General features: G+C 60.0%; 47 protein-coding genes and 3 pseudogenes (2 of these 50 only partly in view). 27 read left to right on the top strand and 23 right to left on the bottom strand.

Going from position 1 to position 57,671, the window contains the following annotated elements; translation table 11 throughout:
- The 3 genes from J2J99_RS25835 to J2J99_RS25825 form a co-directional block, all read right to left on the bottom strand.
- Positions 1-2,741: the 5' portion of a 4Fe-4S dicluster domain-containing protein gene (locus J2J99_RS25835; protein WP_168302138.1), read on the bottom strand. The gene continues 85 nt to the left of window position 1, outside the view; the window shows 2,741 of its 2,826 coding nt (coding positions 1-2,741); it begins with the start codon at positions 2,739-2,741; its stop codon lies off the left edge, out of view.
- Positions 2,742-2,744: 3 nt separating this feature from the next.
- Positions 2,745-3,407 carry a cytochrome c3 family protein gene (locus J2J99_RS25830; protein WP_168302139.1) on the bottom strand — a complete coding sequence of 221 codons (663 nt, stop codon included), beginning with the start codon at positions 3,405-3,407 and terminating at the stop codon, positions 2,745-2,747.
- Positions 3,408-4,569: 1,162 nt separating this feature from the next.
- Positions 4,570-5,625: an SDR family oxidoreductase gene (locus J2J99_RS25825; RefSeq protein ID WP_168302140.1), complete on the bottom strand. Its 1,056-nt coding sequence runs from the start codon at positions 5,623-5,625 to the stop codon at positions 4,570-4,572.
- A 162-nt stretch (positions 5,626-5,787) separates the two neighbouring features.
- Between J2J99_RS25825 and J2J99_RS25820 the strand changes: the two genes are divergently transcribed.
- The 6 genes from J2J99_RS25820 (at position 5,788) to J2J99_RS25795 (ending at position 13,810) form a co-directional block, all read left to right on the top strand.
- Complete coding sequence (locus tag J2J99_RS25820) at positions 5,788-7,578, top strand: glycoside hydrolase family 15 protein (protein ID WP_168302141.1); 1,791 nt, start codon at positions 5,788-5,790, stop codon at positions 7,576-7,578.
- A gap of 119 nt (positions 7,579-7,697) precedes the next feature.
- The gene (locus J2J99_RS25815) at positions 7,698-9,488 is read left to right on the top strand and encodes a thiamine pyrophosphate-requiring protein (RefSeq protein ID WP_168302142.1); all 1,791 of its coding nucleotides are present in this window, start codon (positions 7,698-7,700) and stop codon (positions 9,486-9,488) included.
- A 56-nt stretch (positions 9,489-9,544) separates the two neighbouring features.
- On the top strand, positions 9,545-10,579 hold the full coding sequence (locus J2J99_RS25810; protein WP_168302147.1) for an enolase C-terminal domain-like protein: 1,035 nt from the start codon (positions 9,545-9,547) through the stop codon (positions 10,577-10,579).
- Positions 10,580-10,589: 10 nt separating this feature from the next.
- A complete protein-coding gene (locus J2J99_RS25805; RefSeq protein WP_168302143.1) occupies positions 10,590-11,525 on the top strand; it encodes a hypothetical protein in 936 nt (311 codons plus the stop codon).
- A 4-nt stretch (positions 11,526-11,529) separates the two neighbouring features.
- Positions 11,530-12,177, top strand: coding sequence for a gluconate 2-dehydrogenase subunit 3 family protein (locus J2J99_RS25800; RefSeq protein WP_168302144.1), 648 nt, complete (start codon positions 11,530-11,532; stop codon positions 12,175-12,177).
- On the top strand, positions 12,161-13,810 hold the full coding sequence (locus tag J2J99_RS25795) for a GMC family oxidoreductase (protein WP_168302145.1): 1,650 nt from the start codon (positions 12,161-12,163) through the stop codon (positions 13,808-13,810). The genes J2J99_RS25800 and J2J99_RS25795 overlap by 17 nt, the downstream gene beginning before the upstream one ends.
- Positions 13,811-13,918: 108 nt before the next feature.
- Here the strand turns inward: J2J99_RS25795 and J2J99_RS25790 are convergent, their stop codons facing one another.
- Positions 13,919-15,286 carry an aspartate aminotransferase family protein gene (locus J2J99_RS25790; protein ID WP_168302471.1) on the bottom strand — a complete coding sequence of 456 codons (1,368 nt, stop codon included), beginning with the start codon at positions 15,284-15,286 and terminating at the stop codon, positions 13,919-13,921.
- A 595-nt stretch (positions 15,287-15,881) separates the two neighbouring features.
- On the opposite strand from J2J99_RS25790, the pseudogene J2J99_RS25785 reads away from it, so the two are divergent.
- Positions 15,882-16,630, top strand: a pseudogene (locus tag J2J99_RS25785) (Crp/Fnr family transcriptional regulator); the annotation flags it as partial.
- A 1,117-nt stretch (positions 16,631-17,747) separates the two neighbouring features.
- Here the strand turns inward: J2J99_RS25785 and J2J99_RS25780 are convergent.
- Entirely contained in the window at positions 17,748-18,008 is a 261-nt protein-coding gene (locus J2J99_RS25780) for a hypothetical protein (RefSeq protein ID WP_168301347.1), read from the bottom strand.
- Positions 18,009-18,123: 115 nt separating this feature from the next.
- Between J2J99_RS25780 and J2J99_RS25775 the strand changes: the two genes are divergently transcribed.
- The 5 genes from J2J99_RS25775 to J2J99_RS25755 all read left to right on the top strand — a co-directional run bounded on the left by J2J99_RS25775 (position 18,124) and on the right by J2J99_RS25755 (position 21,747).
- Positions 18,124-18,609: a hypothetical protein gene (locus tag J2J99_RS25775; protein WP_168301348.1), complete on the top strand. Its 486-nt coding sequence runs from the start codon at positions 18,124-18,126 to the stop codon at positions 18,607-18,609.
- A 22-nt stretch (positions 18,610-18,631) separates the two neighbouring features.
- Entirely contained in the window at positions 18,632-19,099 is a 468-nt protein-coding gene (locus tag J2J99_RS25770) for a MarR family winged helix-turn-helix transcriptional regulator (RefSeq protein ID WP_168301349.1), read from the top strand.
- 401 nt (positions 19,100-19,500) lie between these two features.
- Positions 19,501-19,863, top strand: a complete 363-nt coding sequence (locus tag J2J99_RS25765; RefSeq protein WP_246735437.1) for an invasion associated locus B family protein — start codon at positions 19,501-19,503, stop codon at positions 19,861-19,863.
- 139 nt (positions 19,864-20,002) lie between these two features.
- The gene (locus J2J99_RS25760; protein ID WP_168301350.1) at positions 20,003-20,437 is read left to right on the top strand and encodes a hypothetical protein; all 435 of its coding nucleotides are present in this window, start codon (positions 20,003-20,005) and stop codon (positions 20,435-20,437) included.
- 80 nt (positions 20,438-20,517) lie between these two features.
- On the top strand, positions 20,518-21,747 hold the full coding sequence (locus J2J99_RS25755; RefSeq protein WP_168301351.1) for an FAD-binding domain: 1,230 nt from the start codon (positions 20,518-20,520) through the stop codon (positions 21,745-21,747).
- A gap of 67 nt (positions 21,748-21,814) precedes the next feature.
- Here J2J99_RS25755 and J2J99_RS25750 read toward each other — a convergent pair whose 3' ends face one another.
- Positions 21,815-22,075 (bottom strand): hypothetical protein, encoded by a 261-nt coding sequence (locus J2J99_RS25750; RefSeq protein ID WP_168301352.1) that lies wholly within the window; start codon positions 22,073-22,075, stop codon positions 21,815-21,817.
- 12 nt (positions 22,076-22,087) lie between these two features.
- On the opposite strand from J2J99_RS25750, the gene J2J99_RS25745 reads away from it, so the two are divergent.
- The 7 genes and pseudogenes from J2J99_RS25745 (at position 22,088) to J2J99_RS25710 (ending at position 30,887) form a co-directional block, all read left to right on the top strand.
- The gene (locus J2J99_RS25745; protein WP_168301353.1) at positions 22,088-22,642 is read left to right on the top strand and encodes an SH3 domain-containing protein; all 555 of its coding nucleotides are present in this window, start codon (positions 22,088-22,090) and stop codon (positions 22,640-22,642) included.
- A 374-nt stretch (positions 22,643-23,016) separates the two neighbouring features.
- Complete coding sequence (locus J2J99_RS25740; protein ID WP_425526066.1) at positions 23,017-24,927, top strand: potassium transporter Kup; 1,911 nt, start codon at positions 23,017-23,019, stop codon at positions 24,925-24,927.
- A 162-nt stretch (positions 24,928-25,089) separates the two neighbouring features.
- A pseudogene (locus J2J99_RS34755) lies at positions 25,090-26,234 on the top strand (3-hydroxyacyl-CoA dehydrogenase family protein).
- 436 nt (positions 26,235-26,670) lie between these two features.
- Complete coding sequence (locus J2J99_RS25725; RefSeq protein WP_168301356.1) at positions 26,671-27,891, top strand: extracellular solute-binding protein; 1,221 nt, start codon at positions 26,671-26,673, stop codon at positions 27,889-27,891.
- 93 nt (positions 27,892-27,984) lie between these two features.
- Positions 27,985-28,902 (top strand): carbohydrate ABC transporter permease, encoded by a 918-nt coding sequence (locus tag J2J99_RS25720; RefSeq protein ID WP_168301357.1) that lies wholly within the window; start codon positions 27,985-27,987, stop codon positions 28,900-28,902.
- Complete coding sequence (locus tag J2J99_RS25715; protein ID WP_168301358.1) at positions 28,902-29,732, top strand: carbohydrate ABC transporter permease; 831 nt, start codon at positions 28,902-28,904, stop codon at positions 29,730-29,732. Before J2J99_RS25720 ends, J2J99_RS25715 begins: the two co-directional genes overlap by 1 nt.
- Positions 29,733-29,744: 12 nt before the next feature.
- A complete protein-coding gene (locus tag J2J99_RS25710) occupies positions 29,745-30,887 on the top strand; it encodes an ABC transporter ATP-binding protein (protein WP_168301359.1) in 1,143 nt (380 codons plus the stop codon).
- Positions 30,888-30,910: 23 nt separating this feature from the next.
- Here the strand turns inward: J2J99_RS25710 and J2J99_RS25705 are convergent, their stop codons facing one another.
- Positions 30,911-31,588: a GntR family transcriptional regulator gene (locus tag J2J99_RS25705; protein WP_246735438.1), complete on the bottom strand. Its 678-nt coding sequence runs from the start codon at positions 31,586-31,588 to the stop codon at positions 30,911-30,913.
- 196 nt (positions 31,589-31,784) lie between these two features.
- On the opposite strand from J2J99_RS25705, the gene J2J99_RS25700 reads away from it, so the two are divergent.
- From J2J99_RS25700 to J2J99_RS25690, 3 genes are read left to right on the top strand one after another with little or no spacing between them, the layout of a single operon-like run.
- A complete protein-coding gene (locus J2J99_RS25700) occupies positions 31,785-32,984 on the top strand; it encodes a mandelate racemase/muconate lactonizing enzyme family protein (RefSeq protein WP_168301361.1) in 1,200 nt (399 codons plus the stop codon).
- 1 nt (position 32,985) lies between these two features.
- Positions 32,986-33,753 carry an SDR family oxidoreductase gene (locus tag J2J99_RS25695; RefSeq protein ID WP_168301362.1) on the top strand — a complete coding sequence of 256 codons (768 nt, stop codon included), beginning with the start codon at positions 32,986-32,988 and terminating at the stop codon, positions 33,751-33,753.
- Between the two features lie 25 nt (positions 33,754-33,778).
- Complete coding sequence (locus J2J99_RS25690) at positions 33,779-34,810, top strand: L-idonate 5-dehydrogenase (protein ID WP_168301363.1); 1,032 nt, start codon at positions 33,779-33,781, stop codon at positions 34,808-34,810.
- Positions 34,811-34,875: 65 nt separating this feature from the next.
- Here J2J99_RS25690 and J2J99_RS25685 read toward each other — a convergent pair.
- From J2J99_RS25685 to J2J99_RS25645, 9 genes and pseudogenes are all read right to left on the bottom strand, one after another.
- A pseudogene (locus tag J2J99_RS25685) lies at positions 34,876-35,063 on the bottom strand (IS3 family transposase); the annotation flags it as partial.
- Positions 35,064-35,216: 153 nt separating this feature from the next.
- On the bottom strand, positions 35,217-36,665 hold the full coding sequence (locus J2J99_RS25680; RefSeq protein ID WP_168301364.1) for a M20 family metallopeptidase: 1,449 nt from the start codon (positions 36,663-36,665) through the stop codon (positions 35,217-35,219).
- Between the two features lie 134 nt (positions 36,666-36,799).
- The gene (locus tag J2J99_RS25675) at positions 36,800-38,344 is read right to left on the bottom strand and encodes an ABC transporter substrate-binding protein (protein ID WP_168301365.1); all 1,545 of its coding nucleotides are present in this window, start codon (positions 38,342-38,344) and stop codon (positions 36,800-36,802) included.
- A 23-nt stretch (positions 38,345-38,367) separates the two neighbouring features.
- A complete protein-coding gene (locus tag J2J99_RS25670; protein WP_168301366.1) occupies positions 38,368-39,231 on the bottom strand; it encodes a serine hydrolase in 864 nt (287 codons plus the stop codon).
- Between the two features lies 1 nt (position 39,232).
- Positions 39,233-40,861, bottom strand: a complete 1,629-nt coding sequence (locus tag J2J99_RS25665) for an ABC transporter ATP-binding protein (protein WP_168301367.1) — start codon at positions 40,859-40,861, stop codon at positions 39,233-39,235.
- On the bottom strand, positions 40,858-41,676 hold the full coding sequence (locus tag J2J99_RS25660) for an ABC transporter permease (RefSeq protein WP_168301368.1): 819 nt from the start codon (positions 41,674-41,676) through the stop codon (positions 40,858-40,860). Before J2J99_RS25660 ends, J2J99_RS25665 begins: the two co-directional genes overlap by 4 nt.
- Positions 41,673-42,617 (bottom strand): ABC transporter permease, encoded by a 945-nt coding sequence (locus J2J99_RS25655; RefSeq protein ID WP_168301369.1) that lies wholly within the window; start codon positions 42,615-42,617, stop codon positions 41,673-41,675. The genes J2J99_RS25660 and J2J99_RS25655 overlap by 4 nt, the downstream gene beginning before the upstream one ends.
- A gap of 178 nt (positions 42,618-42,795) precedes the next feature.
- Positions 42,796-43,701 (bottom strand): LysR family transcriptional regulator, encoded by a 906-nt coding sequence (locus J2J99_RS25650; protein WP_168301370.1) that lies wholly within the window; start codon positions 43,699-43,701, stop codon positions 42,796-42,798.
- Between the two features lie 37 nt (positions 43,702-43,738).
- On the bottom strand, positions 43,739-44,713 hold the full coding sequence (locus J2J99_RS25645) for a LysR family transcriptional regulator (RefSeq protein ID WP_205919176.1): 975 nt from the start codon (positions 44,711-44,713) through the stop codon (positions 43,739-43,741).
- A 39-nt stretch (positions 44,714-44,752) separates the two neighbouring features.
- Here J2J99_RS25645 and J2J99_RS25640 point away from each other — a divergent pair, with 39 nt between their 5' ends.
- The gene (locus tag J2J99_RS25640; RefSeq protein WP_168301372.1) at positions 44,753-46,120 is read left to right on the top strand and encodes an MmgE/PrpD family protein; all 1,368 of its coding nucleotides are present in this window, start codon (positions 44,753-44,755) and stop codon (positions 46,118-46,120) included.
- Positions 46,121-46,294: 174 nt separating this feature from the next.
- On the opposite strand, the gene J2J99_RS25635 is transcribed toward J2J99_RS25640, so the two are convergent.
- Genes J2J99_RS25635 through J2J99_RS25610 form a run of 6 tightly spaced genes read right to left on the bottom strand, consistent with a single transcriptional unit; the run spans position 46,295 to position 52,278 of the window.
- A complete protein-coding gene (locus J2J99_RS25635; RefSeq protein WP_168301373.1) occupies positions 46,295-46,957 on the bottom strand; it encodes a flavin reductase family protein in 663 nt (220 codons plus the stop codon).
- Position 46,958: 1 nt separating this feature from the next.
- A complete protein-coding gene (locus J2J99_RS25630) occupies positions 46,959-48,383 on the bottom strand; it encodes a Xaa-Pro peptidase family protein (RefSeq protein ID WP_168301394.1) in 1,425 nt (474 codons plus the stop codon).
- 34 nt (positions 48,384-48,417) lie between these two features.
- On the bottom strand, positions 48,418-49,236 hold the full coding sequence (locus J2J99_RS25625) for an ABC transporter permease (RefSeq protein WP_168301374.1): 819 nt from the start codon (positions 49,234-49,236) through the stop codon (positions 48,418-48,420).
- Positions 49,229-50,056, bottom strand: a complete 828-nt coding sequence (locus J2J99_RS25620; protein ID WP_168301375.1) for an ABC transporter permease — start codon at positions 50,054-50,056, stop codon at positions 49,229-49,231. The genes J2J99_RS25625 and J2J99_RS25620 overlap by 8 nt, the downstream gene beginning before the upstream one ends.
- Positions 50,057-50,066: 10 nt before the next feature.
- Complete coding sequence (locus J2J99_RS25615; RefSeq protein ID WP_168301376.1) at positions 50,067-51,110, bottom strand: ABC transporter substrate-binding protein; 1,044 nt, start codon at positions 51,108-51,110, stop codon at positions 50,067-50,069.
- Between the two features lie 55 nt (positions 51,111-51,165).
- Complete coding sequence (locus tag J2J99_RS25610; protein WP_168301377.1) at positions 51,166-52,278, bottom strand: ABC transporter ATP-binding protein; 1,113 nt, start codon at positions 52,276-52,278, stop codon at positions 51,166-51,168.
- A gap of 574 nt (positions 52,279-52,852) precedes the next feature.
- Between J2J99_RS25610 and J2J99_RS25605 the strand changes: the two genes are divergently transcribed.
- The 4 genes from J2J99_RS25605 (at position 52,853) to J2J99_RS25590 (ending at position 56,778) form a co-directional block, all read left to right on the top strand.
- Entirely contained in the window at positions 52,853-53,782 is a 930-nt protein-coding gene (locus tag J2J99_RS25605; RefSeq protein WP_168301378.1) for an ABC transporter substrate-binding protein, read from the top strand.
- Positions 53,783-53,787: 5 nt separating this feature from the next.
- Positions 53,788-54,663 carry an amino acid ABC transporter permease gene (locus tag J2J99_RS25600; protein WP_168301379.1) on the top strand — a complete coding sequence of 292 codons (876 nt, stop codon included), beginning with the start codon at positions 53,788-53,790 and terminating at the stop codon, positions 54,661-54,663.
- A gap of 68 nt (positions 54,664-54,731) precedes the next feature.
- Entirely contained in the window at positions 54,732-55,862 is a 1,131-nt protein-coding gene (locus J2J99_RS25595; protein WP_168301380.1) for a sugar phosphate isomerase/epimerase family protein, read from the top strand.
- Between the two features lie 169 nt (positions 55,863-56,031).
- The gene (locus J2J99_RS25590; RefSeq protein WP_168301381.1) at positions 56,032-56,778 is read left to right on the top strand and encodes a GntR family transcriptional regulator; all 747 of its coding nucleotides are present in this window, start codon (positions 56,032-56,034) and stop codon (positions 56,776-56,778) included.
- An 84-nt stretch (positions 56,779-56,862) separates the two neighbouring features.
- Here the strand turns inward: J2J99_RS25590 and J2J99_RS25585 are convergent, their stop codons facing one another.
- Positions 56,863-57,671, bottom strand: partial view of a Fic family protein gene (locus J2J99_RS25585; protein ID WP_168301382.1) — the 3' portion only. The gene runs 373 nt beyond the window's last position; the window shows 809 of its 1,182 coding nt (coding positions 374-1,182); its start codon lies off the right edge, out of view; it ends in the stop codon at positions 56,863-56,865.

The raw sequence follows: 57,671 nt of genomic DNA, 5'->3' as shown, positions 1-57,671 counted from the left end.
ATGTAATGTCGCGTCTGCGCCTTTTTGCGACTGACGGCGGAATTGGGGTCGGCTACGTTACCGAAGACGATAGCCTCGGTCGGGCAGGCCTGCTGACAGGCGGTTATCACCTCGCCTTCCCGGATCGGACGTCCCTCCTTGTCTGCGGCAATGCGGGCCGCTTCGATCCGCTGCACACAATAGGTGCATTTTTCCATGACGCCGCGGCTTCGCACCGTGACATCTGGATTACGCATTGCCCGTACGCTTTCGGCATCCTCTGCGGTGTAGTCGAACCAATTGAAGCGTCTGACCTTGTAGGGGCAGAAGGAGGAGCAGGTTCGTGTGCCGATGCAGCGGTTATAGACCTGCAGGTTGAGCCCGTCCTTGCTATGAACCGCTGCATTGACGGGACAACCCATCTCACAAGGCGCCTGCTCGCAATGCATACAAGGTACCGGCTGGAAACGGGAAGATGGCTCTTCCGGACGGTCCGACAGATAGTGATCCACCCGCATCCAGTGCATTTCGCGCCCTTCGGCCACAAGGTCGCGGCCAACGACTGGTATGTTGTTCTCGGCCTGACAGGCGGTGATGCAGGCATTGCATCCAATACAGAGGTCGAGGTCGATTGCCATTGCCCAGGCCGGATCAGAAATGGGCCTGTCTGGATAAAAAGAGGGCGGGTGCGAAACGTTCTGCCTCGGCTGCTTTGCCGTGACAACGCGTGAGAAGTCATGGGGGTCCATGTCTTGATCGGGCTGCGTGGTCGCAATTTTTCGCTGCGCCCCAGTCTTAGAAATCGTGGCGCCCTGTAGCTCCCACGCAGCCTCGACACTGCGCAGGGGCGCGACGTCGAAGCCGGCGTCCGCCGAAACTCCGCCGCTTACCTTTCTCCCATAGCCGAGCGTCACGCTGATCGTATTAGCAGCCTGGCCGCTCGCAACCCAGGCCGCACCTGTCAGCGAGCCGCCACCAATCGATAGACCGACCTCATCTCCAGCCTGGATTTCCTTGCTGCGCGCGAGATCTGGCGAGATCTGGATAACGTTATCCCAGACGATCTTGCTCAGCGGTCTTGGCGTCTCCTGCATCCAGGCGTTTTCGGAAAATGTCCCATCCCAAACGCCCGGATCCGGTCGAACGAGGACGGTCAAGCCTTGCCCTCGCGATCCCGCGGCTGGCAGACTGCGATCAAGGATCGCAGGCAGACCAGGCCGTGGCCTAGTATCTTCAACAAAGCCCTTCACAAGCGCATGGCGCCACCGAGCGTCGAAGTCGTTCCCCCAGCGCGTGCGCCACGTCTCTTCGACGAGCGCGCGCTCCCCGCTTCGCCCCCCGTTTAGCAGATCGACAATCACATGGCGCGAGCGAACGTCGAAAAACGGCCGTACTAGCGGCTGCAGGATCGATGCTGAACCATCCACAGCGACTGCGTCGCTCCATGTTTCAAGGTCGTGCTGGAGCGGCACGTGCCAGTGCGCCCGTTGCGCCGTCTCGTCCAAATGAAGTCCGGCGTGGACCACAAGCGGAACCTTTTGGACAAGGTCGGCAAGCTCCAGTTGCCCCGGCGCAGTGTAGACAGGGTTCGAGCCAAGGCAGACGAGCGTGTCGATCTTGCCACGCCGTAGGCGATCGCCAAGTGTCCTCCATGTTTGCTGCGGATTGCCGGATAGCGACGCAGGGTCCTCGATGTAGGCGACCGTAGCACCAAGATTGCCAAGACGCTCATTGATCAGGACCGCCAGGCGATGCTGGCGTTCCGACTGGTACTCCCCGACCGTTACGACCGAAAGCCCTTTAGATGACAGCAACGCCTGAACGACCAGTTCCACCCAGTTGCGCGCGGCTTCGTTCAGGTGATTTTCAATGTCCGCTTCCAAACCGAGCGCACTGGCAAGAGCGTTCAGCAGCGCCTCAATATTGTGCGGCTCAGCGCTCAGACAGCGGTCGGCGATGGCGCCGGTTGCGGTGGGTACCGGTTCGGCAACGAAGAGCAGCGAGCGACCGCCACCCGTTTGCCGGGTCTGGCGACGCCTGCCGAACAGGACGCTGTTGCGGGTCTGATATGGCCCCGGCCCCAGAAAATCATCGTCGAGACAGACGACGACCTCCGCCCGATCGAAGCGTGGCTGACAGAGCATCTGGCGACCGAAGAGCCCTCGAAGTGCCATTGACCGGCCTTCCGACCGTGACGGGTCGATGGAAAGCAGGAGGGACTTGGGCCACCGCTGCGCGAGCGCATCAAGTTGGCGACTCATCGTGAGCGACGTAGTCGGACCGAGTAGCAGGCACAGCCCCTCGCCTTTTTGCGCGTCGAGCCGTAGCGCATTTTCAGCCATCGCGCCCTCGAATGCCGACCATGTGCTCAATGTCCCGTTGCGGCGAGGCGAACGCGACCGGTTTGGATCGTACAGCGACAAGAGCGCTGCCTGGGTGAAGGCGTCCGACTTGCCGCCTGATGCCGGATGATCGGGATTTCCCTCCAGCTTGACAGGGCGACCGGTGAAGGTCTTGCCGACAATGGGTTGGGCGTAACCGGACATTGTCACGGCAGTCGCATACCATTTGGCGATGCCCGGCATAACGTCTTCGGGTTGGACGACGTAAGGAAGTGCCGCCTCGTCTTCTTGTCCCTTGCAGCCCACCATACCGGCCAACGCAAGTGAAGCGCCCATAATCTTGAGAAGCGTCCTGCGATCGATTGCCGATCCCTGCGGCGGCTTGCGAGCGTCTGGCTGTTTGTGATCGGAGATGTCCATGCTCTACCTATGGCAAGTGTTGCAGTCAGTGAGCGTATCGGGATGAAGCGACTTCACAGCCGTGGCGACCCTTGCAATCTCTTCTTTGGATGAGGCGTCGGGGTTCCAATCGGTCCAGTCCATCCTCGTCACGTCTGCCGGAGGGCGAAGCTGCGGTAGCGGATTTCGATGGCAGTCGAGACACCAGCCCATCTGAAAAGAATGCGCAGGCGCCATCAGCGGCATCTGGTCGACACGGCCGTGGCAGGTGACGCAGGGAACGCCTTTGGTGATGTGGGCCGCGTGATTGAAATAGACGTAGTCCGGCAGACGGGAGACGCGTCGCCAAGGTATCGGCTTACCGGAAGCAAGGCTCTGGCGGACCGGCGCCAGGATCTCGGCGTTGGTCCAGATCTGGGAGTGACAGGTCATGCAGATATGCGTAGCTGGCAGGCCGGCGCGGCTGCTTGTCTCGACGGAAGTGTGGCAATAGCGACAATCAAGCCCTAGCCCCCCGACATGATGTTGATGACTAAACGGGACCGGCTGGTCGCGCACCCATCCGACGGAATGGCCGGCACCGACAAATGTGTAAGCGCCGGTGATCGTGAAAACAAAAACCCCCAGTGCGGCCATGATCAACGCGCGCAGCCGGGTGTCTGCCGAGGCGGTGAAGATCTGGGCCATTCCGCACCTCCCGACTGGTCAGCGTCGCTGATTCCGATCGTCGACGACAAGCCGACCGGCCGCCCGAACCAATAACGGCCAGTTTTGTTCCGGATCGGTAACAGCCATTCGAGAAAAATGTCCTTTGAAGGCTGCCAAACAAGGTTCGGCGCTCAACATGCACCGGCGGACAGAAGTCGTCGGGAAGGGTGCCGCATCAGCAGGCCTTTCGATCAAAACCTCCGGCGCCGGAGGTGATCGGCAAACGGAGAGCCTCTCTGTTGACTGGCGAAGTTGCGACATGTCCTTCTCCGCAGCTGTCCGATAGACAAGTAGCCCAACGCGGATTTATATCACGCGATGACATAGAGCGATGAACGTCTCTAGCAAGAGGCGAACGCATTCCCGCAGTGCTCGCTGGGAGGAATGCCGTCTTCATTGCCGCAGGAGCGCTGAAAGCCTGGCGGGCCTGCGCACGAGGTTCGGCGAAAACACAATTTGCGAGGATGGCGGTGACTAGGCCCGACTTGTGAACAACAACAATTGATCACGCTTGATCTTGGCGCCGCGCGGCCCACCTCTTCTTGATATGGAAACAGGTAATAACGCACGCCGAGGAATGATTACCTACGTCCTCGCGCTTCTCGCAATCGTCGTTGTCGTCGCGGTCGGATACGGCCTTATTTTCCACCCCGGTAACCCTCGGCCGATCAGTAGATCCATTGACGGCAGTATCGTGAAGTGAAATCGGATCAGACCTGATCATCGTTCGACTGGACGCGTCGCAAAGCGCGATCGGTCGGGTGAATTTCGCGCGTCTTGGCGCAGATCGGGTGGGCGATACTGTCAAAGTTTCGAGCTCGAGACTCAGCCGGGCTTCTGCGGCAGGTGGGTCCTATTAAAGCATTTGCGCGACTCTTCGAAGGGGATGAAGATTAGGAAGCGCGCATGCCACGAGCTCGTCGCTGACAGGCGTCTCCATAAGTGATGGCCGTGATGATCACCAGGAACAACTTGCTGTTTAATACATATGTCATCGGCGTGGCTTGACCGCCGCCTAGCAAAACAACGCTCCAGACCACTTTGCCGGTCGAGGTCGGGTTTTATCACCGGCCCTTAGAAGCCAATTATCTGCGATGTGTGCGGTTCAAATCCTTTGCCCGCAACTGAGCATCTGGCAACACTAGCGCAACCATCTCTCAAAAAGTCCGGATGAGCGTCGCATCGGCAGGCGACCGCGCGACGGTTGCCGGCCGACATAACCGAGCGCGATGGCGGCCATCAGAGCCAGACCGGCGCCCAGCACCATGCGGTTCTTGTTAAAGAAAAGCTGCCAAGAATGGTTGCGAGCGATGTCGTCGAAGCGGCCGTGTGCGCCGTGATCGCCCGACACCGGGCGGTAGAGATTGTTCTGCCTTCCCGGTTCGATCATCTCGCGGTCCTGCTGCCCCTTGAAGCCGGTCCAGGCCAGATAATGGTCGAGGAAAGAAGAGAATAGACGATCGCCCCAGATCGCCTGGACGGTCGGAAAGCCCACCATGACCGACTTGCGCCGCGCATGGGCGGCATAATAGATGGCGTCGGCCGCCACTTCAGGCTGGTAGGGCGCGCTGGCGGGCTTGGGTTTTCGCGGCAGCGTGGTTTTGATCCAGTCGAATTGCGGCGTGTTCGCTCCCGGCAATTGAACCATCGAGACATGCACTTTGCTCCCGGCATGAATCAACTCGGCGCGCAGCGAATCCTGAAATCCCTGGATCGCGTGTTTAGCGCCGCAATAGGCCGACTGCAGCGGAATGCCGCGATAGGCAAGTGCCGATCCGACAAGCACGATCGTGCCGCGATTGCGCGGCAGCATGCGCTTCAGCGCCGCCATCGTGCCATGTACTTGGCCAAGATACGTGACCTCAGTCACACGCTTGTAGTCCTGGAGCGACATTTCGAGGAACGGCGCCATGACACCTGCGAACGCCATATTGATCCAGATATCGATCGGTCCGAACGCGGCTTCCACTTCGCGAGCCGCGTCCTCGATAGCTGCCGCGTCGGCGACGTCGCAAGATAGGGCGATGGCCTCACCGCCGAGCTCCTCCACCTCGCGCTTCGTCGCCTTCAGGCCATCCATACCCCTGGCGATCAAACCGATCCTTGCACCGCGACGGGCAAAAGCGCGCGCCGTGGCGCGGCCCACGCCCGCGGTCGCTCCGGTGATCATGACGACTTCTGATCCAACGTTCCCCATAGCGCTCTCCAGTACTATTTTTCTCGTGATTGCTCGAGCAATTAACCGGCTTCGGCGGGATAAGTTCGCGCGTCGGGATCAGATGCAGGTTTTACAGCGTTACATCGGAGCCTGGCTCGAGCCGACGGGGCTCGACTGGCGTCAGTGGATTGGAGAACCGGAATGGCGTCACGCATCGAGGACTTTGCCGTCATCGGAAACTGTGAAACCATGGCGCTCGTTGGTCGGAATGGCTCGATCGACTGGCTTTGCCTGCCACGTTTCGACAGTGCGGCCTGCTTTACCGCCCTCCTCGGCAGCAGGGACAATGGGCGCTGGCTAATCGCGCCCACCGCGACGGAGGCAACTTCCACACGCCGCTACCGCGGTAACAGCCTCGTTCTCGAGACGACCTTCGAAACGAAAACCGGAAGCGTTCAAATCGTTGATGCCCTATCGCGCCGCGACGGCGTTACCGATCTGGTGCGTGTCGTCAAAGGCCTGAGCGGCTCGGTCGAGATGCAAACGGAGATCGTGCTGCGCTTTGACTATGGCCGGACCATCCCCTGGGCTTCCAGAAATGAAGACGGAAGGCTCGAATTTGTCTCCGGACCCGACAGGATCATCCTCGATTCTTCCGTGCCCCTGCGCGGTCAGGATATGCGGACGATCGGCAGGTTCGATATACGCGCCGGCGAAGAACATTGTTTTGCGATGAGTTGGACTCTGTCCTTCCGTCCGTTGCCGGACGCTCTTGACCCGAAGCGGGTGCCGCAGCTGGAACAGAATGCATGGGAGGAATGGGCATCGCGGTTCAAGCCGGTGGCAACCTGGTCCGGACCCGTCATTCGATCCCTTCTAACCTTGAAAGCACTGACGCATCGAGAAACCGGTGGCATTGTCGCTGCCGCGACCACATCGCTACCCGAACTGATCGGCGGCCCGAGAAACTGGGATTACCGCTTCTGCTGGCTTCGGGACGCGACGTTCACCATCTACGCCTTGATCAATGGCGGCTTTCTGGAGGAGGCACGCCAGTGGCGCGATTGGCTGCTGCGGGCCGTCGCTGGGGATCCCGATAATTTGCAGATCATGTACGGTGTCGGCGGCGAGCGGCGGCTGACAGAATATGAAATTCCATGGCTTGCAGGTTATGAAGGCTCGACACCAGTGCGCATCGGCAATCATGCCTCGACGCAATTGCAGCTCGACGTCTTCGGCGAGTTGTTGGATACGCTTTATGTGGCGCGCAAGGCCGGATTATCACCGGATGAAGCCACTTGGCCAGTCGAGCGGGCTCTCGTAAACCATCTCGCCAAAGTCCGGAACCAGCCCGACAGCGGTATTTGGGAAGTCCGGGGCGCAAAACGCCATTTCACCCATTCCAAGGTCATGACTTGGGTCGCCTTCGACCGGGCAATCCGCATGATCGAGGAGTTTGGGGTTGAGGGGCCCGCGGATGAATGGCGGCATGTCCGCGATGACATCCATCGGCAGGTTTGCGAACACGGTTACAACCGGGACCTTGGCTCTTTCGTCCAATCCTATGGCTCATCCGTGTTGGATGCGAGCCTGCTGCTGCTTCCGCTCGTTGGCTTCCTTCCGCCTGACGATCCCCGCGTGATCGGCACCGTCCGAATGGTCGAGCAGCGGCTGATGCGTCACGGCCTTCTGCTGCGCTATGAAGACGGTCGAGGTTCTGATGATCTTCCCGCCGGCCAGGGCGTCTTCCTAGCATGCAGTTTCTGGCTGGTGGATAGCTATGTCCTGCTCGGACGGCAGGATGATGCGCGCGATCTCTTCGAACGGCTGCTCACGCTCTGTAACGATGTGGGGCTGCTTGCCGAGGAATATGACGTCGGATCCGCACGTCAGGTCGGCAATTTCCCGCAGGCTTTTTCGCATCTCGCCCTGATCAATAGCGCCTACAACCTTGTCAAGCACCGCGGGCCCGCCAAAGACCGCTCGAAGTAGTGACAGTACGCACTTGAAACATGCGCTGCGGCGTTTTGCACAGCCGCCGCCGGGAACCATGCGGTGGCCCGTTAGTTTCAACCTGAATAGCCATCGACCAGAATCCGTGGAGAACCGTCATGTCCATGACTGTGGGTGATTTCATCGTTAAGCGTCTGCACGACTGGGGTGTGCGCAGGATTTTCGGTTACCCCGGCGATGGCATCAACGGTATCTTCGGGGCGCTCAATCGGGCGAACGGCAGTTTGGAATTCATTCAGGCGCGTCATGAAGAAATGGCCGCCTTCATGGCATCCGCGCATGCGAAATTCACCGGAGAACTCGGGGTCTGCATTGCAACTTCCGGCCCCGGCGCCTCGCATCTGGTCACCGGCCTTTACGATGCCAGGCTGGATCACCAACCTGTGCTTGCCATCACCGGCCAGCAGGCGCGGACGGCCATCGGCGGCCACTATCAGCAGGAAGTGGATCTCGTCTCCCTTTTCAAGGATGTAGCCGGCGATTTCGTCCATCAGGCGAGCGCTCCGGCACAGGTCAGGCATCTGGTCGACCGCGCCGTCAGGATTGCGCTAGCCAACAAGACCGTCACTGCTCTCGTCCTACCCAACGACTTACAGGAAATGCCCTATGAAGAGCCACCGCGTCTGCACGGCACGATTCATTCCGGGATCGGATTCAAGCCGCCGAAAACCATTCCCCATGCAGACGACCTGCAACAGGCGGCAGATATTCTCAATGCCGGCAAGAAGATCGCGATCCTGGTCGGCGCCGGTGCGCTGGGCGCGACGGACGAGGTGATTGCGGTTGCCGATCGCCTCGGAGCAGGTGCAGCCAAGGCGCTGCTTGGTAAGGCAGTCCTGCCGGACGATCTGCCGTGGGTCACCGGATCGATCGGCATGCTGGGCACCAATCCCTCATGGAAGCTGATGACCGGCTGCGACACGCTGCTGATGATCGGTTCGGGTTTCCCCTATTCCGAATTCCTGCCCGAGGAAGGTCAGGCGAAAGCGGTGCAGATCGACATCAATCCCAACATGCTTTCGCTGCGCTATCCGATGGACGTCAACCTCGTCGGCGACGCCACCGAGACGCTGAAGGCGCTTCTACCGCTGCTCGAACAGAAGAAGGATCATTGGCGCAAGGAAATCGCCGCAGAGATCAAGGAATGGTGGAAGACGCTCGACGACCGGGCGCAGGCGGAGGCCAATCCGATCAATCCGCAACGGGTCACCTGGGAATTGTCGCCGCGTCTTCCAGAGGGCTGCATCCTCACCAGCGATTCCGGTTCCTGCGCCAATTGGTATGCCCGGGACATCAAGATTAGACGCGGCATGAGCGCCTCGCTGTCAGGCGGCCTCGCCTCCATGGGCGCCTGCGTGCCCTATGCGATCGCGGCCAAATTCGCCTATCCCGACCGTCCGGTCATCGGTCTCGTGGGCGACGGCGCTATGCAGATGAACAACATGGCGGAACTGATCACCGTCGCCAAATATTGGAAGACATGGTCCACGCCGCATTTCGTCATTGGAGTCTTCAACAATGAAGATCTGAACCAAGTGACGTGGGAGCAGCGGGTGATGGAAGGCGATCCGAAATTCGACGCCTCGCAGCGCATCCCGAACGTGCCGTATCATCGCTTTGCCGAACTGATCGGGCTGAAGGGCATCTATGTCGACCATCCCGACGGTGTCGGCGCGGCATGGGACAAGGCTCTCGCTGCCGATCGGCCTGTCGTAATCGAATTCAAGACCGATCCAGAAGTGCCTCCCCTGCCGCCGCACATCACCTTCGCCCAGATGCAACACCTCACGGAAGCGCTGGTGAAGGGCGACTCGCATGAGGGCGGAATTGTCACCGGAACCGCCAGGCAATTGTTGGGCGCGCTGCTGCCCGGCGGAGGCGACAAGTGATCGCCGAGGCGCTGATCGACAACCTCGAATGTGCTGTCTATCGCATTCCAACGGACATGCCGGAAGGCGACGGCACATTCGAATGGAACGCCACGACGATGATCGTCGTCAACCTGCATGCCGGCAAGACCGTGGGAACCGGCTACAGCTACGTGGACGCATCCGCCGCACACCTGATCAACGACACCCTGAAGGCCACTGTCGTCGGCAGCAACGCCCTCGATATAGACCATATCGGACAGCGCCTGTTGCGGCAGGTCCGAAATTCCGGCCGCTCGGGGATTGCCGCCTGCGCGATCTCCGCCATCGATCTCGCTTTGTGGGACCTGAAGGCGAGGCTGCTGAATACATCTTTATGCCAACTGCTCGGCCAAGTACGAGATCTAGTGCCGATCTATGGCAGCGGCGGCTTCACCACCTACTCGGACGACGTGCTCTGCCAGCAATTCTCCCGCTGGGTCCATGACAACGGTTGCCGGTTCGTCAAGATGAAGATCGGCGCCGAGCCCGAGCGCGATCCGCACCGCATCCTCGCCGCCCGCTCAACTATCGGAGACGCGGAACTGTTCATCGACGCCAATGGTGCTTTCAAGCCGGCTCAATCAGTGCGTTTTGCCGAGGCGATCCGCCAATATGATGTGCGGTGGTTCGAAGAACCGGTGTCATCGGACGATGAAGCGGGCCTGCGCTTCGTGCGCCAGTCGATACCGCCATCCATGGAAGTGGCAGCCGGCGAGTATGTCTTCACCCTCGACGATGCTCGACGCCTGTTGAGCGCCGGTGCAGTCGACATTCTCCAGGCGGACGCCACGCGCTGCGGCGGCATAACCGGCTTTCTGAGGATTGCCGCGCTGGCCGAGACCTATCACATTGACATCTCTTGTCATTGTGGACCGTGCGCGCATCTGGACGTCGCATGCGCCCTACCCGGCCTCCGCCATATCGAGTGGTTCCACGATCATGTGCGGATCGAAGAGATTCTGTTCGATGGCGCACCAAAGCCTGAGGACGGCGCCATCAAGCCTGATCTGAGCCGGCCCGGCAACGGGCTTCAGTTCAAAGCCCGCGATGCCGAGAAGTACAGGATCTAGGGAGGAGAGAATGTCACTCGCCGTACGCAAGGTTGAGGACACTAGTGGCTTGGACGCCTTAATTTCAGATCTCGGAACGCTCGAAACACTCGCCCGTCTCGCAGTCAGCACTTCGACCATCAGACTGCCCGACAGCGATTTCCTCGATATTGGCCGGCAGTTGAATGGCGCGGCAGCCATCCTCTCGCTCTCGGTGCTGTGCGACAGTGCCTTGGAGCATTATCGCGGTAGTTTCCACAATCGCGTCATGTACACACCGTTGGTCGTCTCGGCGCTAACGCTGGGCGCTAGTCTGTCCGGCATTGCTAGCCCGAAGGCTAAGCGGCATCCCGTGCGAGACTCAGTCTATGCGACCGCCGGCTTGATCGGGCTCGCGGGTCTCGGTTTCCACGCTTATAACGTGCTGAAGCGGCCTGGCGGACTTTCATGGCTCAATCTCTTTTATTCGGCGCCAGTGGGTGCGCCGGCAGCCTTGGCTCTCGCAGGCGCGCTTGGCCGCTGCGCCGAGATCGTGCGCGGCACAAGCCCGGGCGAGATAGCGAAAATCATGCAGCGCCCAGCGGGAAAATTCCTGAGTGCATTTTGCACTATTGGCATCTGGGGTACTGTGGCAGAGGCTGCCTTGCTGCACTTTCGTGGATCGTTTCAGAATCCGGCAATGTATCTCCCGGTCAGCATTCCCCCTGCCGCTGGTCTATTACTGGTGCAATGCGTCGGCCGCGCTCCGGCTCTGCAGCTTCGCCTTGCCCGTTGGGCGCTTCGGCTGACCGCGATACTCGGCTTTGCCGGATCCGGCTTTCACGTCTACGGCGTCTCCCGCGCCATGGGCGGCTGGCGCAACTGGACGCAGAACCTCCTCAATGGCCCGCCGATTCCTGCCCCGCCCAGCTTCACCGGCCTGGCTCTGGCTGGCCTGGCGGCATTGCGCCTGCGCGAGAAGGAATAGGTCGATGACGGATCGCTACCCGGGGTATGACGTGATGGCCAAACGCGACGGCGTCTCATGGAACGACAAGACGCGCGCGGTGATCGACCAACGTTTGGCGCAGGCGCCGGACGATAGAGGCGCCCTGACGGAAACCCGATGGAACACGCTGACCGCACTTTGCGAATGCATCCTGCCGCAAGACGCGCGTCGGAGGAAAGCCATTCCGCTCGCAGCTGTGATCGCCGGAAAGATCGGCAAGGATGCTTCGGAAGGCTATCGCGACGTGCGGCTCCCCACCTTTCGCGAAGCATGGGAACGCGGTCTGGACGCATTGCAGGACGAAGCACGTCTTCGCCATGGAGAAGACTTCATCAGCCTTATCGGTGCCCAGCATCAGGCGCTGCTTGACGACATCGCGAAGGGTACGACCACATCTCCCCTCTGGGGCGACATGCCGGCCAGGCAATTCTTCGCCAAGCGCGTGCTGCACGATCTAGTCAGCACCTACTACGCCTTTCCGGCAGCATGGAACGAGATCGGCTTCGGCGGTCCCGCCAGTCCCCGAGGCTATGTGCGGCTCGGTTTTGATCGTCGGGACCCTTGGGAGGCAGCCGAAGCCACGGCCGGCCAAGAGATGCAGGCGAGACGAAAAAATGCCCGCCAGCGATGATCCCGAAGTCACGCCGCGCGCGACGAACGGACGCGCACCCGACGTCTTCCGCCAAGGCGCATGGGTACCGATGCGCCAATATGACAACGACGAGGCCGTCGATTTCGCCATTGTCGGCACCGGAGCCGGCGGCGGCACCCTCGCCTGCCGACTGGCCGAGCACGGCTTTTCCGTCGTCGCTATCGATGCCGGGCCGTATTTCAGGCCGCTCGAGGATTTCGCGTCGGACGAAAGCCACCAGTCGAAACTTTTCTGGACCGACGAACGGCTGGTCGACGGTGACGATCCGCTGCAGCTCGGCGCCAACAATTCCGGCAAGGCGGTAGGGGGCTCGACCGTGCATTTTGCCATGGTATCGCTGCGTTTCCGGCCCGAATGGTTCAAGGCGCGCAGCCTCCTCGGCTATGGCGCCGACTGGCCGCTCGACTGGCGGGAAATGTGGAGCTACTATGATGAAGTTGAGCAGGCGCTCTGCATTTCCGGCCCGGTCCGTTATCCTTGGGGACCGCACCGGCCGCGCTACCCGTATCGCCCGCATGAGCTGAACGCGGCGGCTCTGGTTCTTGCCAAAGGCGCGGAAGCGATGGGCATCGACTGGTCCCCGACACCGCTCGCCACGCTCTCGGCGCCGCGAGGATTGGCGCATCCTTGCGTCTATCGCGGCATGTGCGTCATCGGCTGCGCCACCAATGCCAAGCAGAGCGTGCTCGTTACCTGGTTGCCTCGGGCGTTGGCGGCAGGCGCGGAAATCCGCGACCTCGCCATGGTCGGGCGGATCGAACATGATGGAAATGGCCGGGCGACGGGGCTGCACTATCATCGGCAAGGCAACTGGCATTTCCAAAAAGCCCATAATGTCGTTGTGGCCGGCTATGCGATCGAGACCCCGCGATTGCTGCTCAATTCGGCGAGCCCGATGTTTCCGGACGGCCTCGCCAACAGTTCCGGTCTCGTCGGCAAGAACCTGATGGTGCAATCCAATCAGGCCGTCTGGGGCCGCATGGATCAGGAGGTGCGATCCTACAAGGCACCGCCGTCGCTGGCGATCACCGAACACTGGAACTATACCGATATCGGCAAGGAATTCTTCGGTGGCTATTGCTACATGAGCCAGGGTCCACTGCCGATCGGCTGGGCCAACACCCTTGCCGCCCAAGGCATGTGGGGCCCGGCTCTGATCGACGCGATGGAGGACTTCAACCATCAGGTTGGTCTGAAAATCGTGGGCGAATGCCTGCCGCAGGAGCGCAATCGCGTCACCCTCGCCGAAGAGCGCGACCGCTACGGCCTGCCGATCGCCCGCGTCACCTATTCCTACTGCGACAACGACAAACGCCTCATCCGTCACGCCCTGGATTTCATGGGCAATGCACTCGAAGCCGCTGACGTGCAGGATATCTGGGAGGAAATGGACGATACCTGCCATCTGAATGGCACCGCGCGCATGGGAGATGATCAGCGATCGAGCGTGGTGAACGTTGACTGCCGCAGCTGGGACATGCCCAATCTCTGGATCTGCGACGGCTCAGTCTTCCCCACCGTCGGCGGCGCCAATCCGTCGCTGACGATTCAGGCAATCGCCTGCCGCACCGCCGACAGGATCAAGCAAATTGCAGCGCGCGGTGAGCTTTGATCCATCAACAAAGATTACTCGCTTCGACCGTACGTTGGCATGATAGCACAGCCACGGGCGCCACTTACTTGGCCGATTCCCCTTTTCCGGCGGCAGGTGAGCGAGATATCAGCGCGTCCACCGATCCGTGTCTTCCAGCGCCTTGCTAAAGCAATCGAGAATTTGATCAACATGGCCCTCCTTTGCGATCAACGGCGGACAAAAAGCGATGCTGTCGCCGATGTTGCGGACAATCATCCCATGAGACTGGCAGCAGGCGTTGAAATATGCTCCGACGCGGCCGGCGGGATCGAAGCGCGCCTTCGTTGACTTGTCCGCCACGAGTTCGACCGCCGCAATAAAGCCGATCCCGCGGATTTCACCAACGAGGGAGTGATCGGCATAGCGCGAGAGGCCCGAGAGCAGCCGCTTCCCCATCCTCTTTGCATTCTCCACCAGACCGCGTTCTTCGATCAGCCTGATATTTTCAAGTGCCACCGCCGTTGCCACGGGATGGCCGCTCGCTGTGAAACCGTGTCCGAACGTGCCGATAGCAGCACTTTGGCTGGCTACCTGCTGATAGACCTTGTCATTGATGAGCACGGCGGCAAGCGGCTGATAGGACGACGACAGTTGCTTGGAAAGCACCATAATGTCCGGTTCGATGCCAAACGTGGTACAGCCGAACATGGAGCCGGTTCGCCCGAACCCGCAGACGACCTCATCGGCCACCAGGAGGATATCGTATCTTCGGCAGATCTCCTGGATTCTGCTCCAGTAACCGGTCGGCGGAACGATCACTCCACCCGCCGCCATGACTGGCTCGCCGATAAATGCGGCCACTGTGTCTGGTCCTTCGCGTTCGATCAGGGCTTCGAACTCTCGGGCAAGCCGATCAATAAAGGCGGTTTCCGTTTCTCCTGCTTCCGCAAACCGATAGTAATGCGGGCAGAGCGTATGGAGGATGTTCGGCAATGGCAGGTCGAAAGCGCGATGGTTGTTCGGCAGGCCGGTCAGGCTTGCGGCGGCCACGGTGACGCCGTGATAAGCGCCGATACGGGATATGATTTTTTTCTTTCGCGGCAGGTCGCGGGCGTTGTTGTAGTAGCGCACCATCTTCACCACGGTGTCGTTGGCTTCCGATCCGGAATTGGTGAAATGGACCTTGCTCATCGGTACCGGTGCCAGCGAGATGAGCTTCTCGGCAAGCTCGATGGCTGGCTGATGCGTCTTGTGGGTGAAGGTGTGATAGAAGGGCAGCTTGCGCATCTGCTCGATCGCTGCCTCGACGAGCCGAGGCTCGTCGAAGCCGAGCGCGACGCTCCAGAGCCCCGCCATCGCTTCGATGTAGCGGCGCCCATCAGTGTCGTAGACGAACACCCCCTCGCCGCGCTCGATGGCCAGCGGGCCAGCTTCCTCATGCGCTCTGGCGTTGGTGTAGCTGTGGAGATGAAAGGCGATGTCGCCAGCATGGAGCGCGCGGGTGAAATTGGACATGTGAGGTCTCCGACGGAATAAGGTATAGTGCGCACGTTCTCGCCAGGCCTGCGGCTTGCGAGGCTGTATTTGGTTTTTGCGAGATGTAGAGCCGCCTTCGCTGAGGCTGGCTCCGTCACGGACGGAAGCAGCGTCAGCCTGCATTATCGGCCGACCCTGCGGGAGTTCCGCCTGATTGGATAAGATGGCGCTGGGAACCAGTCCTCTGAGTGCTTCGCCGGCCTCTTCTCTTGCTGCGTCCAAGTCCAGGAATGTCTCACCGTCTGGGTCGGGCACGACGTAATCAGTGTGTTTGATGTAAAAAATAATAGGTGGGCAACGGCCTGCACTCCCCATCTCCGGTCGTTCCCGCGTCTGGCAATCACCTGCACGTTGGCGACTGAGAACGAGGCTTTTTCCAGGCGAAGCTGACACAGGTGGCATTCCCTGCATTTTGTCGCCAAACCAAGTTTTCACAGGCAGGTTCCGCTGGGGTGGAGCATATTAGCAATTGGGATTAAGACGGCATCGATTGCCTCGCTCGGGCGTTTAAGAGGGCGAATGGGTCTGGATCGGCAGATGACGTATGCCAACGCAGTCATACGGAGGCGACGCTGTGACAAAAATCGCGCAAACAGATACCAGGAACAAGTTGCTGCGAAGGCTTCCAGAGGAGGCGTTCGATCTTATCGCATCAGACCTGAAGCGCGTTGATCTTCTATTCCGCCGCCCGCTTGTTGAACCTAATCGACCAATTGAGCACGTTTGTTTTATCGAGAGCGGCCTGGCTTCAATGGTGGCCGTGGCTTCGAACGGAATAGGCATCGAGGTAGGTCAGATTGGATACGAGGGGATGAGCGGATATCCGGTGGTGCTCGGCGTCGATCGGATGCCAAACCGCGCTTTCATGCAGATTTCAGGGGTCGGCCTAGAACTGCCCACCAGCCGCTTCCTGCCGCTTTTGCGCGACGAAGCAACTCGTCTGATCTTTCTCCGCTACGTTCATACGCGGGAACTGCAACTGGCTTACTCGGCTTTAGCGGCGGGCCGATACAACATGCATCAGCGCGCCTCGCGAGATGGCTGCTTATGTGCCATGACCGTCTTCTCGTGGACGATATGCCTGTTACTCACGAGTTTTTGGCGTTGATGCTTGGCGTGAGGCGATCCGGGGTCACAGACCATCTGCATATCCTGGAGGGCATGCGCGCCATCAAGTCGACGCGAGGGAACGTCAAGATTATGGACCGCCAGATTCTGCTCGATGTTGCAGATGGTTGTTACGGCGCTCCGGAAGCCGAGTACGAACGGCTTCTTGGGTCCCCGTCGTCAGACGATGCAAGGCCGGCAAGATTGAAGGGGCGTGGAGTACGTGGTCCGGATCTACGGTCGATAATCGATAAACAGCCTCAACAAACTATCCTCATCCTTCACGCCGTGTTGATACGACTGAATAATCCGAGAGGCGAGGTCCTGGCGCTGCGGATCCGAGGTGATCTGTCTTCACCGAGACGACGACGTGATCGAAGACCCTTTGGCTGAGGGCCACTTCGGCTTCATCAAAACGGTCTGAGTTTGAAATTCCTGGGACAGGATCATAAAGCCCTTACTCCCCAGCTCTTAGAGAACATGCCATCACCACTCAACTGCCGGCAAACGGCAATGGTTTTCCATAGGCGATAGATAATTACCCATAGATCGTGCCGGGTCGTGTTTGTAGCCGTAGTCCGGGCACCTTCATGGCTACGCCCATGGCCACCGGCCCTACGCCGGTTAACGCTCAGGCAACAAAAAGAGGCCCGCCTCAGCGGGGGGAATGCTTCGGCGGGCCAGTTTTCCGAAGCGATCTTCACGCCTCGAAGAGAGATAACCCTTTCAGCGCCCATGACGGCGACCGCAACGATCATCTTTAGGATCTTCCTCCTTATTGCGGATCCGCCGACTATCTCTAGCCGTGAAGACAATCAGGGCATCGTTTTTCAGGAGACATCTTGCGCTTGTTGTCTTCGTCATGAAATCGAGATCTTTCCGTCCCTTCAGAGAGGTCCGCCGGCCAGTTGCCAGAAGGAGGTGCCGCTGCTTCCAGAAGTCAGAAGCGGACGAATCCCGACGGTAACGCAACTTCGATAAACACAACGTGTGCCCGGTACTCGAAACAGAGGTTCGCAGCCTCAATCACCGCCTACGGCCTGACATGAGCACCAAGATCGACCAATTTCTCCTTAGACTTAACTCCATGGCTGACTGTTTCGGCCTTGACCGGATAAAAGCCTCTATTCGTTTTGAATAGAAGCCCATCCCCCTCACGCCGCATCTCGTATGTGTTTGCTATGACTGGAGCGTATTTGCGCAACGCAAAGGCAACCACCAGCACTGCCATGAACATTATCATCGCGGTCGCAAAGACAACGAATATATATCGCCTTGCTATGGCGCCTCCCCCGTACCATCGGTTCGCCGTGTCTAGCCTGAAAGTCGGTCCCTATTTCGTCTCAGGAGGAGCCTCGGGAACTCGAAAGATCACCTTTCGAGGCCGTTCGCCCTCCTTCGTGACGAGCACCACAATCGTGCATCGGTCGTCGTGAGGGCGGATCGACAGCAGACGCCCACCGTTGTTCGCCAGGATTTCCTCCGCCGCCTCGGCACAGTCAACGATTTTCGCCTGCGCCACAAGAACCTCCCGGTGACCGCCGAACGCTACAAGAGAGAAGAGCAAAGACGTAGCGCCAATCATCGTTGCCATCAGCCTCCTCCCACTCTGCCTGTTGGCGAAAAAGAATTCCATCCGCCAGCGTACGGCACTACATCGAGGCACTCGACGCCCTCGAAAGCTCCCCCCGCAAATATCTGATTTCCTCATGCACGATCCGCTTGTCACCCCCCACCACCGCCTGCCAGACGCGGTTGCCGAACTGGCATGTCAACCGCGTTATTCCATCATGCTGATTCGATCCGGCTTCAACCACGACCAGTATGAGGCCGAGGTTCCGGTATCTGTTGAAATCCTGCCGGTTAGCCCAAATCTGTCGGCGATCTCGTTGATCTCCAGGACGAGGTCGTCCGTCGTTCTGGCTGAAAACATTCGCTACCGGTCTCCCATCACGAGCGGTCTGAAACTGGTAACTTTTTACAGGATGCCGGACGGAAAGCCGCCCGAGTCAAGTTTGACCGCAATCGTCAAACTGCCATCTGCGCGTGCCCAGTTGCTCTCATCGAAGGTGCCATTAAATGCCCTTGTTTCTCATCGAAAATTGTTCCGTGAACACCACACAACTGGCCCCACCAGTTATCCGCCCATGGACATCCCAGGGGGGCTTCGACCCGCAGACTATATCATGCCATGATATGAATAAAGGACTTTATCGAATGAGTTCCGCAAAAGCCGCCAGGTTCGCAGAAGACAGCGGGATATCCGCCCAAACGCCTGATCTCGACCAGCGCGTTTACGAAGGGCTGGCGGGAATGAGGCTGGCGAGGAGGCGGTTTCTCTCTTTCAGTGAAACTGCCCTTTCTGCTGCACGGGTCACCTCCCAGCAATATCAGGCTTTGCTGGTGATCAAGGTTGGCACGATGATCACGATGGGAACGCTTGCCGAGCAGATGCTGCTGCAGCATAACGGTGCGGTTCAACTCGTCGACCGGTTGGCTTCGGCCGGTCTCGCGCAACGCATCCCATCTGTGGAAGACAAACGCAGTGTTTTCATTACCCTTACATCGGAGGGAAAAACTTTGGTCGAGGCGCTGGCGAAAGTCCATTTGGAGGGAATGCTCGCTAATGAGCCATTGCTCGCGGAATCGCTAACAATGCTGCGCAGCTTGGCGCTGCTCGGCTGATCGGATCACCTGAGGGCCGAGGTAAGTCTGTCACCCTCGGCTCGATGCCAAACCGCCTCAGCAAGAGCAACCGAACTTGGCGGTTATTGCTTGGCTTCGCATCCACTTCTGCCGGCCAGACTAACGGATCAACGCCGCCCGTGATGCTAAAAATTTAGCTCGCCTGTTAAGCCCGCGTTTACCCTTTCGGCCTTGGATGCGCCTGTCGCCCAGCCGGTCTGAGAACGACAATCTCAATAACCAGCGGCCGCCGGAACAGCTAAACATGAAAACCATATTCCCTTCCTTCGCGATCGTCGTACTCACCGCGTCCGCCTCCCTTGCCCAGCCCAACTTGATCAAGAAGTCTGATGACTGGAATGTATTCTCCTATCCTTCGGGGTGGAAAGAATGTCTGCTATATGCTGACGGTACCCATTCAGTCAGAGCCGGCAAACGTTGATCACGGCGGCAACTATTTCATCGTCGCACCCGGCGGCGACAAGGTGAAGTATGAGCCCCAGGCGCGTTTTGGATATCAGCTGAAACCAGATACGAGGGTCCAACTGGAAATCGGTGACAAGACCTTCTGGTTGTTCACCAGGGGCGATAGCGCCTGGATGCAGAACGAAGCGCGCGAGCCGGAACTGGTGGAAGCCATGCGCGCCGGCGCGGAGATGGTTCTGAAGGCAACCTCTCGACGCGGCACCAACACAAGCTACAGTTTCTCGCTGGACGGATTTACCGCGGCGATGAATGCCGTCGATGCATGCGGATCGCGATAAATCACCAAGTTCGGCGGGATCAACGGTAGGTCTGCGATTTCGCCGAATACGTCCGGGAAAGTGCCCTGTCTTTAAAAAGTTGACGTGTTCTCCCCAGCCATTATATCATCTCGTGATATATTGACTTTGAGGAAGCCGCATGAGCGAAACGCAACCGGGCGGATGGCGGGACCATCGGCCAAGCAAGCGTGCCTGGGCGTGGTCCATGATCGGCTCGTCGGCGCTGACCATGTTCATCGGATTCACCTGGGGTGGATGGCTGCCCGTTGGCCGCGCTTCCGTCATGGCCGATATAGCAGCGCGAAATGCCCGCGCAGCGCTTGTCGCGGAGATCTGCGTTCACAACTTCGTATCATCAGCCAACGCCATAGAAAACCTGAACGCTCTGAAGTCGGCGTCATACTGGGAACGTGATCGCTTTATCGAAAAGGGCGGATGGATCACCATAGCCGGCGTGAAAAAGCCAGGTGCGGACGCCGTCGATCGTTGCGTCGACACGCTCGCCACTATGAAGGAGATTCCCGCTCAAGGCGGCACCTTTGCAAAAAATGAGCGGCCGGGCATGTCGGAGTGACGTCGTAATCCCGCAATCTGAAATTCGAGGACTGACAATACCGCATATTGCGTCCGAGATCGCATGGGGGTGGCCATCGGATGAAAATAGCGATCAACGGAGCCGGAATTGCCGGACCGACACTGGCCTATTGGCTCTATCGCTACGGCCATGAGCCCGTGCTGATCGAGCGGGCTTCGTCTCTGCGGTCCGGGGGGTATATCATTGACTTCTGGGGGCCGGGATATGAGGTGGCGTCGATGATGGGAATCCTGCCTCGACTTCACGCACTTGGATACGAGGTCGAGCAAGTGCGTTTCGTCGGTAGCGACGGACGGCAGCGAGGTGGATTTCCCACCGATACAATACGACGAACGCTCGAGGGACGCTTTGTCAGCTTGAGGCGCAGCGATCTGGCGGCCACAATTTATAGAGCGCTCGACGGCAAGGTCGAAACGATTTTTGACGATAGCATTGCGATGATCGACGACGGCCCTGCCGGCGTGCATGTGAGCTTCGACCATCACGACGACCGCATGTTCGACATTGTCGTCGGCGCCGATGGTCTCCATTCGCGTGTCCGGGAGCTGCAATTCGGGTCGGAGAGACAATTCGAGGCTTATCTTGGCTACAAGGCTGCGGTTTTCGAACTGCAGGGCTATCCGTTCCGCGACGAGCTGGCCTATGTCAGCCATGCTGAACCCGGCAGGCAAGTCTCCCGGTTTTCCATGCGGGATGGCTGGACACTCTTTCTTTTTGTTTACAGGGATCCCGATGCGACCGACATCGCGCCCGCCCACGAGGGACGCAAAGCGGCGCTGCGAAACGCCTTCAGCGAAACCGGCTGGGAGTGTCCGCAAATATTGAAGCGAATGGATGACGCAGCCGAGATCTATTTCGATCGCGTCAGCCAGATCCAAATGCCCAGTTGGACCAAGGACCGCACTGTTCTTGTCGGCGACGCGGCGGCCTGCGTGTCTCTGCTTGCCGGCGAAGGATCGGGATTAGCGATGAGCGAGGCCTATGTGCTTGCCGGCGAACTCGCGCGAGCCCAAAATCATCCCTTGGCCGGCCTTGCACGATATGAAACGCGCATGAAGCCCTACCTGCTGGACAAGCAACGAGCCGCACAGCGTTTCGCCTCGTCCTTCGTGCCGCAAACCGCTTTGGGAATCACTTTGCGCAATCTCATAAGTTCTCTCTTCACCTTTCCTTTCGTCGGAAATCTTCTTTTGGGCCGGCAATTGCGCAGCAAATTTGATCTCCCGCACTACGATCGCGGCCAGTTGCAAAATGGGAGAGCTGACCAACCTCCAGGCTCATTGCGCTAGCTTGCGTCGCGCCTGTCTGTTCATCTCAGGTTCATAATTGACAGAAATCCTAATCATCGGCAAAGTATCACGGCATGATATAGAGAGGATTGACGTGGCTCGGATCGTTTTTCTTGCGGCGACATTTGCCGTCTATGTCGTTGTCATGTTTACGCTGGCGTCGATTCCTGGCGTAGGGGACACTGGAAACCGCCGACGCGAGCAACGTCGCAATCGTCAATTGATCGATCCGATAATCATCGGTTTTTAGGAGCCGCTCGGCACCGCTCGCCATGGAAAGCAGAATATGAACCGTTGCGCGTCCTGATCCATTCCGATGCAAAGCCATTTCAGAGAACCGATGCTCCTTCGCAAGATAATTATAAAATGCTTCGTGTCATTGGCAGCAATTGTTTCACCGCATAGCACTTCAAATGCTGCGTCCTTCCAGGCTGCTCCTTCGAGTTGGGAAGCAAAAGGACGCGAAACCGGTCTGCCGGTCCCGCGATTCGTTTCCCTGAAGGCGAACCGGGCACGCATGCGTGTCGGTCCCGCCTTCGAATACGCCGTCAAATGGATCTATCAGGCGCCAGGCCTGCCTTTGGAGATTACCGAGGAATACGGGAACTGGCGGCAGGTTCGCGATTGCGACGGCATTTCCGGATGGATGCATCGTTCGCTGCTTTCGAACCGCCGCACAGCGATCGTCGGCCCCTGGCTCAAGGACATGGCGGCCTTGAGAGAACAGGCGCGCGCCGGCAGCACGGTTGAAGTCAAACTTGAACCGAGAGTGCGCGTTCGAGTTCTTTCGTGCTCGCTTTCCTGGTGCGACGTGAGCGTCGATAAGGATCAGATCAGCGGCTTCATCGAAAAGTCGTCTCTGTGGGGCGTTTATCCCAAGGAGGACTTGCTTTGAGGTATCGGCGATCCATTTCGCAAGCTCCTCGATTTGGCCGGCCGCAATGAAATGCCCGATTGTTTGCGGCTCGACTGTATCTTGCCAAATGCCAATGCTTGGAAATGGCCCGCAGCTTTCCCGCGGAACGCAACGCTTACGCCGGGTTTCCAGCAGAATTGAATTGCAAGCTTGTCTCTTCATCGGCTGGCGCCCTGCTGCAGCATATCATCCAATCCAAGGTGATAGCCTTGCCCATCCGACCGCCTCGGAAGCGATCGCCGTTGCGCTTGCACGCATCCGCGCCTCCGGACATTGTTGGGGAAAACGACGACGCAGCGATACTGCATCAACTACTGGATGCTACATTTTCCTTTGACAGAGAAAGCTATCATTTGAACTCCAGGCAAATGCCGGTTGACGATACGGAATTCGAAGATGGATCCGGTCACAAAAGTGCTCCCGCGCTCGTACTCGGCGCGCTTGGCGTGGTCTATGGCGACATCGGTACGAGTCCGCTCTATGCCTTCCGCGAGGCGCTTCATGCGTCGGGACAGACTGAAGGGCTGGTAGACGGAGCACAGATCCTCGGCCTCTTGTCGATGATCGTCTGGGCGCTCACTGTCATCGTCTCGATAAAATACGTGGGGTTCGTTCTGCGTGCCGACAATAGGGGAGAAGGCGGCACGCTGTCACTCATGACGCTCGCGCGAGAGAGCGCTGCCGGTAGGCCCGTATGGATTCTCATCCTCGGCGTCATCGGCGCCTCACTTTTCCTCGGCGATGCACTCATCACGCCGGCGATCTCCGTGCTTTCGGCTGTCGAAGGCTTGCAGGTCGTTGCACCTCAGCTATCCAATTGGGTCGTACCTGTCACGGTGACAATCCTTGCCGGTCTCTTCTTCGTTCAGCGCTTTGGCACGGGAGGTGTCGCGGCGATCTTCGGCCCCATCACCGCTTTGTGGTTTCTCGTTCTCGGCCTTACCGGCGTCATCCATATTGCCGAGCATCCAGGCATTTTGGCCGCCATAAGCCCGCATCATGCAATCGGCTATCTCTTCAATCATTCAGGCATCGCCGTCATCGTTCTCGGCGCAGTGTTCCTCGCGGTCACCGGCGCGGAAGCACTCTATGTCGATCTCGGGCATTTTGGCCGCCGTCCGATCATCACGGCATGGTTTGGGCTTGTCTTTCCCTGCCTGCTGCTGAACTATTTCGGCCAGGGCGCCTTCGTCTTCACTCATCCGGAACAGGTCGCTCATCCGTTCTTCGGCATGCAGCCGGACTGGGCGAAACTGCCGATGGTGATCCTTGCGACGCTCGCGACGGTCATCGCAAGCCAAGCCGTGATATCGGGTGCCTACTCCCTCATCCGACAGGCGATGCACCTCAATTTGCTGCCGCGCTTCGACATCAGGCATACGTCGGAGACGCAGGCGGGCCAGATCTTCATGCCGCAGGTGAATCTGCTGCTTTTCGTTGCAGTGGTGATCCTCGTCATCAACTTCCGCAGCTCCAGCAACCTCTCGGCGGCTTACGGCATTGCCGTCACCGGTGAGATGCTTATCACCGCGGTGCTGCTGTTCGTCGTCATGAGAAACATCTGGCACTGGAGCCTCCTGCCGACAATCGCGGTGACGATTCCGCTGCTTGCCATCGACACCAGCTTCTTCATCGCTAATGCGGCAAAATTCGCCCAAGGGGGATGGGTGCCCGTCGTGGTTGCGTGCACCGTCGCCGTACTGATGCAAACCTGGGTCTCGGGCCGAAAGCTGCTGGCAGAACGGACGCGGGCCGATGAAGTGCCGCTCGAAGGGATCCTCGGCAGCCTCGCCCAACGCCAGGTGCCGACGGTGCCTGGCACGGCCGTCTTCCTGACCAGCGACATCGAGGGAGCGCCGACGGCGCTGCTTCACAGTCTCAAGCATTACAAAGTGCTGCACGAGCAGAATGTCATCCTCGGCGTAATGACCTCCACCTCGCCTTACATCGCCGACGAAGACAAGATCTTCCTCGAAAGCTTCAACCCTCGCTTCAGCCGCATGATCATAACCTTCGGCTATATGGAAACGCCAAATATTCCTCGCGCCCTCGTGCTCGCCAAGAAGCTCGGCATGAAGTTCGACATCATGGCGACCAGTTTCTTCCTCTCCCGACGAACGCTCATCCCCTCCGCGAGAAAAGGAATGCCCTTCTGGCAGGACCGAATTTTTATCGCACTCGCCAAGAATGCCAGCAGTGCCACTGAATACTTTCACCTGCCGACGGGCCGTGTCGTCGAACTCGGCATCCAGGTCGCGATTTGACGACGAAGAGGGATTGAGACGCCCACGGCGCGTCGTAGCGGCGACATCGCCGCGCCCGCACCTCTAGCAGCATCGTCTCGGCCAACACCAGGAAGGGCGATGTCTATGATTTTCCTGCCGAAATCGGCGGATTTCAAGAATTTGATGGTCTAGCTTGCCAATATGGCGTGTGCTGCGTGCGCTGCGGGTTCCCCCGAAATCGACGGAGACTTCGATCAATCTTCCACCAGGGATCGTGACCCGGTGTCTTTGCCGATCGCCAGAGGGCGAATCCAGTCCACCCTACGTCAGTTCCTCGACAACGAGGCGTCCGGCGGCATTGTTCTGATGGCTGCCGCTATCCTGGCGATCATCATTGCCAACTCCTCCCTCGCCGAGGTCATATCACGCCAGAGTGCAGACGAGACACTCGCGAGACTGGTTGCGACCGACGACGACAAGGCGCTTGTTTCCTGCGGGCTTGTCATCGAGGCCGTGTGCGAAGACATGAGTGTCAAGGCCGAGGTATTTTCCCGCCTGGATGCGATCATGCCGCGCGAGGCGGTGCTTGCCACGAACACATCCTATCTTGATGTGGATCATCTCTCCGCAATAGCCGCTGATCGAACGCGCGTGTTAGGCCTGCATTTCTTTGCGCCAGCCCATGTCATGAAAGTTCTCGAAATCGTTCGCGGAAAGAAGACCGGCGGCAGAGCGCTGGCGACGGGCGCGGCGCTCGCCAGACGACTGAAGAAAATTGCCGTTGTCGCGGGTGTTTGCCACGGATTTATGGGCAACAGTATGATGGCCGCTTATAGACGCGATTGCCATCGTATGCTGCTCGAAGGTGCGCTTCCGCACCAAATTGATGCGGCCATGCGCGACTTTGGTTCGCAATGGGAATTTTCGAGGTGCAGGATCTCAGCGGCCTAGATATCGCATGGGCGCAACGCAAAGCGGCACCAGCATCGGGAGACGGCGCGGAGACTGCCATGCGTATCGCAGACAGGTTGTGCGAATTGGGCCGCCTGGGGCGAAAGACAAATAAAGGATGGTACGATTACAGTACAGGTGAAAAAACAATAGATCCGGTAGTCGCGCGCCTCGTCGAGGAGGAACGGGCGCGAACAGACAGCAAAACGAGAAACTTCTCCGGCGACGAGGTCATGGAGCGCATTCTTCGGATTATGCAGCAAGAGGGGCAATCGATATTGGATGAGGGAATTGCCGAATGTGCGCCTGACATCGATGTTGTGATGCTGACGGGTTACGGGTTCCCGCGCCATCGCGGCGGCCCGATGTACATGGGAATCTCTGAAGGCCGTTAACCTCACGACCCCAAGGCCTACCAAGAGGGGGACCAACCTTCGGTCAGCGGAACATACTCTGCTACGGCTCAACCAAAAATTCTTATGCTCCGCGTATTGCGGGCTTGGATCGGCCCAACCGCGAGCGGCTCCCGGTTTGTCCATCCTAACCGATGCCATCCTAGCGCCGGCGGAGCGGGAGCCTTCCAACCCATTGATTTCGGACTGCTCTTGTTCTGACCGCAAGTCAGCGGCGCGATCTCTTGAACCCAATGGACAAGCACGTCTACGAGCTGCGTGCGAAGCACAAAGTCCGAAATTCGATCCTAATAACAATTGCTTCGCTGCTACAGCTCGGTGTGATTGACTCTTGTAAAATATCACGACATATTATAGCGCATCAGCGAGGGCAGATATGGGAGAACCGTTGCTGACACGGCTCTAGGAGGAGAGAACCATGAGGAAAGCTATTAGAAGTATTGCGCTTGCGACAACGACTGTTCTCGCGACAGTCGGCTATGGCGGCGTGATCCTTGCTAAGGACAAGGTGACATTCGCCGCCGCGGTTTTCGCCGAGGCCGGTCGCGGTGATCGGGTCCGCGCCTGGGTCGACACCTTCAACAAAAGCCAAGACGAAGTAGAGGTCGAGCCGGTCGCCATTCCATTTTCAAGCCTGGCTAATACCGTCTTCACGCAGATGGGCGGCGGTGGAGGGCCGGACCTTATCCGTTTTGACCAGACCGACTTTTTCGCCGCCATTCCGTCCGGCCGGCTTCTGCCCCTCGACGGTCTGATCAACGAGGGCGATTTCAAATTTCTCGCCCCCGACCGCTTCATGAAGGTCGGTGACAAGCGCTACGGGCTGCTGTTCGATACGACCGGTTACGCGCTTCTTTACAACACAAAGCTCGTCGCAAAGCCGCCTGCTGATTTCGAGACCTTTTTGAAGGCCGCGAAGGAGCAAACGAAGGATGGCCATTTCGGCTATGCCTATCGCGCCACCATGGCCGAACGCGCCGGTTTCTGGCAGGACGTCACGAACTTCGTCTACGGTTTCAAGGGTCGCTGGAGCGACGGCAAGGGCAAGCTGACCTTAAATAGCCCCGATGTGGTTGCCGGTATTGCCGCATACAAGGCGGTCTATGATGCCGAAATCATTCCGAAGGGGGCCGATGCAGCCACCTATCGCCGCATGTTCTGGGAAGGCAAGATCGCGATGAACGTCGATAATGGTGGTGTTGCTGCCATCTTCAACCAGAACGCGCCGGATCTACCATTCAAGGTCGCCCCGTCGCCTTTCCCGGACAAAGCTCAGGGTCTGATCATGACGGCGCTCGTCATCAATGCGAACTCCAAGCAACCGAAAGCCGCCGCCAAGTTTCTCAACTGGGCCTATGCTCCCGCGAACCAGAGCGCCCTCTTGCAAGCGATGGGAACCAATGTCGGCACGGACGTTGCGCTGACGCCGGAACAGCTCGCCGCACGCCCCTGGCTTGCCGCCTATGCAAAAGCGATGGAAAACGCGCTTCCGCAGGTCGTTCCCGGTTTTGAGGACAAGACGCCGGAAATTCAGCAGATCGTGCTCGAGCAGGTCCTGCAGGTGCTTCAGGGCGGGGTCGAGCCGCAACAGGCTATGGACAAGGCACAGGCGCTGGCCGAACGGCGCGTCCGGCGCTGAAAACCTTCAACAACGGCGGTGACCCGGTGATCGGTCACCCCTTCCTAAGCCGCGTCACTCGGACAATGACGCTCGCCTGTGAGGAGAAAGGCAATGGCCGAACTGCATCCGCCAGAGGCCCGTCTCGACGGAAATCCTTGGACTCCCTATCTTTTTGCCGCACCGGTGGCGATCTATCTCATCCTCTTTCAGTTCTACCCGCTGGCGCAGGAATTCTATCTCAGTTTCACGACGACCGATTTGCTGACGCCGAGCGACAATCCCTTCGTCGGGCTGGATAATTATGCCTTCCTGTTCGAAGCGGGCGATTTGCGCAACGTGCTCTGGATCACAGCGATCTATACGATCTGCTGTGTGGTGTTTGCGGTTGGCTTCGGCCTTCTCGCCGCTCTGCTATTGGATGCGCCTTTTATCGGGCGTGGCGTCGCGCGTGCGCTGGTGACAGTACCGTGGGCGGCCCCGTCCGTGGCCGTGGCGCTGGTCTTTACCTGGATGTTCAATGCGCAATACGGCATTTTCAACCATGCCTTGCGGGCGTTATCCTTGCCTTTCGGTTCAGAGAACTGGCTGGACAACCCGTTGCTCGCGCTGCCGGCCATCCTGTTCACAACGGTCTGGCAGATCTTCCCCTTCTCGTCGGTGGTCATTCTAGCCGCCCTTCAAGGCGTGCCGCAGGAACTGCGTGAGGCCGCCGCCATCGATGGCGCGGATCGCTTCAGCATCTTCAAGACGGCCGTGTGGCCGACCATCCAGCCGACCGTGTTCATGCTGGTTCTGTTCGTAACGATATGGTCACTGCGCCGCTTCGATCTCATCTGGCTGATGACCCAGGGCGGCCCGATCGGCGCAACCAATACGATGGTCATCGAACTCTACCGGCAAGGTTTCGTCTATCGCGATCTCGGTTCGGCCGCAGCCATCGGCATGATCGGGCTCACCGTCGCCCTTGTTGTCACCGTCATCTACTTCAAGGTCACGCTCGCCGCCGAGCGGGCGCAAGGGAAACGCTGATGAATGCTTCGCCCCTTTCCCGTACACTGCGGCCTCTTGCCGTACTTGCTTTGCTCGGCCTTGCCGTTTTTCCAATCTACTGGATGGTAGTCACCTCGACGACACCCTCTTCGGAACTCTTCGCCCAAAGGCCGGGCCTTCTGCCCGATCTTGGCCAGATCGGCATCTACGCCGATGTCTTCCGGACGATCCCGGTCGCCAGATGGCTCTGGAACAGCTTTGTGGTCGCCGCCGGAACGACCGTATTAAGCATTCTGCTCGCCATTCTGCCCGCTTACACGCTGTCACGCTTTCGCTTTGCGGGCCTTGCCGTGCTCGGATTTGCGCTGTTCGCCACCCAGATGTTGCCCGAGGCCATGCTGGTGGTGCCGCTCTACGCGATCTTCGGCAAGCTTTCCCTGCTGAATTCCCTGCTCGGCCTCGTCCTCGCCAATACGGCCTTCGTGGTGCCTGTTATCACCTGGATCATCAAGGGTGCCATAGACGGCATTCCCCTGGAGGTGGAGGAAGCGGCCCGGATCGATGGCTGCGCGCGCATCGATGTCGTGCTGGCCATCGTCCTGCCGCTCATCGCGCCGACGCTGGCTGCGGCTGCAGTCATCGCCTTCTTCCATGGATGGAACGAATATGTCTTCGCCCAGACGCTGATCAGCAGCGAGCAGTTGCGTACCGCCTCGGTCGGTCTTGCAAGCTTCGTCGGTGAACTGTCCACGCCCATCCATGCGGTCATGGCTGTCGGCGTCATGTACACGCTGCCGGCCGTCGTCTTTTACCTCTTTGCACAACGTTACGTGGTCGCCGGCATGACGGCAGGCAGCGTCAAGGGTTGACCGGAGTAAACCATGTCCTCGATTAGCTTCAAGAACGTCACCAAATCCTTCGGCGCCAAGGAGGTCATCCGCGACATCGATTTCACGGTGGATGACGGGGAATTCCTCGTGCTCCTCGGTCCGTCCGGCTGTGGAAAATCCACCCTGTTGCGCATGCTGGCCGGGCTGGAAGCAATCAGCAGCGGCGAAATCGTCGTTGGTGAGCGTCGGGTCGACCGATTGCCGCCCGGCCAGCGCGACATGGCCTTCGTATTCCAGTCCTATGCACTGTATCCGCATCTTTCGGTACGCCGGAATATGACTTTTCCGCTTCTGATGCAGCAATTTCATTGGTGGTACCATCTGCCGGTCATCGGGCGAATGGCGCGCAACCGCATTGAGAACGGGCCGGACGTGGTGGCAAAGGTCGAAAAGACGGCGCGCATTCTCGCGCTGACCGAAATGCTGGACCGCTTTCCACGGACCCTTTCCGGCGGGCAGCGGCAGCGCGTCGCGCTCGGCCGCGCCATGGTCCGCGAACCGCAGGTCTTCCTGATGGACGAGCCGCTTTCCAATCTGGATGCCAAGCTGCGCACTTCCATGCGCAGCGAAATCACCGCGCTCCATCGCGAGATCGGTGGAACCTTCGTTTATGTCACCCACGATCAGGTCGAGGCGATGACGATGGGCACGCGCATCGCGCTGATGCGCGACGGGGTGATCCAGCAATTCGGCACGGCCCGCGAAATCTACACCGATCCGGCGAATACCTATGTCGCCAGGTTCATCGGCACGCCGCCCATGAACCTGATCCATGCCCGGCTCTCCCAGGACACGGTGACCTTCGGCGGCAGCCAGCTTCGCCTTCCGCAGACCTTCGGCGCGCCGGCCGACATTCTTTTCGGGATCCGGCCGAATGCAATTTCGATCGGCCCGAAGGCGGGCGCGACCCCCGGCCGCGTTGTCATGGTCGAGCATATCGGCGCGGAATCGGTGATCGGCGTGCGGCTCGACGAAGCCCGCACGGCCCATGAGGCCGATCAATCCATCGACGCCGTCATGATTACCGTGCCGGGCTATACGGATCTCACGGTCGACGATGTCGTGGGGCTAAGCTTCGATCCGACGCAGGCTGTTGTCTTTGCCGCCACGACCGGAGAGAGGCTGCGCGGATGAGGCAGGGCTCGACACACGGGCTGTCAACCCATGATGGGTTCGATGGTGCAGTCGAGGACGGTCGGATCGATGTCGCGCTCGATCTGATCGAACATCGCCTCGACAAACTCGATAAGCTCGTCAGAGGCGGCAACAGCCTGATCGATATGCCGCGTCGCCACGGCATCAAGGATCGCCAAATGCGCGTCGATGCTGCGCAGCACGCTTTGCTCAGCGCCGATATGCAGGTGGTGGATCCAGCCGATGCGCCGGAAGATCGTGTGCAGCGGCCGCAGCGTATGTTCGAGGAACGGCTCGGCGGCGGCCTGGAGGATAAGCTTGTCAATACGGCTGTCAAAGGCGTTGAACTCGGCCATCGTCATGGCATCGCGATGACTGCGCATTGTGCGCGCCACATGCATGATCTGCGTGCGGTGGGTCGTCGTCGCCCGCTCGACCGCCAGCCGCAGCACAAAGCGTTCCAGATCTTTGCGAAGCTGGAGCAGCATCCGTTCGCGGGCGAGATCGATCGGCGCGATGCGCACACCGTGGCGGGGGTGAATGACGACCAGCGTGTCCGTCGCCAGCCTGCCGACGGCGTGATAGATGGGGGTGCGGCTGCTGCCGGTCATGGATTGCAGATCCTGGATCGACAGGAACGAGCCGGGCTTAAGATCGCAATTGATAATAAGCTGTTCAAGCCGCTCATAAGCGACCTCCATCAGGTTGATCTGGCCACGGCCGACCGTTCCCCCCGCGGATTTTTCCCTGCTCCTGCGCTCGCTCATGCCAAACCTTCGCGTTGTCGACGACCGGGACGGTCGTTACCGGCGATATGTAACATATCAAGAAATATCTCAATCCACCATCAATCCGCCGCGGCCGCCTGCCGCGAGACCAGTATCGGATAATCATGCCATGAAAATCACCGCCATTCGCACCTTCCGGCTGGAAGAATTCGCCAACGTCCTCTGGGTCCATGTGGAAACGGATGTCGGCATTATCGGCCTCGGCGAGACCTTTTATGGCGCCGGCTCCGTGGAGTCCCATATTCATGATGTTCTGGCGAACCGGCTCCTCGGCCACGATCCGCTGCATATCGAGGCGTTGTCTCGGGAACTGGTCAATCTGCCCTTGGCGCAGGCCTCCACCGGCGCGGAATATCGCGCCGCCTCGGCCATCGATCTTGCGCTGTGGGATATTTTCGGCAAGGTCTGCGGCCAGCCCGTGCACCAGATGCTCGGCGGCGCTTGCCATGCGCGCGTGCCAGTCTACAACACCTGCGCGGGCTACGGCTATGTCCGCTCCAACCGCATCAAGCCCGTCGACACCTGGAACATGGGCGCGGGCGACGGTCCCTATGAGGATCTCGGCGCCTTCATGTCCGATGCCGGTGTCCTCGCGGAAAACCTGCTGGAGAACGGGATCTCCGCCATGAAAATCTGGCCGTTCGACCCCGCAGCCATCGAAAATGACGGGCGTTTCATTACTGCAGAGCAGATGAGGACGGCACTGTCGCCCTTCGAGAAAATCCGCAAGCGCGTCGGCGACCGGATGCGGATCATGGTCGAGTTCCATTGCCTGTGGAACTTGCCGACAATCAAGCGCATTTGCCGTGAACTCGAGGCCTTCGATCCGACCTGGTACGAAGACCCGATCCGCATGAATTCTGTATCCGCCCTCAGCGAACTGGCCACCTCCACCTGTGTCCCGATCTGCGCCTCCGAGACGCTGGGATCGCGTTTCCCCTATAAGGATATGCTCGAATCGGGCGCCATCGGCATTGTGATGACCGATCTCGTCTGGACCGGCGGCCTGACCGAGGGGCGCAAAATTGCAGCCCTTGCCGATACATATCACCGCCCCTACGCGCCGCATGATTGCACCGGGCCGGTGGCCTATGTTGCGGCCGTTCATTCTTCCTTCTCCCAGCCCAACACGATGATCCAGGAATCGGTGCGCGCCTTCTATACCGGCTGGTACAAGGAACTGGTGACCGAATTGCCGAGGATCGTGGATGGCCACGTCCTGCCGATGGAAGGACCGGGTCTCGGCACGGAACTGCTACCGAGCGTGTTCGAGCGCCCCGACCTTTCGACCCGCTATTCGGAGGTGTGAGATGTCCCTCAATCTTTTCGATCTATCAGGCCGGACGGCCCTCATAACGGGGTCCTCCCGCGGTCTCGGCCTCTCCATCGCGCAAGGCCTGGCCGCCGCCGGCTCAAAATTGGTGCTGAATGGCGTCGATCCCCATCGTCTCGATGAAACTGTGGCGGCTCTGCGAGCCCAGGGAATATCGGCGGAGGGGCTTGCCTTCGACGTGACAGACGAAGCGGCAATCATCAATGCGTTTCAGGCGCTCGACGCACGCGGCATCGCCATCGATATTCTCGTCAACAATGCCGGCATACAGTTCCGCAAGCCAATGCTGGAACTGGAAACCAAGGATTGGCGACGCGTCATCGACACCAACCTCACCAGCGCCTTCATGATTGGCCGGGAGGCGGCGCGGCGCATGGCGGAGCGGGGCTTTGGCAAGATCATCAACATCGGATCCCTGACTAGCGAATTGGCCCGCGCCACCGTCGCCCCCTATACGGTAGCAAAGGGCGGAATTAAAATGCTGACCAAGGCAATGGCAGCAGAATGGGGCGAACTCGGCATCCAAGCCAACGCCATCGGTCCGGGCTACATGCTTACCGATATGAACGAAGCCCTCGTCAACAATCCGCAATTCGATGGCTGGGTGAAAGCCCGCACCCCCGCCCGGCGATGGGGAAAGCCCGAGGAACTGGCCGGTACCGCCGTCTATCTCGCCTCCCCGGCTGCGGATTACGTCAATGGCCAGATCATCTATGTCGATGGCGGCATGATGTCCGTTCTCTAGTAGCCAACCACTGAAAGGCAAAGCCGTGCGCGCCGTCGTTCTCCACGCCCCAAAAGATCTCCGTGTTGAGGAATATGCTCTGCAAAAACCCGAGCGCGGGGAAGTGCGCGTCGCCATCAAAGCGGGCGGCATTTGCGGCTCGGACCTCCATTACTATAACCACGGCGGCACGGCGGCAATTCGCCTGCGCGAGCCGATGGTACTCGGCCACGAAATTGCCGGCGTGATCGCGGAGATCGGTGAAGAGGTCAAAGGAATGGCCGTCGGAACGCGCGTCGCTGTCAATCCCAGCCGGGCATGTGGTGATTGCCAGCAGTGTCAGGCAGGCAGGCAAAACCACTGTGTGAATATGCATTTTATGGGCAGCGCAATGCGCTTTCCACACGATCAGGGCGGGTTCAGGCAGAGTGTGACCATACCGGCAGTACAGGCAATCCGACTTGAAGGCGACACCTCCCTGGAAGAAGCCGCCATGGCCGAACCCCTCGCGGTCTGCCTGCATGCCGCCAGGATTGCTGGCCCTCTGCTCGGCAAGCGTATTCTGGTGACGGGCGCAGGCCCGATCGGCGCTCTGGTGACGATACTCGCCCGTCTCGGCGGGGCTCGCGATATCGTCGTGACCGATCTCAGCACCTTCCCTCTCGACATTGCGAAGAGCTGTGGGGCGACCCGCATCATAAATGTGCGTGACGAACCGGATGCACTCGCAGCCTACGCTGCCGGCAAGGGTCACTTCGACCTGTGTTTCGAAGCATCCGGAAGCGCTGTGGCTTTGCAGCAGGCGCTGCCGGCGATGGTCCCTCAAGGAACGGTCGTGCAACTTGGCCTTGGCGGAGAATTTGCGCTCCCGATTAACGCGGTCATCACGCGCGAAGTCCGGCTGCTGGGATCCTTCCGCTTCCACCACGAATTTGTCGATGCCGTCAATTTACTCGGCAGTGGCATGATTGATGTACGCCCGCTGATCACGGCCGTCTTGCCATTTGAAGAGGCGACGGCAGCGTTCAAACTTGCCAACCAGCGTGATAGTGCGCTTAAGGTGCAAATCGCATTCTAAGGCAGTGGATAAAGATTTGCGGAGGCAAGTCCTAACCGCTGACGGAACGCCATGTGAGCGGCGTTCTTGTAGAGACCGTTCATCGTTTCGGCGAGCGCGTTGTCGTAGCCGTCGCCGACGCTTCCGACAGAAGGCTCGATGCACGCCTCGCCAGTCGCTCCGAACACTTGATCGAGACGTATTGGACACCGCGATCGCTGTGATGGACGAGGCCGCCGCCATGAACGGGACGCCGCTCATGAAGGGCCTGCTCATTCGTTGCCTTTTCCGACGTGTTGGAGGTTCGAAAGCGGTGAATGCCTCAGTTCCGCGCTTTCGACTTCCATACCCTTAGTGCTTTTTCATGGGGTGCTGCGAGCGGGTTGGATGCAGTTCGCCGGGGTACCATCCGACGAACGGGAAAGGGTTACCGGTTATGAACCGATGCAGGCATTACATCGTCGGGGATCGGGCACAGATAGGCTTTGCCGCTGGTCTTTTCCTGCCAATCGGCCGTCACGGCCGCCAGGAGGTCGGATGACGAAATCAAGGCGAGGCCCGTCGTCGCAAGCGTCTTGGCCGCATGCGCCATGGCCTTGTGCGCGGCCGGGCTTTTTCCCTGCGCGACGACCTGCCAGGTATGGGGACTGGTGCCAATCGCCCAGGCCGGCGCCCAGCATTGCGCGGTCGGTGTCACCCAGCTGACGTCGCCGACATCGGTCGATCCGGCCCGGAAATGCGATTGCCCCTCGAAATCGCGCAGACCGGTGTGCAACGGCGTCGAGCCATCGACCCTGGCATTGGAGAACACGTCGCCCTTGATTTGATAGAGGCGGATACTGCTCGTGATCGCTTCCAGTGTGAAGGTGGCCTGGATTTTCCTGGCGAATTCGATATCGGCCTCGTCGAAGGCGATCGGCCCGAGCGCGACCATGTTCTCGTGCATCGCCGTTTCCAGCGTGATGTTGGGAAGAAGGTTGGTCGAGGCGGTGTCGAACACGATCTCGACCTCAGTTTCGGTCATCATGGCCGCACCGCGTGCAACTTTCTCGACGCGTCCGGCAAGCGCAAGCGCCTGCGGCATGTCGGGCGCCCGGATCAGATAGAGAACTTCGGCGCTCGCCTGCACGACATTGGCGGCCCTGCCGCCGGTGTCGGTGATCGCGTAGTGAACACGACAATCCTGCGGCATGTGTTCCCGCAAGAAATTGACGCCGACATTCATGAGTTCGACCGCATCGAGCGCCGAACGGCCGAGATGGGCGCTGTTGGCGGCATGTGCCGCGACACCCCTGAAGCGATAGTAATATTCGAGAACGGCAAGATTGTTCGTCGAGCGAACCCCGTTGAACGGAGCCGGATGCCAGGTCAGGGCGGCATCGACATCATCGAATGCGCCGGCGCGAACCATGAAGGTCTTGCCGGAACCGCCCTCCTCTCCCGGGCAGCCGTAATAACGCACCGTCCCGGGCAGATTGTACTCCTTGAGGTGGCGGGCAAGCGCAACCGCCGCCATCAGCGACCCGACGCCAAGCAGATTGTGCCCGCAGCCATGGCCGGTCGCTCCCACCGTTGCAGGACGAGGCTCGGCCAAGTTGGCGGCCTGGCTCATTCCTGCGAGGGCATCGAATTCGCCGAGGAAAGCAATCACCGGCTTGCCGCTGCCTAATTCGCCGATGAAGGCGGTTTCCATGCCTGCGACGCCGCGACGCACGGCAAAGCCGTTCTCCTCGAGCGTCCTTGCCAGCAATTGCGAGGAACGCCGCTCCTCGAATTTCAGCTCCGCAAATTCCCAGATGTGGTCGCTGAGGGCGATATAATCCGGTTTCATCTTTTCGATCGTCGCGACAATGGAATTGAACGCGTCAAGATTCATGGCATTTCCTCGCTGTCTGTCCTGCCGCCACAGGGACGTGTTGCACGGGACCCGGCAGGGTTGCCTGCCGGATCTCCTGTTGACTGTCGCCGTGGGATCACGGCGCCCGACCCACCGGGCGCGGCAGTTCAGGCTCAATTGTCGAGCGAAACTTCCCAAAGACGGGCATTCGATTGCCAGACGGGCTGGCCCTTCAGCTTCTTGGTCGCGCCCCAGACATCGACCATGTCATAGAGGAAGATGCCCGGCATTTCCTTGAGCATCAGCGTGTGAAACTCGTCGAAGATCGCCTGACGCTTCGTCTGGTCGGGCTCCGAATAAGCGGCCTTCATCAGCTCGACTGCTTTCGGGTCATCCCACATCAAGGACGCGTTCTTGTCCTTGTTGCCGACATAGAAGCCGTACATCAGCGCCGGATCGAGCCGCGGCGCGACCGATTGCGAGATGACCTGATAGTTGCCGGAGCGACGGCGATCGACCTGCGTCGCATAGTCGAGCACCTCGATCTGCACATTGAGACCTGCCTGCTGCATCATCGCCTGCGCCATCACCGCGGCGGGGAAGCTTGGCACGTTGCTGCGCTTGTTGGCGATGATGGTGATCGGCTCGCCCTTGTAGCCGGCTGCCGCGAGCTCCTTCTTTGCTGCGTCGAGATCGTAGGGCAGATGCTGCTTCTGGACATCGTCGAAATAGAGCGAATCCTGCGAAACCATCGAACCGTTGGCTGTACCGGTACCATTGGACGCGGCCTCGACGAGCTGGTCGAGATCGAGGGCCATCGCCATGGCCCGGCGCACGCCGGGATTGCCCAGAAGCTTGTCGCGCGTCTGGATGTAGAAGAGGTTTTTGCCGTTGTTGCGCGCCACGATCAGCTGCATCGTGTCGCTCGTCTTGAATTCGGGAATGAGATCCGGCGAAATCTCCGCGGTATCAAGCACGCCGGACTGAAGGCCGGCCTTTACGGTCGAAGCATCGGGAATGACCATGAATTTGATGCCGTCGACGAGAGGGCGCTTGGAGCCGACCATGCCGTCGGGTTTGCCGTCATTCTGGGGCGAGACGTAATCGTCGAACTTGGCGAGATGGATATACTCGCCCTTCTTCCATTCATCCCATTTGAAGGGACCGGTGCCGATCGGCTTGATGAAGCTTCCGTCGGCGCCGACCGATTCCGGCGAGATCATCCCGGTGTAACCACATTCGGGGCGCGACATCAGGCCAAGGAAAACCGCCGATGGCTTTTCCAGCGTGATGGTGACTGTGGAAGGATCGACTGCCTTAACCCCGGTGACATGGACGTTGCCGCTGCCGTCGAAATCGGGAAGGCAGGTCCATTTCGTTTCGGGCTTGAGATAGCGGTTCCAGTTCCACACGACCTCATCGGCGGTCAATTTCTTGCCGTTGTGGAATTTGACGTTGTCACGCAGTTTGAAGCTGTAGGTCAGCCCATCGGCCGAGACGTTGAAGCTCTTTGCCAGCAGCGGCTTGACCTCGCCATTGTTGGCATAGCCGACGAGCCCTTCGACAATATGCAGGATGACGCCATCGGTATTGCCGTCGCGATTGACGCCCGGATTGGCGCTGCGCAGATCGGAACTTTGCGCCACGACGATGTCGCGGGCATCGACCACGCCGGTCATCGCCATCAGCATGGTGCCGGCAAGAAGAAGCTTATGCATTGTTCTACCCTCTTTTTGGATTGTCAGGATTGGAGTTCATCCCAGCAGGCGCGTGAAAGCCTGCCGATGGTTTCAAGCGCGACCGTATAGCCGGGGGTGCCGTCCGGCATTTCCTGCGGCACGTGGTCGGTATAGGCGGCGATGATGTAGAAGGGGGAGCCGTCGCAATAGACGATACCGGCATTCATGCGACCGCGCTTTCCCGTGCCGCCCTTGTGGGCAACGAGCACGCCGAATGGCAGCCGGGAGGGAATGGCATAACGCAGGATCTGGTTCTTCAGGGTTTGAAGGGCATAGGCGCACAACGCCTGCGAGCAGCCGAGCCGGTCGGCGGCCTCCCGCGAATCCTGCGCGTCCAGGATGGTCTGCAGCAGATAGACCTGATCGCGCGCCGTCGTCGTGGTGACTGCCTTCAATGAATGATCGGGCGACAGCGCCAAGGGAGGGATGAGGAAGCGATGGTTGGTGCCCGTCATGCCGATCGACTTGCAATAATTGTCGACCTCTTCGAGCGTCAGCCTTTCGAAGACCATCTTGGTGCAGACATTGTCGCTCAGCACCATCATGCCGGTGATGGCATCGCGCAGCGATATGACGATACCGGGGCTGAGATAGCGGAACATCCCGCTCGCCACTTCCTCGGCGAAACGCTTTTCGTAGGTGATCCGTTCGTCCAGATCCAGGCGGCCTTCATGCGCCGCCTTCAAGGCCGCCATCATGATCGAGGTCTTCCGGGTGCTGGCCGAGGGCGTTTCCTCGTCGGCGCCCCTGCCGATCGTTTCACCGCTGCCGAGTGCACGCACCATGAAGCGCGTTACGAACGGCTGGGCATCGCAGATCGCGTTCAATCGCTCCGCAAGCTTCCCGGATTCAATCATCGTCGTCATATCAGTTCTCCAGGCGCCATTTGAGGATCACGCCACCCTGAGCATTGTGGTCCAGAGCGGGGATGGCCGAGAGAAGCCGTTGCGTATAGGCCTCCTTCGGACTGTCGAAAACGGTATCGCGATCGCCCTCCTCGATGATCCGGCCGTCCTGCATGACGACGACGCGATCGGCCACCTGTTCGACCACGCCGAGATCGTGGCTGATGAACAGGCAGGAAAAGCCGTAGCGTTTTTGCAGATCGGACAGGAGTTCGAGCACCTGCGCCCTCACCGTCACGTCGAGCGCCGATACCGGTTCGTCGGCGATCAGGAATTTCGGCCGGCGCGCAATCGCGCGGGCAATCGCCACGCGCTGGCGCTGACCGCCCGAAAGCTCATGTGAGTAGCGCTCGGCATAGTCGGCCCCAAGCCCGACTTCCTCCAGCGTCTCCATGGCGCGCTTGCGCTTTGCCGCGGCGTCGAGATCAGGAACGAGCCGCAGCGCCTCTTCCACAAGCGCGATGATGGTCATGCGCGGATCGAGGGAGGAATAAGGATCCTGAAACACCATCTGGCAATTCAGCCGATAGTCCATCCAGTCGTCGTCGCGGCTGCGTCCCTTGAAGCGGATATCGCCTTCGCTCTCCCGGACCAGCCCGGCAATGGTGCGGCCGAGCGTGGTCTTGCCGGAACCCGAACCGCCGACAAGCGCGACGACTTCGCCTTCGTGGATATCGATGCTGACGCCATGCAGCGCCCGCTTTGGCACTGCCTTCTTCATCAGCGACCGCCGGCCGGGATAATCGACGACGATATCCCGCGCCGAGACCATCGGCGCCTTAGTCTTGTCGATCATCCGCGTCTCTCCGCGAAACGGCAGGGAGGAAAGCAGTTTCTTCGTATAGGCGCGCTGCGGCGCGTCGAGCAGATCGGCAGTGCGTCCTTGTTCGACGATCCCGCCCTTTTCCATGACGACGATGCGGTTGGTGTAGCGGGCAACCATCGGCAGATCGTGACTGATCAGCAGCACGGCGGTGCCTTCCGCCTGCGTCAATTCCACCATCAGTTCCATGACATCGCGCTGGATCACGGCATCGAGCGCGGTCGTCGGCTCGTCGGCGATCAACAGCGCCGGTTTCAGTAGCATGACCGACGCCAGCATGATGCGCTGGCGCATGCCGCCCGAGAATTCATGCGGATAGGACGTGAGCGCTCCGGCGGGATCGCGGATCCCGACCCGGTTCAGCATGTCGAGGATCCGGCTGCGCCGCTCTTCCTGCGAAAGTCTCGTATGCAGCTGCAACCCTTCTTCGAGTTGGCGGCCGACGGTCATCGAGGGATTGAGCGAGGTCATCGGCTCCTGGAAGACGACACCGATCTCCGCACCGCGCATTTGACGCAATTGCGCAGCGCTCATCGAAAGCACGTCGCGCCCCTTATAGGCAACGGAGCCGCCGATCACTTTGATCGGCGCCGGCAGCAGCGAGATCAGGGCGCGTGTTGCCAGCGTCTTGCCCGATCCGCTCTCCCCGACGATGCCGAAGATCTCGCCTGGGGCGATGTCGAAGCTGACCTTCTTGACGACCTGTACACCGGTCCCGGTGACCTGAAGCGACAGGTTGCGGACATTCAAAAGCGTTTCATTGGTCATTTCAGTCCCCTCATCCGCGGATCGAGCTTGTCCCGAAGAGCGTCGCCCAGAAGATTGATGCCGAGGAGCGTCAGGGCGATCGCCAGGCCCGGGAAGAGACCCAGCCAGACCGCCTGCTCGATGAACGGCCGGCCGGCGGCCAGCATGTTGCCCCAGGTCGGCGCCGGTGGCGGAACGCCGAGACCGAGAAAGCTGAGCGCGCTTTCCGAAAGGATCGCCCAGCCGAACATCGAGGTCGCCAGCACGGTGATCGGGGCGACGCAATTGGGGAGGATATGGCGGAACATGGTGTAGAGCTCGCCATTGCCCATCACCTTGGAAGCCTCGATGAATTCCCGCTCGCGCAGCGACAGCACGGCGCCCCGGACAACGCGGGCCATCGAGGGAGAATAGGCAATGCCCAGTGCGAAGATGATGCCATATTGGTTGGCGCCGAAGACGGCGAGCAATCCAAGCGCCAGCAGGATGCCGGGAAAAGCGAGAAGCGCATTGTTGACGGCCATGATGACTGCATCGATCCAACCGCGGGCGTAACCGCTGACGAGGCCGATCAGCGTGCCGCAGACGGTCGCGAATGCGACCGTCAAGGTGCCGATCCAGACGCTTGCCCGGGCGCCGACGATCAGGCGACTGAGCACGTCGCGGCCGAATTCGTCGGTTCCGAGCCAGTGGGCGCTGCTTGGCGCCGCCAGCCGTGCCGTGAAGCCGAGCTTCATCGGATCATAAGGGGTCCAGAACAGGCCGATCGCAGCGGAGATGAGCAATGCGGCAATCAGAATGCTGCCGATGAAGCCGTTGAACGTGACGTTTTTCATTCGGCGACCACCCGCGGATCGAACAAGGGATAGAGCAGGTCGACGACCAAATTGACCAGCACATAGGAAAGCGAGACGAGCAGCAGACATCCTTGGATCACGGGGTAATCGCGGGCAAAAATACTGTCGACCATCAGTCGCCCGAGCCCCGGAATGGTGAAGACCGTCTCGATGACGGCAATGCCACCGAGCAGATTGCCGAGGATCAGGCCGATGACGGTCCAGGTCGGGCCGAAGGCGTTCTTGAAGGCGTGCCGCCAGAGGACGGCGCTTTCGGAAAGCCCCTTGGCCCGGGCATGGGTGATATAGTCGAGACGCAGCACTTCCAGCGTCGAGGCGCGCGCCATGCGGATCAACACACCCATCTCATGAATGACCAGGGTCATGATCGGCAGCACGAGGTAGACCAGGCCGCCGGCAACGTTGCTGCCGATCGAGACATAGCCGAGCACCGGTAACCAGCCGAGTTTCAAGCCGAAAAAAAGCAGCAAAAGCAGCCCGAGCCAGAATGTCGGGACCGACAGCAGGATCGTGGCCGTGCCGACCAGCGCCAGATCCGTCAGGCTGTTTTGCCGCCAGGCGGCGATGACACCGGCCGGCACGGCGATGAGGCTCGCCAGAAGGACGGCGACGAGGACAATTTCGGCGCTGAGCAGAAAACGCGATGCGACGAGCGGCAGCACCGCCTCGTCATTGACGATCGAGCGGCCGAAGTCACCCTGCACGACATTGGCGGTCCAGATCAGGAACTGTTGCGGCAGCGATTTGTCGAGGCCGAGTTCCGTGCGCATCGCCGCGATCTGCGCCGGCTCAGCCATATCACCCAGCATCAGTGCGGCCGGATCGCCGGGTATGAAGCGGATCAGCGTGAAGACGGTCACCGAAACGAGGACGATCGTCGGCAATGCCATCAGCAGGCGGTTCAGAATGAATTTCAGCATTTTTGTTCCCCGCGATGGGCGACGGAGAGTGCCCGGCGCCATCGGTTTCGTTGCCATAGACTATGATCGAATGAAGAAATATCCGCAATATTATGCGATTTCGTCATAAGTCTATGCGGAATGCGGTCGCAACCCAGGCGGTTGCGTTCGAGTCAAAATTCAGGCTAAAAATTTGAATTCAAATGTCTTTTTGTGACATCTGGATCTGTCGCTTCAAGGCGTCACTCAGAGCGTGGGCGGCAATCGAGAGCGGTGTGGCAACCGCCCTCGCCAATCCGAACTCCTGGGTGGCGCGTGGCACGAAAGGACGGTGAACCACCGGCAGGTGGCGATAGAGATTCGCATAGAAGCTGCTGATGATCGTGACCCCGAGACCATGCGCGACATAGGAACAGGCCGAACTGTTGGTATGCGTTTCGATCTTGACGATCTGTTTGACGCCGGCCCGCCGGAAGGTCTGGTCGAGTGCCATGCGGTTCGGCCGTTGGCGGCCTATCAGTATGAGAGGCACGTCGCGCAAATTCCTGACCGTGATTTCCTCCAGCTTCGCAAGAGGATGATCCTTTGGAACGACGCAGACGCTTTCGCCGGTCGCGACCCGCTCGACCTCGATGCCCGGACCACTCTCGCCCTCCATGCGCAAAAAGCCGAAATCGATCACTCTCTGCTCGACGAGCTTGTTGATCGCGGTCGTCGTCTCGAAAAAGGTTTCAATCCGCACACCGGGGAAATCCCTGATGTAGTCGACCAGCATTGCCGGCGCGAAATGCTCCCACATGCTGCTCGGAAGGCCAACGCGAACAATCTCCGGGCCGGCGGCACCGCTTCTCAGATCCTCCGCGTGGCCCGACATCCGATCGACTGCCAGCAGTATGTTCTCGGCATCGCGGGCAAGGAGCAAGGCCTCGGGGGTCGGGACGAGACGGCCTTTGTCGCGTACGAAAAGCGACATCAAAAGATCTGTCTCGAGCTGCTGAAGCAGGCGGCTGACGCCGGACTGGCTGAGCCCCATTGTTTTTGCCGTGGCAATTGTCGACCCTGTCGCCAGAAGTGTACGCAGGACTTCCAGTTGCTTGATATTCATGCGCTTGCGATCCCCCGGAACGGCTTGAGCACCGTCGTCATGCCCAGTCCGAAATGCTTTGAAGGAAGAGGCTGGCGGCCTTCGGCATCGGAAATTTCTCTCCGCTGATCAGCGCGTAGGCAACCGGCAGTTCCGGTTCGAGCGGAATGAACTGCAGCGGCAGCGCCGCATATTCGCGGGCGATGATCTCGCCGACCAGCGCAATGCCGAGCCCCTGTGCGGCCAGCGCACAGGCGCTCGCCACCGAATGTGCTTCGAGCAGGGGGCGCTGACGGATGCCGGCCTTGTAGAACAATGCCTCCAGCTCATGGCGAACCGGCCGCTCCCTATTCAGCATGATCAGATCCTGCCCCTTCAGTTCGCCGACCGACAGCAGGCTGCTGCCGGCCTTGGGGTGATCGTTGTGCAGCACGCAAACGATCCGCGATGACAGGATCTTCTCCTGTTTCAATCCCGGGCTCATCAGCGGCAGACGCGCGAAACCGAGATCGGCCTCGCCGTCGGCCACCATCCGCTCTATTGCAAGATAACTGCCGGATGCGACTTCGACGCGCATCGGGCCATTCGTTGCGAGAAAATTCTTCACCAGCTTCGGAATGCGCGTCGAAGAAAGGCTGGCGGGAAAGGCGAGCCGCAGCATGATCTCGCGCGACCGGCCGCTCTCGAGCTCCATGGCCGCGGTTTTCAAGGCGCGCAGCCGATCGGAAATGGCCCGGATTTCCGGGCCGAGCTGCAGCCCCTCGCGGGTCGGTTGAAGCCGGTTCTTTTCCCGTTCGAACAACCGGACGCCGAGATAGTCTTCGAGTTGCTGCGACAGGCGGCTGGCGTTCGATTGCGAGATCCCCAGCTCGACCGAAGCGGCGATCGTCGAGCCCGTCGCGGCGATGGCGTCATAGGCCTCGATATGCTTCAGGCTGATCGCCGCACTCGTGTCTCGCGCCATTCTATCTCCAATACCGATAGCCCTACCCGCAAACCGCATAAGATTGCGGAGCTGAGGAAAGTTGAACATTTTCCGCGGAGAACCAAACGCACGGAAAGACTTTCGTCAATGGCCACCATTCTCCGGAAGATCGCGGAACAGATCCTGTCCCGAACGACGTTTTCGAGGCTCGCCATGGACCGGGCAAGAGATGCCGTGGTGGACACCATCGGCTGCATGATTGCAGGCAGGGGCGATGAAAGCGTTGCCGCGCTCGCCCGCGCCTTCAACGGGGAAATCGCCGGAAGCGGCGAAGCGCGGCTCGTCACCGGCGGCTCCGCCTCGCCCTCGCTCGCCGCACTCATCAACGCAACCGCGGCCCATGCACTCGATTTCGACGACAATTTCCATCCGGCGCGGGCGCATGCTTCCGCGGTGCTGGTGCCGGCGCTGCTGGCGGTTCTGACAAGCGGCAGGGCCAAAAGCGGAAGACGGTTTCTCGAGGCCTATCTGGCCGGGCTGGAAGCGCAGGCGGCGGTCGGCTTCGGCGTCAATCCTTCTCACTACAACAGGGGCTGGCACGCAACGGCGACGGTCGGCAGCATAGGGGCAGCGGCTGGCGTGGCACAGCTTCTCGGCGCCGACGAAAAGAGCCTCGCCGCGGCGATGAGCCTCGCGACGAGCTTCGCCTGCGGCCCGAAAGGGCAATTCGGCACGACAGCCAAACCGCTTCACGCCGGCATTGCCGCGCGCAATGCCGTGGACGCGGCGCGCATGGCGCTGGCGGGTATCAGCGGGCGGCTGGATATCCTCGAACGGCCGCAAGGCTTCCTCGATCTTTTCGGGGGCGACGAAGCCAAGGGCTGGGACGGCCTGACCTTCGAGGAGCAGCATATCATCGAAAGCCGGGGCGTGGTGACCAAGCGCCATCCCTGCTGCGCTTCGACCCATCGCGCGATCGACGCGCTTCTGGATCTGAAGCAGGAGCATGGGCTTTTGACGGGCGACATTGCCGGGATCGAGACGAAAGTCGGCATATCCGCTGCCCGCAACCTCGCTTATCCCAACCCCGCTGACGAGATGCAAGCCCGCTTCTCGATGCAATATTGCCTGGCGACAGCCTTCCTCAAGGGGTCTCTTAGCCTTTCGGATTTTACGCGGCAGGAGATCGAACGGCCGGAAATCCGGGAATTTATGCCGCGCATCGAAATGCAGTCTTATTCGGCCGATGAGGAAAAAGGCGTGGAGCGCCTCCCGCATGTCGTCACGGTGACGATGCGCGACGGGCGGATTTTGAACAAGTCTCGCTTGCATGCGAAGGGATCGCTCGAAGCGCCGATGAGCGTTCATGAACGTGAAGTCAAATTTATCGACTGCCTGCACTGGGGAAACCGGAATGGGTCCGGTGCCTCTTTCCTGCAGCTTCGCCATCTGGCCTATATTGAAAACCTGACCAGCGACAACGCATTCTGGAACTTGATCTCAGATGGCGACTGATCCCGAAAAGTAAGCGCCATTAGATCGCCAAGCTTGGGTCGAGGGACAGCTGCGGGACAAACTCTTCGGAGCGAAGTTAAACTTGTTTGATCCTTGCTCTTGATGGGATTTGAACCATCAACCCATGCCTTCCTCATTATTCACGCCGCCTAAGTCTCTGTAACCGTGGTAGTCTTATTCTGCCGCCGTCTTCACACCAGCCCTCCGGCCGTCCCATTCCTGAGGGGTCAGCGTCTTGATGTCGAACTGGTCGCGTGTGCGGGCATAGGTATGCCCACCCATACGGCCGACGGTGTCCATCATCTGCTGGTCGATATGCAGGTTCGATGCATTGACCGCATCGCTGCGGACGAAGACGCCGACGACCTCGCCGAGGATGATCTCGCGGGCCGGGCCGACCTGCAGGGTTGTGTGGCGGCGGCATTCGAGCGCTGCCGGGGCTGCCAGGATTCGCGGACTGCGGACCATCCCGCCGGGCACCGTCGCGAGGCCCGCCTCCTCCATCTCGTTTACCTCGGGGCCGAACTTGATGGCGCAGATTTCCATCTGCTCGACCAGCGCGTTGTCGCAGATGTGGACGGTGAACTCGCCGGTCTCGCGGATATTGCGGGCGGTGTCCTTGAAGCGCATGTCGGCATAGTTCTCGACGCCGATGGCGACGATGGCCGGATCGTGCGTGAGCACGTTGAAGAAGCTGAACGGGCCGGCGTTCGGCTGGCCGTCCTTGCTGACAGTCGTGACCAAAGCGATCGGCCGCGGGATCACAGTGCCGATCAGGATCTTGTAGCGCTCGCGCTCGTTGAGGCTGGAGAAGTCGAAATGGGTATGGTCGGACATATCAGGCCTCGGCCGCGATGCGGTGGGTTTCAAGCGGAGTATGGCGGGAGAGGTTCTCGAACCCATCCCTGGTGACGACATACATGTCGCCGACATTGCAGCCGGCCGAAAGCGGCTCCAGCCATTGCGTATGGAGCACGAAGACCATGCCTTCCTCCATCCGGTCGTAATTGTGGGAGGAGATGTTGAAGCTGTTCTGCCCTCCGGCCATGCCGACCGAGTGGCCAAGGTTGGGATTATGTGGCCCGTGCGTCGCCGGGTAGACGTGCATGAGTTTGCGGCCCTGCGCCTCCCAGTCGATGTTCTTCACATACTGGCGCGGGATGAGGCGGGCGCTGCCATCGTCCATCGGCGCCCAGTTGTAGGGCATGGTGCGCGCCTCGGGCGAGGCCAGCATTCCGCGCTCGATCATCGGCTCGAAGGCCGCGTTGTTGACGTCGCGCATCAGGGCACCGGGGCGGATCAGCCTTTCAGCGCGCTTGACGCCCTCGATGCAGGCTTCGAGCACCTCTTCCTGCCGTTTGGTGATCCCGCCGACCGCGATCATGCGGGCGGTCTGGGCGGTGTAGCCGCGATAGGTGACGTTTGAGACATAGAGATTGATCAGGTCGCCCGGCCGCACAACATGGCCATAGGGTTTGCCGCAATGGGTACCGAACTCATTGATGCCGATCTGGTAGCCGTCGCCAGTCTCACCGCCGTAAGAGAGTTGCGCCTGGGTAAAGGCGGCGTAGATTTCATGGTCGGTGACGCCGGGTTTGGCGACATGATAGGCCGCCTGGGTGGCGATGCTGATGAGCTGGGCGGCGGCGCGGAACATTCCGATCTCGCGCGGCGAGCGGACCTTCTGCGTCCGGTCGAGAATGGCATTGTCGGCGACGAACTTGGTCTTCGGCATGAATTCGTCGAGTGCCGCCCAGAAGGTCAGCGACGTCCGGTCGCCGATGCGGCCGATCTGCGCCTTCGCGAGCCCCATGCCGGCCAAGAGTTCGGCGCACTTCTCGGCGGTCTTGACGACACTGTCGCCGGGACGGTCGGCATATTCGCGGCCGATCGGACCGATCTGCCAGATGTCCTCGACCAGCACCGGCTCGCCGCCCGGCGGCAGAAGAACCGACTGGGTGAAGAAGGAGAGAAGCGTCAGCGGCTTGTTGCTGTCTGTCGGGATGATCAGAACGCCCTCGCGCATCCAGTCGCAGATGTAGCGCAGATAGTGGTTGGAGGCATGGAACCAGCCGACGCTGCCCGTATGGACGATCAGCGCATCATGCCCGGCTTCCACGGCCTGACGACGGATGCGGCGCAGGCGATCCTCGAACTCCTCGACAGGCAGCGGCAGCGGCGCGTTGAAATCGAAATCCGGTTGAAAGTCGGCGAGCAGCGATCCGACGCGGTAGGATCCTGACTTGGTTGCGCTAGGGGTAATGGGTGTTTCCTTCCAGATTATTATTGGAGTTTGATCAGGCCTGACGCGGCGCGAGAACGCGCCTTGCGACGAGCATGACGATGAGGGTGAGGCCGATAAGGATGCCCGAGATCGCGGCGACGCGAACGTCGAGCGATTCTTCGATCAGCGCGAACGTGCGCAGCGGCAGAACCGTGGTCTCGGCATCGGCGAGGAAGAGCGAGATCGAGACATTGTCCAGCGACTGGATGAAGACCAGGAACGCGCCGGCAAGAATGCCCGGCATCAAGAGCGGCAACGTCACCCGGCGCAGCGTGGTGAACCAAGATGCGCCCATGACGGTCGATGCCTCGGCGAGCGAGGGATTGAGTCCTTGCGCGACGACCGAGGCTGCGCGATACATCAGCGGCCCAAAGACGACGACATGGCCGGCGACTGTGAGCCAGAGCGACGGCTGGAAGCCGATGAAATTGGCGACGATCAGCGCCGCCAGACCGTAGACGAGGCTGGGCAGGACGAGTGGAGACAAAAGCAGAGGTTCGATCGCGCCGACCGTGCCCTTGCGCATCCGGCTCATGCCGATGGTGGCGGGCACGGCGAAGAGCAGCGAGCCGAGAACCGCGAGGCCTGCGATCTTCAGCGAGTTGAAGGCGGCGGCATGTTCCGTCGCGGAGCGAACGGGATCCAGCAGCGCCTCGTACCAGCGAAGCGAGAAGCCCTCGGGCGGATATTTCAGAGTCTGGTCCGAGGTGAAGGACATGGTCAACGCAATGACGATCGGCGCCACGAGATAGATCACGGCGAAGGTGCCGAAACCGAAGACGAAGAGCTTGTAGAGCAGACCGGGGATGGGGTTTTCGCGTCTATCAGCCATGGCCGACAAGTCTCCTGTGACGGGAAATCATGGTCATTGCGACGAGCAGGCAGCCGGTGGAGAGAAGCAGGACGACGGCGATCGCCGATGCCAGCGGCCAGTCGAACAGCGTGCCGACTTCGCGATAGATGAGCTGCGGAACATAGACGTTGCGCGCGCCGCCGATAACGGCCTGCGTGACGAAGGAACTGCTGGTGCTGGCGAAGACCAGGATCCAGCCGGCCAAAAGGCCGGGCAGCATCAGCGGGATGAGCACGGTCACGAAGATGCGCCACGGGCCGGCACCGGAGACCTGCGCCGCTTCGGTGTATTGAACCGGCGTGCGGGACAGGATGGCGACGAGCGGCAGGATGATCAGCGGCAGGTCGATCTGGCACATGGCCATGACGAGGCCTAGTTCTGTGAACATCAGGCTGATCGGGCTGCCGGTCAGGCCGAGCCCCATAAGCGCCTCACTGATCGGCCCCTGGCGCCCGAGGATGACGATCCAGGCGAAGGTGCGCACCACATTGCTGGTCAGCATTGGGATGAGCGTCAGGAAGATGATCACCTGCCGCGCCGTCTTGCCGCTGTGCCAGTAGAGAAGGGCGATCGGCACGCCGAGCAGCGCCGTGGCGGCAACCGTCTCCAGCCCCAGCCGTGCGGTATTGATGAGGACGCGAAAATTGAACGCGTCCCCGAAGAACCTGGCATAATTGGCCAGCGTTGCCCCTTCAGGGCCTGTGAAGCTGAAACCGACGAGAACGGCGAGCGGCGTCGCAAAGAACGCCACCGACAGCAACAGCATCGGGATAACGTATGGAAAACCGCCCGCCTTCATCGTGCTCTCCTCATCCTGCGACGAGCGCGTCGAACTGGCGGATCCAGTCCGCGCGGTTCTTGTTGATGGCGACCCAGTCCGGATAGACCATGTTGCCGAGCTGCTCGCGCGTCACATAGGCTTCGATCTCGGGCGTCAGCGCCACGTCCTTGTTAGTCGGGAACATCTCGGTCGGCGGCAGCTTGAGCTTGTCCTGCGCGGCCTTGGAGATGGCGGCGTCCATATAGGCATAGGCCGCGTCGAGGTTCTTCGCGCCCTTGGTCAGGTGGATGTTGACAGGCGCTGCCGGCGCGCCGGTTTCCGGGGCGACATATTGCGCCTTGAGGCCCATCGACTTCAGGCGGGCGACGTTGCCGGTCGAGCACATGAAGACGGCGATCTCGCCCTGCTGGAACAGCGTCATCTGGTGGTTAGTGCTGTCGACGACGCCCTTCAGATGCTCAGGATGATCCTTGAACAGCTTGAAGACCGCATCCATGTCGTTCGGACCCGAGCCGAAGATCTTCGCCATTTCCGTATAGGCCATGACGGCGGTGTTCGAGCCGAAGCCGGTCCACGAAACCAGACCGCTATAGGCCTTGTTTTCGAACAGGTCGCGATAGCCCTTCGGGCGCGGCACGAGATCGGGATTGTAGGCGATGCCGTTGACCTCGATGGTCACCGTCGGGCCGTATTCACCCTGGAAGGCCGGATCGAGCATACCCCAGTTCTTCAGGCGGCTCGGGTCGATCTTCTGGATGATGTCGTTCTCGATGGCGACGGCCATCTGGCCGGGCGACATCAGCAGCGTGTCGTAAGGCGGGTTGCCGGGGCTTGCCATGACCTTGGCGAGCTGGTCCTGCGCCATCGAGGGGGCGATGGTCAGGCCGTAACCGGCTTCCTTGACGAGTGGGCTGAGAACGCTGCGATAGCCGTCTTCCCAGTTGCCCGGAAAGGTCGCGGCGATGGCGGTTTCGCCTGCAGCCGCGCGGGCAGCGAAGGGCATTGCGGAGGCCGCGGCAACGCCGGCAGCGAGAAGGCCGAAATGGCGGCGGGTCATTTTGAAGTCGTTCATGCTGTCACCTCTGTTGGTTGTCGTTGTTCATTCTCTGGGCATCCAAAGGGGGCATTCACTGGATGCTTTCCGGTTCGGCCGGAAATACGTGACACCTGCGGGTGTCGATCTCTGCGAAGAGCTGGGCACCGATATCGGGAATGGCGGTGCCGGGACCGCGCACCTCGGAGGCGCGCAGGCTAGTGCCGTCATCGAGCACGAGGTCGTGGATCAGCGTCGGGCCGAGCGGCACGGAAACGGTGACGCGCGCGGCAAGCGCGTTCACGCCTGGCTGCGTCATCAGGCGGACCTCTTCGGGCCGGAAGGTGATTGTGACATCCGAGCCTGTGGTGAAACTTAGGCGGCGCGGCAGGACGAGGTTTTCGCCACTCTTCAGAGCGATGACTGTGCTACCTTCGCCGAGTTCGGCAACAGTGCCATGGAGAACATTGGTCTGGCCGATGAAGGTGTTGACGAACAGGGTCTTCGGCCTGTCGTAGACTGCCATTGGCGTGTCGATCTGCTCGACATTGCCCTTGTTCATCAGCACCAGGCGGCTCGCGAGGCTCTGGGCTTCTTCCTGGTCGTGGGTGACGATCAGCGTGGTGATGCCGAGTGTCTTCTGCAGATGGAGGAGCTCGACCTGCAGGTCGAAGCGTAATGCCCGGTCGAGCGCGCCGAAGGGTTCGTCGAGCAGCAGCAGCGACGGGCGGCCCGCGATAGCGCGGGCGACGGCGACACGCTGCTGCTGCCCACCCGAGAGCTCACGCGGCAGGCGGTTGCCATAACCATCGAGCCGGACGAGCGAGAGCATCTCCTCGACCCGCGCGTTTCGCTCCGCACGCGGCACTTTCTGGCAGGCGAGCGGATAGGCGATGTTTTCCGCAACGGTCAGATGCGGGAACAGGGCATAGTTCTGGAAGACCATGCCGATGCCCCGTGCGCGGGCGGAGACATTGGCAAGGTCGTTGTCGCCGAGCACCATGCGGCCCGCCTTCGGCTGAATGAGGCCGGCGATCGCCCTCAGCACCGTCGACTTGCCGCAGCCACTCGGCCCCAGAAGCGCAACGATCTCGCCGGCCTCGATATCGAAGGATATGTCGCTGACGGCATTCTGGCCGCCATAGCTGTGGGTAACGCCCCGAACACTGAGCCGCTTACGATCGGTAGTCTTTGCGATATCCAGCATGTGGCTTCCCTGATCTTGCGTGGTGTCAATGAGCGCTCCAACGCCGGAGCATGTTCATGGAAAGGGAATTGCAAGGGCCGTGCCAGATTCGAAGAATGACGACAGACAAAGGCGCAACTATCTGATTATAGAGATATTTTAATGATTTACAAAGTTGCGAAAGTTTCTGATTATAAAATTCCGACATTTAGTTTGGAATTTATTTTGCGTAAAGTTTTGCCATAAATGTTCGATATCGTGCAGAATTCTGCTCATTTATCGACTTGATGGCCGCCTCGCCAGGCGGGAAACAGACAATCTCGCCGGCCATCATCCATCAGCAAGAGAACAGGCAGGAGGGAAAAAGCGAGGCTTGCGGCGGCTTTCGCCCAGAAAATCGACGCAAGGGCAATTTTTTAATCATTGTTATTTCAAACAATCATGCGAAATAATATGCGAAACTTTGTTCGGAGAAACGCGTCGAATATTTACACGTTCAGATTCAATCGCTTGATGTCGCGAAGGTGAACTGGCACGGTGATTGCTTGGAAGATCCCAGAGAATTCATGCATGGCAAAATCGAAAAAGGGATCCCATGAAGAACGTGCAGACAATCCTGAAGGACGGCATCGCCACCGCGCTCGTCACTCTCATGGCGCTGTCCGCCCATGCCGCAGAAAGCGCAGCAGAGAAGATGGCAGGGGCTGAGGTTGCCAAACTCCCCGGCGTGGCGCTGACGCAGAAGCTGGCGGACAGTCTTCCCGCTTCCATCAAGGCATCGGGCGTACTAAAGGTCGCGACCGACCTGACCCCGCCGATCAGTTTCCACGACGATGACGGCAAACTTGTCGGCATCGACGCCGATATCGCCGCAGCCCTCGGCGTGATCCTCGGCCTCGACGTCCAGATGACGGATGTCGGCGCAGGTGCTGCCATCGTTCCCGCCATCCTGTCCAAGCGCTTCGACATGACGATCTCCGGCATCAATGACGATGTCGAGCTGGAAAAGCAGGTCGATGTCATCGACTACATGTACGACGCCACCACGATCATGACGATGAAGGACAACCCGCTCGACATCAAGAGCATGGAAGACCTCTGCGGCAAGAAGGTCGCCGTTCCGGTCGGCACCTTCCAGGGCAAGATGGTCGAGGCCGCCTCGGCGAAGTGCAAGACGCCGATCGACATCATGGCGATCCCGAAGATGCCCGACGTGCTACAGGCGGTGCGCACCGGCCGTGCCGACGCCACCGTCAACGGCTACGCGACCAGCGTTTACACGACCGAACACCAGACCGGCAACGGCAAGGGCCTGCAGGCGCTTCCCCATATCCGTCTTGCCGCCGGCTATCTCGGCATGCTGACGGCAAAGGACAATCCGGAGCTCCGCGACACCCTCGTCGCCGCCCTGCAGCAGATGGTCGACAGCGGCGCCTACGAGACGATCATGAAGAAGTGGAGCCTCGGCCCGCTCGCGGTGAAGACTGTCAAGGTCAACGACGCCGCCAGCATGCCCGCGGAGTGAACCCAATGGCACTGTTCTCCGCACAGACAACGACAATGAGCCTGCCGCCACCGGCCATGCGGTCGATCAAGTGGGGACAGTTCGCAACCGGTGCCAGCGCGATCCTCGCGCTGGTGCTTCTCGGCAGCGTCGTCGCGCAGAGCCAGAGCGTGCAATGGTCCGAGATCCCGCGCTATCTCGTGCATCCTTCGATCCTGCGCGGCGTGCTTCTGACGCTGGAGCTGACGGCTGGCGCCATGGTCTTCGGCATCGGCCTCGGCTGCCTTCTCGCCGTCATGGCGACGTCGACCAACATCGTTCTGAAGGCGATTGCCGCAGGCTTCGTCTGGTGGTTTCGCGGCGTGCCGCTGATCGTCCAGATCTTCCTCTGGTTCAATATCGCGCTCTTCATTCCGCAGGTCGGGGTGGGACACTACAGCATCTCGATCAACGACCTCGTCACGCCAGCGCTCGCAGGCTTCCTGGCGCTCGGGCTGCACGAGGCAGCCAACATGTCGGAAATCATCCGCAGCGGCCTTCTAGCCATCGACCGCGGGCAGCGCGAGGCGGCGACGGCACTCGGATTGAAGCCCCGGCAGACGTTCCGGACGATCATCCTGCCGCAAGCCGCACGCCTCATCGTCCCGCCGACCGGCAATCAGGCGATCGGCATGCTGAAGGCGAGCGCCATCGTCTCCGTCATCGGCATGCAGGACCTGCTGACGCAGGCGCAGGTCATCTACGCCCGCAACTTCCTGGTGATCGAACTGCTGTTCGTCGCCTCCATCTGGTACCTCGCGATCACGACGGTGGCGTCGATCGGCCAGCACTATCTCGAAAAGACCCTCCAGCCCAAATTCCGCAGCGGCGCCGACAAGCGCCGCGACGCGAAACGCGCCTGAGGACCAACCAATAACGAAGGGCCTCGCCAGAGCAGCGAGGTCTGTCAGGAAACGACAAGGAGTCCAACATGAAGCTTGGCATCGACAATATCAAACTGCCGGAATCGAAGAAGCGCGGCCCGCTCGGCAGCCTCGACCACGTCAAGGAGCTCGGGCTTTCGGGCATCTTCTTTTCGACGGCGCTGGACATGAGCCCGACGCTCGACATCGGCGAACTGCGCGATATCAGGGCGAAGGCCGATGAACTTGGCCTCTACCTCGAAAGCGGCGTCGGCAAGATCAATCCCTATTGCAGCGCCGAGGAACCGGCTCTGAGAGCTGCCGGCGGCGGCGACATCATCGCCGGCTTCACGCGGATGATCGAGGCGAGCGCCGCCATCGGTTGCTTCGAGCTCTGGGTCGCACCCGGCAACTTCAAGTCCGAATATCGCGGCCGGCTGGCCAATGACCGTTTCCGGACCGACATCACCTGGGAAGAGCAGTTGATCGGCATCGAGAAGGTTCTGCAGAAGCTTGCGCCGGTCGCTCGCGCGCATGGCGCACACCTGAACATCGAAACCCATGACGAGATCACTTCCTTCGAGATCCTGCGGCTGATCGAGAAGGTCGGCCCAGATTGCGTCGGCGCCGTCTTCGACACCGCCAATGGCCTGCAGCGGGCCGAGCATCCGGTCTTCGCGGCCAAGCGCCTCGCCCCCTTCGTCCGTCAGACGCATATCAAGGACGCCTATGTCGGCCGCGCGCCCGGCGGCCTCGACTTCCAGACCCGGCCCGTCGGCGGCGGTATCGTCGATTTCGAGACCATCCTGCCGATCCTCGCCGAAGCCAACCCCGCGCTCAACCTCTCGCTGGAGGTCGCAGCCTCCGTCGCCGACAGGCCGCGAAAGGCCAATCCGCGCCAGTGCATCCAGATCGACGACCCCATTTGGCGCGCAGGCCATCCCGATCTCACGGCCGAGGAGCTCGGCGCCTACATGGCGCTGGTGGATGCCTATGAGACGCGCGTCGCATCCGGCGCGGTCCCGGACTGGGAAACTTACGAAGCCAGCCAGTATGGCTATCCAACCTATGAGCAACAGTCCTACGGCTTCGACGAGGCGATCGCCTTCATCAGGCAGTCGGCACGTCGTATCGAGACGATCTGCAAGGACAAGGGGATCGCCCTGAACACGGCGGCAACGAACCGGAAGGCGGCCTGACGTTCGTGATGGCGTTGGCGGCCTCGGTCGCCGACGCCACATGCCAGTTATGTGGCACCAATGAATTGCGCACGAACATTCTTATGGAAATAATTGCAGCATACCGATATCGAGTCGATCGTTGCTGTTTGTGCAGGCCCGAGCTCATGGATGGGTCCGGAGAGGAAACATGAAGAAGACGCGTCGCCAAAACCTGAAAGCCGTCCCCGCCACGACGAATGGCACGACAGAGACCGTCGATAATGACGACGTCTCCGAGCGCATCCGCAACACGCTGGCGGCGGCGATCGGCGAAGGCGCGCTGAAGCCGGGCACCAAGATCCTCGAAGAGGCGATCGCCGAGCATTTCGGCGTCAGCCGGACCGTCGTCCGCGGCGCACTCGGAGTGCTCGAAAGCGACCATCTTCTGGAGCGCAAGAGGAACCGTGGCACCTTCGTTGCCGAACCGAGCATCGAGCAGGCGAAGAACCTGTTCGAGGCACGCCGGAAGCTGGAACGGATGCTCCTGGAACTCGTCATCCTTCGAGCCACATCCGACGAACTGGATGCCCTCGAAAGGTTGACGGACGAGGAGGAGCACATTCATCGCCATGGTGACGAGAAATCGAAGACGGTTCTGTCCGGAAAATTCCACATCGTGCTGGCCGATCTCGCCGGCAACCCGGTGCTGACGGAGATGCTCTCGAAGGTCGTCGCGCGCCTTTCCCTCGTGATGGCTCTCTACGAGGAAGACCGCAAAGACGATTGCGGCGCCGATCACCATCGCATGATCGTTACGGCGCTGAAAGCGAAGGATCTCGCCAAAGCGCAGGACCTAATGGATCATCACCTAGCAGACATCGAGGGGCGCGTGCGCCTGACCGAAGGACAGGGTGACCGGCACACGTTCATGGCCGTGCTCGAGAATTTCTCGTGAATTGATCCGGCGGTAGTGCTTTCGTATTAACATGAGCGCTTGTGTCCGCCGCGATGCAAATAGAACCATCGATCCATCAATTTGTCATGAACTGAGGGGTAGAGGATCGGTGCCTTCGCTTAGAATTGCAAGATATCTTCGATAGCTGAATACGCGACCTCGCTTGCGGCCGGTTACTTCATCAACGATGCCTAAGCGCTCGAGATCGGCGAGCGCTGCGTTGACCGTTGGCGCAGACAAACCTGTAATCTGGACAATCTGGTTCGCCGTGTGAAAAGGATTCTGCTGGAAAAGCTCGTGAATGCGTAGCGCCGACCCTGCTCTATCACTCTCCATAGTGATCCGCTCCCGATCTTCCTTGAAAAGAGCGACGATCTGAGTCGCGGCCTCAAAAGCCTGATTGGCTGTATCGGCCACGCCGGCCAGGAAAAAGTCTAGCCAGGCTTCCCAGTTTCCCTGTTCGCGAACCTCTTGCAGTAGCCGATAGTATTCTCGCCGATGGGACTTCAGGTAAAGGCTGAGGTATAGCAGCGGCTTTCTCAGAACGCCGTTCATGCAGAGATATAGGGTTACGAGCAGCCGGCCGATACGACCATTGCCATCGAGAAAAGGATGGATTGTTTCAAACTGCACATGCAGCAGGCCGGCTTTGATCAGCGCTGGTAGCCGCGATCGGTCGTCATGGATGAAGTGCTCGAAAGCATCCAGGCAACCGGCCATTTCAGTGAGGGGTGGCGGCACAAAGAGTGCGTTACCGGGGCGCGTACCACCAATCCAATTTTGCGAGCGGCGGAACTCTCCTGGATCCTTGGAGCCACCTCGTCCACTTTGTAGGAGTCTGGCATGCATTTCGCGGATCAGACGCAATGACATGGGCAGCGTTTCCAGCCGCT

The sequence above is a fragment of the Rhizobium binae genome (assembly GCF_017357225.1).
GTDB lineage: Bacteria > Pseudomonadota > Alphaproteobacteria > Rhizobiales > Rhizobiaceae > Rhizobium > Rhizobium binae.
This window is presented reverse-complemented; position numbering and strand designations above follow the sequence as displayed.

Bases quoted from the DNA above. Each gene is read 5' to 3' on its own strand.
- J2J99_RS25830 (WP_168302139.1), bottom strand. From the start codon at position 3,407: ATGGCCCAGATCTTCACCGCCTCGGCAGACACCCGGCTGCGCGCGTTG.
- J2J99_RS25825 (WP_168302140.1), bottom strand. From the start codon at position 5,625: ATGGGGAACGTTGGATCAGAAGTCGTCATGATCACCGGAGCGACCGCG.
- J2J99_RS25820 (WP_168302141.1), top strand. From the start codon at position 5,788: ATGGCGTCACGCATCGAGGACTTTGCCGTCATCGGAAACTGTGAAACC.
- J2J99_RS25815 (WP_168302142.1), top strand. From the start codon at position 7,698: ATGTCCATGACTGTGGGTGATTTCATCGTTAAGCGTCTGCACGACTGG.
- J2J99_RS25810 (WP_168302147.1), top strand. From the start codon at position 9,545: ATGCCGGAAGGCGACGGCACATTCGAATGGAACGCCACGACGATGATC.
- J2J99_RS25805 (WP_168302143.1), top strand. From the start codon at position 10,590: ATGTCACTCGCCGTACGCAAGGTTGAGGACACTAGTGGCTTGGACGCC.
- J2J99_RS25800 (WP_168302144.1), top strand. From the start codon at position 11,530: ATGACGGATCGCTACCCGGGGTATGACGTGATGGCCAAACGCGACGGC.
- J2J99_RS25795 (WP_168302145.1), top strand. From the start codon at position 12,161: ATGCCCGCCAGCGATGATCCCGAAGTCACGCCGCGCGCGACGAACGGA.
- J2J99_RS25790 (WP_168302471.1), bottom strand. From the start codon at position 15,286: ATGTCCAATTTCACCCGCGCGCTCCATGCTGGCGACATCGCCTTTCAT.
- J2J99_RS25780 (WP_168301347.1), bottom strand. From the start codon at position 18,008: ATGGCAACGATGATTGGCGCTACGTCTTTGCTCTTCTCTCTTGTAGCG.
- J2J99_RS25775 (WP_168301348.1), top strand. From the start codon at position 18,124: ATGCACGATCCGCTTGTCACCCCCCACCACCGCCTGCCAGACGCGGTT.
- J2J99_RS25770 (WP_168301349.1), top strand. From the start codon at position 18,632: ATGAGTTCCGCAAAAGCCGCCAGGTTCGCAGAAGACAGCGGGATATCC.
- J2J99_RS25765 (WP_246735437.1), top strand. From the start codon at position 19,501: ATGCTGACGGTACCCATTCAGTCAGAGCCGGCAAACGTTGATCACGGC.
- J2J99_RS25760 (WP_168301350.1), top strand. From the start codon at position 20,003: ATGAGCGAAACGCAACCGGGCGGATGGCGGGACCATCGGCCAAGCAAG.
- J2J99_RS25755 (WP_168301351.1), top strand. From the start codon at position 20,518: ATGAAAATAGCGATCAACGGAGCCGGAATTGCCGGACCGACACTGGCC.
- J2J99_RS25750 (WP_168301352.1), bottom strand. From the start codon at position 22,075: ATGGCTTTGCATCGGAATGGATCAGGACGCGCAACGGTTCATATTCTG.
- J2J99_RS25745 (WP_168301353.1), top strand. From the start codon at position 22,088: ATGCTCCTTCGCAAGATAATTATAAAATGCTTCGTGTCATTGGCAGCA.
- J2J99_RS25725 (WP_168301356.1), top strand. From the start codon at position 26,671: ATGAGGAAAGCTATTAGAAGTATTGCGCTTGCGACAACGACTGTTCTC.
- J2J99_RS25720 (WP_168301357.1), top strand. From the start codon at position 27,985: ATGGCCGAACTGCATCCGCCAGAGGCCCGTCTCGACGGAAATCCTTGG.
- J2J99_RS25715 (WP_168301358.1), top strand. From the start codon at position 28,902: ATGAATGCTTCGCCCCTTTCCCGTACACTGCGGCCTCTTGCCGTACTT.
- J2J99_RS25710 (WP_168301359.1), top strand. From the start codon at position 29,745: ATGTCCTCGATTAGCTTCAAGAACGTCACCAAATCCTTCGGCGCCAAG.
- J2J99_RS25705 (WP_246735438.1), bottom strand. From the start codon at position 31,588: ATGGAGGTCGCTTATGAGCGGCTTGAACAGCTTATTATCAATTGCGAT.
- J2J99_RS25700 (WP_168301361.1), top strand. From the start codon at position 31,785: ATGAAAATCACCGCCATTCGCACCTTCCGGCTGGAAGAATTCGCCAAC.
- J2J99_RS25695 (WP_168301362.1), top strand. From the start codon at position 32,986: ATGTCCCTCAATCTTTTCGATCTATCAGGCCGGACGGCCCTCATAACG.
- J2J99_RS25680 (WP_168301364.1), bottom strand. From the start codon at position 36,665: ATGAATCTTGACGCGTTCAATTCCATTGTCGCGACGATCGAAAAGATG.
- J2J99_RS25675 (WP_168301365.1), bottom strand. From the start codon at position 38,344: ATGCATAAGCTTCTTCTTGCCGGCACCATGCTGATGGCGATGACCGGC.
- J2J99_RS25670 (WP_168301366.1), bottom strand. From the start codon at position 39,231: ATGACGACGATGATTGAATCCGGGAAGCTTGCGGAGCGATTGAACGCG.
- J2J99_RS25665 (WP_168301367.1), bottom strand. From the start codon at position 40,861: ATGACCAATGAAACGCTTTTGAATGTCCGCAACCTGTCGCTTCAGGTC.
- J2J99_RS25660 (WP_168301368.1), bottom strand. From the start codon at position 41,676: ATGAAAAACGTCACGTTCAACGGCTTCATCGGCAGCATTCTGATTGCC.
- J2J99_RS25655 (WP_168301369.1), bottom strand. From the start codon at position 42,617: ATGCTGAAATTCATTCTGAACCGCCTGCTGATGGCATTGCCGACGATC.
- J2J99_RS25650 (WP_168301370.1), bottom strand. From the start codon at position 43,701: ATGAATATCAAGCAACTGGAAGTCCTGCGTACACTTCTGGCGACAGGG.
- J2J99_RS25645 (WP_205919176.1), bottom strand. From the start codon at position 44,713: ATGTTCAACTTTCCTCAGCTCCGCAATCTTATGCGGTTTGCGGGTAGG.
- J2J99_RS25640 (WP_168301372.1), top strand. From the start codon at position 44,753: ATGGCCACCATTCTCCGGAAGATCGCGGAACAGATCCTGTCCCGAACG.
- J2J99_RS25635 (WP_168301373.1), bottom strand. From the start codon at position 46,957: ATGTCCGACCATACCCATTTCGACTTCTCCAGCCTCAACGAGCGCGAG.
- J2J99_RS25625 (WP_168301374.1), bottom strand. From the start codon at position 49,236: ATGGCTGATAGACGCGAAAACCCCATCCCCGGTCTGCTCTACAAGCTC.
- J2J99_RS25620 (WP_168301375.1), bottom strand. From the start codon at position 50,056: ATGAAGGCGGGCGGTTTTCCATACGTTATCCCGATGCTGTTGCTGTCG.
- J2J99_RS25615 (WP_168301376.1), bottom strand. From the start codon at position 51,110: ATGAACGACTTCAAAATGACCCGCCGCCATTTCGGCCTTCTCGCTGCC.
- J2J99_RS25610 (WP_168301377.1), bottom strand. From the start codon at position 52,278: ATGCTGGATATCGCAAAGACTACCGATCGTAAGCGGCTCAGTGTTCGG.
- J2J99_RS25605 (WP_168301378.1), top strand. From the start codon at position 52,853: ATGAAGAACGTGCAGACAATCCTGAAGGACGGCATCGCCACCGCGCTC.
- J2J99_RS25600 (WP_168301379.1), top strand. From the start codon at position 53,788: ATGGCACTGTTCTCCGCACAGACAACGACAATGAGCCTGCCGCCACCG.
- J2J99_RS25595 (WP_168301380.1), top strand. From the start codon at position 54,732: ATGAAGCTTGGCATCGACAATATCAAACTGCCGGAATCGAAGAAGCGC.
- J2J99_RS25590 (WP_168301381.1), top strand. From the start codon at position 56,032: ATGAAGAAGACGCGTCGCCAAAACCTGAAAGCCGTCCCCGCCACGACG.